A 45,435-nucleotide genomic window follows, 5' to 3' on the forward strand; every position below is an offset into this window, starting at 1 on the left:
TGCGCGGATATTCTTTGGGCGATCGCGTGCTGCGTCATGCCATGGTGAAGGTGGCTGCTCCAAAGGAAGATACTCCTTCTTCTGATGGCGGGTCAAGTTCTGCAAATAGTTGAAAAGCTATTTGTCCAGTGTCCAGTGTCATTTGTCCTTTGTTCGGCGTTCTTTGTTTTAAGTTACAGTAATTTTCAAGTAAATGAACTACACTATGCTCTTGTGGTACGGGCGTCCCCGCCCGTGCATTATAGAAGACGGGCGGGGACGCCCCTTCTACATAATGTGGTCTATTAACCTGAAAATTGCTGTAATGACAAATGACAAATGACCAATGACCACCAACAATGTATCCGCGTAGATATCAAGCCTGAAGTTTTTTAGTGTCTGACCGGTGGAAGCATACCTATAGCTGACACCGGAAATTGTCACTCAAACTAAGGGAAATAAATACTACGTAAAAATACTGTTATTTATGAGCAAAGTTATTGGGATTGACTTAGGCACTACCAACAGTTGTGTCGCGGTTCTAGAAGGTGGTCAGCCGATTGTGATTTCTAACTCAGAAGGTGGACGAACCACTCCCAGTATTGTGGGATTTGGTAAGGGTGGCGATCGCTTGATCGGTCAATTGGCAAAGCGACAAGCTGTGACAAATGCTGAAAACACGATTTTTAGTATTAAGCGTTTTATTGGGCGTCGTTGGGAAGATACAGCAACAGAACGCGATCGCGTCCCCTACAACTGTGTTAAAGGTAGAGACGAAACAGTAGACGTTCAAATTCGCGGACGCAATTACACGCCCCAAGAAATTTCTGCCATGATCTTGCAAAAACTCAAGCAAGATGCAGAAAACTTTTTAGGCGAATCTGTAACCCAGGCAGTGATTACAGTACCTGCGTATTTTACGGATGCTCAAAGACAAGCTACAAAAGACGCAGGTACCATTGCCGGACTTGAAGTCTTGCGAATTATCAACGAACCGACTGCTGCTGCTTTAGCCTTTGGATTGGACAAGCAAGACCAAGAACAACTCATTCTAGTGTTTGATTTGGGAGGCGGTACTTTTGACGTGTCCATTCTACAACTAGGGGATGGAGTGTTTGAAGTAAAAGCAACTTGTGGTAACAACCATTTGGGAGGAGACGATTTTGACAACTGCATAGTGCTCTGGATGATAGAACGCTTCAAGCAGCAGGAAAAAATCGATTTGACTCAAGACAAAATGGCATTGCAACGCTTGCGAGAATCGGCTGAAAAGGCAAAAATTGAGCTTTCAAGCATGGGTTCTACTTCCATTAATTTGCCCTTTATCACTGCCAATGAAACGGGTCCGAAGCATCTAGAAATGGAACTCAGCCGCGCCAAATTTGAAGAGATGGCAACAAATCTGATTGAAGCTACCATCGAACCAATGCTTCAGGCGCTGAAAGATGCCGAACTCAAACCTCAAGATATTGACCGAATTATTTTAGTGGGTGGTTCTACGCGCATTCCGGCAGTTCAAAACGCCCTGATGAAATTTTTTAATGGGAAAACTCCCGATCGCTCTATTAACCCCGACGAAGCAGTGGCACTAGGAGCAGCAATCCAAGCTGGAGTTTTAGGTGGCGAAGTTGACAATCTTCTCCTACTAGACGTGACACCCCTCTCACTTGGGATTGAAACTTTGGGAGAAGTATTTACAAAAATTATTGAACGCAACACCACAATCCCCACTAGCAAATCTCAAATCTTTTCCACAGCCGTGGATGGACAAACCTCTGTAGAAATCCACGTCCTCCAAGGCGAACGAGCAATGGCACGGGATAACAAGAGTTTGGGGAAATTTCTCCTAACAGGAATTCCACCCGCACCCCGTGGCGTACCCCAAATCGAAGTTGCCTTTGAAATTGATGTCAATGGTATCCTCAAAGTTTTGGCACAAGATAAAGGCACTGGTAGAGAACAAAGTATTCGGATTACCAACACGGGTGGTTTGAGTGCTAACGAAGTCGAAAGAATGAGGCAACAAGCAGAAATGTTTGCCGAAGAAGACAAACGACGCATACAGTTGGTCGAACTTAAAAACCAAGCAGACAATTTGGTATACAGTTACGAATCGACGATTAAGAGCAATGGTCTGGTTGTGAGCGACCAAATAAAAGTCTTGGCTGATGAAAAGTTACTCCGCTTAAAAGCATTGGCATCTGATGACAATATTTCAGTAGCAGAATTCAAAGAGTGTTTGGAAGACTTCCAACAAACTTTGTTTAACATTGGTGCTGAAGTATACAACCGTGCTGGGACTTCAGGCGATGATGCCCTTGAAGAATTAGAAGCGTCATTGAAGGTAGAAGAACCCGTAGCTGCAGTCAGTGGAACAGCAGCACCGCAATTTAATTTTGATTTTGAAGATGAAAATACTGTGCAAGCTGATTATGAAGCGATAGACTAAGTGGATTACCTTAATACGGTTTTCCACACTTTTTAGTGCGGCTAGCACCTCTGTAAAATAGGCGGAGTTTTTGTCAATCACGTAGCACAATGGTAAAAGAGGCAGCAACACGCTGTCACTTTTACTGTTAAATAACTCAGATGGCATCTACTGTTGTCTATTGGTACTGAATTCTACTAAATTTTAGATAGACAGTACTGCTCGCTCGGGTTGAAACAGGTAGCTTTCGTTGCTTTTCAATCCACAATAGATATATAGATATAACCTAGTAGCTTATCGGCACAAGGCAATTGAAAAATTGTTATGGTGATTTTTGTAAAAGGTAAAAGGTAAAATCAAATATTAAGAAGTTTTAACCCTTGCCTTCTGCCTACTAGAACTTCCGAGCGATACGGCTTCAGCATTTAAGCTTCGCTTATCGCAAAGCCCAAAGCGTTTAGCATTTCAGCTAAAGCTGCTCAGAGTTCTTTATTGCCTAGCTGCTTTCTACCTTTTAACTTTCACCTTTGCTATATGGCTCGCGACTATTATGAAATTTTAGGTGTCTCTCGTGACGCCGACAAAGAAGAAATCAAACGCGCTTACCGCCGTTTAGCCCGGAAGTATCACCCAGATGTGAACAAAGAACCGGGTGCAGAGGAGCAATTTAAAGAAATTAACCGTGCATATGAAGTACTATCCGAGCCGGAAACCCGCGCTCGTTACGACCGCTTTGGTGAAGCTGCTGTAAATGGTGGAGCTGGTGCAGGCTTCCAAGACATGGGTGATATGGGCGGTTTTGCCGATATCTTTGAAAGTATTTTCAGTGGCTTTGCTGGTGGTATGGGAGGTACAACGCAAAGGCGTCGCGGCGGTCCCGTGCGAGGCGATGACCTGCGGTTAGACCTAAAGTTGGACTTCAGAGAAGCAGTTTTTGGTGGTGAGAAAGAAATCCGTATTTCTCATCTAGAAACTTGTGAGGTTTGCACTGGTTCTGGTGCTAAGCCTGGAACCCGCCCGCGTACATGTTCGACTTGTAGCGGAACGGGTCAAGTTCGGCGTGTAACCAGAACACCCTTTGGTAGTTTTACCCAAGTTTCCACGTGTCCCACCTGTAATGGTACGGGAATGGTCATAGAAGACAAATGTGAATCTTGCGAGGGTAAAGGCGCAAAACAGGTTACGAAAAAGCTGAAAATTACCATCCCTGCAGGTGTAGACAATGGCACGAGGTTGCGGATCTCCTCAGAAGGAGACGCCGGACAGCGTAGCGGTCCTCCTGGAGATTTGTACGTTTATTTGTTTGTGAATGAGGATGAAGAATTCCATCGGGATGGAATTAACATTCTCTCAGAAATCAAAGTTAGCTACTTACAAGCAATTTTAGGTTGTCGTTTGGAAGTGAACACGGTAGATGGACCAGTGGAATTGCTCATTCCACCCGGAACTCAGCCAAACACGGTGATGAAATTGGAAAATCATGGCGTACCTCGCTTGGGCAATCCTGTTAGTCGTGGCGACCACATGATTACAATATCAATTGATATCCCAACAAAAATTACGGCTGAAGAACGAGAACTGTTGGAGAAGCTAGCTAAAATAAAAGGAGATCGCACTGGTAAAGGCGGTCTAGAAGGATTTTTGGGAAACTTTTTCCACCAACGATGAATCTACCTTCCCTCTCAACTCCTGACGCTCAATTGGACTTACGTGGCACTCCTTGTCCGATAAATTTTGTTAGGACAAAACTTCGTCTAGAGCAAATGCAGCCCGGTCATTTGCTCGAAGTATGGTTAGACCCTGGAGAACCCATTGAGCAAGTTCCTGATAGTTTGACAATGGCTGGCTATCATGTGGAACAAATTGTCAATTGTAATGGTTACTATTCTTTGTCAGTCCGCCGTCCCGTAACTGTTTCATGAGCAGGGAAGACTTAGAAACTACTGGGCAGTTATTAGGTACGGTTTTAGCCGTACAGGCTAATTTTTATCGCGTACAGCTAGATTCGGAGGACAAGGGGGACAAGCTAGAAAATTCTTCCTTCTCTACTCCCTCTCCCTTGTCTACCGTGTCTTCCCACTCTCCCAATCCCCATCCCCCCCTCCTCCTCTGTACCCGCAGAACCCGTTTGAAGAAAATTGGACAGCAGGTGATGGTGGGCGATCGCGTAGTTGTTGAAGAACCAGACTGGGCGGGTGGGAGAGGTGCAATATCAGAAGTTTTACCTCGTGGAAGTGAATTAGATCGTCCGGCAATTGCAAATGTAGATCGAATTTTGTTAGTTTTTGCCGTTGCAGATCCGCCTTTAGAACCTTACCAACTGAGCCGTTTTCTGTTAAAGGCTGAATCCACAGGTTTAGATGTGGTTCTAGGTTTGAATAAAAGCGATTTGATTTCCACTGAAGAGCAAAGTGAAATTTGCGATCGCTTAATGAGTTGGGGTTACAAACCAATATTTATTAGTGTCAACAAAAGTATAAATCTTAACCAAATAGCAACTAGTCTTAAAGAAAAAATTACCGTTATAGCCGGACCATCAGGTGTTGGAAAGTCTAGCTTAATCAACGCCTTAATTCCCAATGCCAATCTACGAGTAGGAGAAATTTCTGGCAAACTAGCAAGAGGTCGCCACACTACCCGTCACGTGGAATTATTTGAATTACCCGGTGGTGGTTTGCTTGCGGATACACCTGGTTTTAATCAACCCGATCTCGATGTTTCTCCCGAAGAATTAGCAAGTTTATTCCCAGAAGCAAGACAGAGACTAGCGGTAGAAAGTTGCCGTTTTAGTGATTGCTTGCATAGAGAGGAACCGGAGTGCGTTGTTCGTGGAGATTGGGAAAGATACCAGCACTACTTAGATTTTTTAGAAGAAGCCATCTTGCGTCAAACTCAACTGAATCAACAAGCAGATCCTGAATCAACTGTCAAGGCGAAAACTAAAGGAAAGGGGCAGACTAAATACGAGCCAAAGCTAGAATCTAAAAAATACCGTCGTGCTTCTCGAAGAACTCAATTACAGGAGTTGCAGCAGTTGTATCAAGAAACTGACGAGTGAGGAATGTTCTGTTGTTTGGTAATCTACTTTTGCAGCTACACCATCACTTCTACAGCAAGCAGCTTTAAAAGGATAACATATTATAAATAAAAACAAGTTTTTGTATGTCTCAGCCGCTTGCCACCACCTCTACTGTAGAAAACGCAACACAAGGTATAATTTTTCCACCTGGTGACCTTTATAGTGATGAACCTCCCTTGGAAAGCGATCTACACCGCGAACAAATTGAACTGCTTGTGCGCCTGATAAAGTGGTACTGGCGAGAACGTCAGGATTTTTACGCCACAGGCAACCTAACCGTATATTTCAGCCCCAATCAAAAAAAGTCGGAAGCTAAATTAAAGTTGTACTCATTAAAAGGAGTTCAGGAATATTGGATTGCAGATTGGCGGTTGCAGCAGATAGAAATATATCGTAAAGATGCTGCTCAACTGAGACTAGTAGCAACTCTACTCCCAAATGACGACATTACCTCGCCTTTATTACTTGGTTTTAGCGCTCGCGTTCAGCGCTTATTTGCGTAAACTCAAGCCGTTCTGCTCTTTGTTTGTTGGTCAAAAAGCGATCGCTACTCGGTATGTTTTTTGCAATTTGCTACATTAAAAAGATTGCGTACTACCATGCCCAGAACTGCTACTAACACTAGTATTATTAGCTACTAACTCCACATTTCTTGTAGGATCGATTACCCATCCTTGAGCTTCAACTAAGGGAGATTTGGAGGTAGGAGTTGGAGGTAATGGAGAGTCATTCGCATTTCTGTTATGAGTCTAGCTCGCCACTTATACAGAACGGGCGAGGACACCCCGCACGGCGCTGCTCTGGGTTCCACAATTCAGGGTAATTAATTTCTTGGAGATCCCTAAAATTGGCTCGCGATAGGAATACATTTTTACTGAGGGCTGTCACCCATTTTGAAGAGTTGGCGAAAAACTGATACGATCCCCAGAAAGTCTTAAAATATTCTTAAATCTTCCAAATCCCCAACCTTCAATATACACGTACCACCTCGGAACTATTTATTATGGCTATCGGCTACGTTGCGCTCGTACTCCATGCACATCTGCCCTTCGTTCGTCACCCAGAAAGTGACTATGTGTTGGAAGAAGAATGGCTCTATGAAGCCATTACGGAAACTTATGTACCCTTGCTGAGAGTATTTGAGGGCTTAAAGCGAGATGGCGTTGACTTTAAAATCACGATGAGCATGACACCACCTCTTGTGTCAATGCTACGCGATCCTCTACTACAGGAACGGTACGATGACCACTTAGCCAAACTAGAAGAACTTATACAACTAGAAATCGAACATAATGCACACAACGGTCATATTCGTTATTTAGCCGAGCATTATGCTAGTGAGTTTAACGCGACGCGAGAAATTTGGGAACGCTATAAGGGGGACTTGGTAACAGCTTTTAAGCAGTTCCAGGATTCAAATAACTTAGAAATCATTACCTGTGGTGCAACTCACGGCTACCTACCACTGATGAAAATGTACCCACAAGCTGTATGGGCGCAAATTAAGGTAGCTTGCGAACACTACGAGGAAAATTTTGGACGCCCTCCTAAAGGTATTTGGTTACCAGAGTGCGCCTATTATGAAGGTTTGGAGCGGATGTTAGCCGATTCAGGGTTGCGCTACTTCCTCACTGATGGACACGGCATTCTTTATGCTCGTCCTCGCCCTCGATTTGGTACTTATGCCCCAATTTTTACGGAAACTGGTGTTGCTGCTTTTGGTCGAGACCATGAATCTTCTCAACAAGTTTGGTCTTCTGAGGTGGGATATCCCGGTGCATCAGAATATCGCGAATTTTACAAAGACTTGGGTTGGGAAGCAGAGTACGATTATATCAAGCCCTACATTATGCCCAACGGTCAGCGGAAAAATACGGGCATTAAATATCACAAAATTACTGGTCGCGGTTTAGGGCTAGGAGATAAAGCTCTCTACGATCCTTACTGGGCAAGGGAAAAAGCTGCAGAACACGCTGCTAACTTCATGTACAACCGGGAACAACAAGCAGCGCATCTTTATGGTATAATGCAGCGCCCTCCAGTTATTGTGTCTCCCTACGATGCGGAATTATTTGGACATTGGTGGTATGAGGGACCTTGGTTTATTGATTACCTCTTCCGTAAGTCCTGGTATGACCAACAGACTTACGCCATGACTCACTTGGCGGATTACTTAAAGGCACAACCAAGCCAGCAAGTTTGCCGTCCATCTCAATCGAGTTGGGGTTACAAAGGATTCCACGAGTATTGGTTGAATGAGACGAATACTTGGATTTATCCCCATTTGCATAAAGCTGCAGAACGGATGATTGAAATATCATATCGGGAACCTGAAGATGAGTTGGAATGGAGAGCGTTAAACCAAGCTGCACGAGAACTGTTATTGGCGCAATCTTCTGATTGGGCGTTTATTATGCGGACGGGAACAATGGTACCCTATGCAGTCAGACGCACGCGATCGCACCTCATGCGTTTTAACAAGCTTTACGAAGACGTTAAAATTGGCAAGATCGATAGCGGTTGGTTGGAAAAAGTTGAGTTGATGGATAATATTTTCCCCAGTGTTAACTACCGCGTTTACCGTCCCTTGTCATAACTTGAGAGTAGGGTGGGCAATGCCCACCATTATGTATGAGGAAGTGGTAGCAACGCCATCATTTTATATTGTCCTCAGAATAGAATTCTAGGGCTATACAAACGAAGCCCACCTGCGTGGGCTGTTTTATAAAGAATTTTCCAAGATCGAAAGTTTTGTTTATGGCTGTTACTGATTAATTCGCTTTCGCAATTCAGCCTCAAATTCATCATCTGTACTCACAGTAACTCGCCCCGGTCGAGAGCGAATTATGCTAAGGTAATGCTGAAATGCGTCCTCATCTTGAGGGTTCAGTCGCACGTACTCGCGCAACTGCTTTTCTGTCATTGCTTCATAATTTGATTGAGTCATCCGATTATAACTTCCCCATTTTCCAGAACTTCTAACTGTATTGTTTCTCCAACCAAAACAACTATGCGTCTAGTACGGCTATCGTATCGCACTATTTCGATAGACTGGAGAAGATTGCTAATTCTCACGCATCTGCTGTAAAAAGCTCTAAGTTGTTCCACGGTTGGTTGCATATACTGACAACTTTTATAGTTTGAAGAACACTTGTATCACAAAAGGAGTAACAAGTATAAAAACTGTTAACCAGTGAAGAACCAGAGCAGTTATAATGGTTTATATTAAGTAAAAAATCCCATAGACTTATTATAAATATCACCAATAACTACACCTCGATCCAAAAAGCGATTGAACTCTTCACAAGCTGTTTCAGGCACTAAAGCGCAACTGTGGCAAGCCGCTAAATTGCACGAATCTGGTCCTTGTCCCCCTCTGGCTCCGACTTCCATGCACACAGGGTCGGCAGAACACCAGCTAGCCGCCTCTAGCGAAGAGCGTACCACAGGTTCAAAATTACTTGGTTTACCCATTCTCACAAGTCCTCCCATTGTCCCTTCAGAATCTCCATTTGCAGTGTAAATCAGCACTCCTGCCATTGGAGCAACAGGGTTTTCCGAGATATAGAGTCTTTCTCGCAACGCTGCTGAGCTGTAACCGCACTCGAAAGTTAACCGATTCATCAGTAAGTGAGCAAACGTATGCAATAGTATAAATCTTGGCGTTATCTGGCGTTGTCGTAAATGTCGTTCCTCCTGTATCCTTTCATAACGTGCCACTAAAGGCTGCACCCTACGGGTAATTTCAGCGCCGTGTATTTTTAACCACTGACGCAGGCGATTTTCGTTGAATTCAATAAATATACCTTCACCATAGACAATGTAAGCGGGTAACCATGTTTCCTGTTGTAGTGACTGACGCCATAAAAGCGATTGTAGAACTGGCAAAGGTTGGTCAGTTTCCGGAAATATACGGGTAAATCCTGTTAAAGCTCTGGTTTCTTTCAGTTTATCAACTAGCATAATTCTGGAAAAATATTGTGCAATATTTGATTCATATTGACTAATATTTATTGCTCTTATTTTAAGGTTTTCTTCATTGCGCTCAGTACGAAGCACATTAAATTCTTCGCGACGAAAACTTGTTTCTGGGTCATCACCTTCGACAATATTTGTGTTAGCTTTTATGTCGTTTGGTGATAAGATAGTACACAAAGCATCTTTAATTTCTTCATTTGAAAAATTTTTAAGCAGTAGAGTATGTTGCCCTCGAAGAAATTCAGGTGTAATCGAAAGCCCAGCTTGTGACAGTGGTTGGATAAGTGTTGAAAGAGGTGGTTCTTCTAACAGGGAAACAAGTTCGCTGTTATTACCTCTTTGCAGATAAATTGCACTGCGCGTTTGTGCGTAGTACACGTTGGTAGCACTTCGCAAAGTACCCCGTAGTTGACAGGAGCAGGGTTCACTATCTTCAGTTCCTAACCAAGGGCGTTTCCCTTGGCAGCAAAATCCTTTTTTCTCATCATCCACTTCCGTATTGTCGTCAGCCATCAAAGTTTTACTTAGTCTTGTTCTATTAACATCACCTTCAGTAATTCCTTCAAGGGATCTTTTCGCACCGCAATCACATCGAACGCTCAAACCACCAAGAGTTGCACTTCCAGTTCCAACTAAGCGCACTGGTTTATCACAAATTGGATTCGCCGATCTATGCACCCATTCACGCCATGGAAAGTCTTGAATGTGACCGCGATCGCACATGGCGATAATCGGTACTTGTGCCATGTGAGGAGTGTATTTCGTTTTCTTCTTGCTTTCACATTCGGGGCATTTTACTTTACCACGCTTAGTTAAAGGAAACTTTTGCAAGAGATTACAAGAAGCACAGAAATGCCATTGAGGAAATCGTAAAAATGGTACAGTTAGATAAGCATTAGGAACACCATCCCCTTTATTAGCTTTTCTAAAATCAGGGGGTTGACGAAAATGATCCACTTCTAAAGAACGTGCTAAACGCCATTCATCGATTCTAAATTCGGACTTGTCATCAGCCTCGCTAATATCTTCACGCTTGTACCAGTGGTCAATTCCGGCTGTTATTAAAGATGTACCATTCCTCACTACTACCATTGCACCCACACCAAAAGGTGCAATTAACTGAGCGCGTCTTAATAAACCTTCAGGCATCTTCTTCCACCCCTTCATTTAAGTAAAGATTCGTAATCTCAGCTTGACATTCCGCATCTACATTTCGCATAGACATTGGTGTAGCCCAAGATAAAAGTTGCCATTCTCTACTGGCGTATTCACCTGCTACCCTAATTAGAGGTATATCAGTAGCGTCTCTGCTGTTTCTCTCCCAATCTACACGTTGGAAATTTTCCCAGTCTAAGGCGCGTTTGTTAAAAACTTTCTCAAAATTTTCTACCTCGGCTTCATCAATCTTTTGAATGCGTGGGATCAGAATTTCTCGTAGCTGTTCGATGAGATTTTTAGGGTAGGGATAAGGCGTTTTGACTATTTGTTCATCACCAGTTTGTCGCACGTAAGTTGTCATGATAGCGTGCAGCGCTCTATCTAAAACTGGCGGCGAAAATGGGGTTACGCTGGTTGGTTCAACTTGTGCATAAAGTTGTTGGTGATAACTGCGAAACTTCTCAAAGTGAGAGCGATCGCGTGGTCTTGTAGGACTATATATTGTGATAACTAAACCGGGACGTTCCCACCACCGCCGTCCAACTCGCCCAGTTACTTGGATATATTGAGAAGTAGTCTTTGGTTGAGCAACAACTGCCATCAGTGATAGTCTATCAATATCAACCCCCACTTCAATAATGTTAGAAGCCAAACAAACATCAACGGGCGGTTGATTATTGCTATTATCGCATTTGACTTCTAACTTGCTAATAGCTTCCGGAACTTGGTCGCTGCGTATCCGCCCTGTCAGTTCGCGAATTTGCCATAGACGGCGTATCTGTTGCGAGTCTAATCTATTTCTGATTACCTTTAAATAACCGGGAATATCAGACTGCAACAGTGATAAAGATGTTCCTAATTCTCGCAAACTATTAAAAAATACAAGGAATGTCCACCAAGGATCTCGTTCCTCTGGTGTCAAAGTAACAGGTGCTTGCAAAATAGCAGCAGCAGTACGAACTTCAGCAGTTAGTAAAGATCTCAAACTAGGTGCATGAACACCCACATAAACTCGACCTCGTAGCAATGTTCTATCTACTGAATTACGAGCATAACGCGAGAAAAATGAATCTTCAGCATCAAGTCCTGGTGGGGGAAACAAAACTACATCCTCACGCCCATAAAGCGCTTTTACTTGGTCAGCATAGCGGCGAATTGTCGCTGTAGAACAGACAATTTTGGGTTTAATTTCTTGTCCGTTACGTCTATCAGTACACAGTTCTTCTATAACAGTTTCATACAGTCCTACCACGGAGCCAAGAGGACCAGAAATTAAGTGCAATTCATCTTGAATTATTAGCCCTGGTGGCGAATTGACTCTTTGCCCATTTGAACCAATTCCAAATAACGCCCTTGCTTTTTGTGCGTAACTCCACGCTAGCAGTGCAAATTTATCTACAGTCCCGATGATTAAAGACGGACGTTTCTCGTAAACATCCTCATCAATCACATAAACTGGTAGTCCATCATGTTTATGAAATTCGCAAGCAGGGTCAGGACATTTAAAAATTACAGTTCCACGGCTTTGTATATAACCTAAAACTTTTGGCATGGTAGATGGTAATTTCTGTTGACCTTCATAACGACCAAACTGAACACTACACCAAGGACATTGATTCATCAAAAAAGGGTTTTCTGCAGTTGATTTTTTTTGAAGCTGCCCCAAAGCGTGTATTGCGTCTTTACGTTTATTTGGAGTAGTTTCTCCACCTACCCAAATGCCAATAGAAAATGATTCTTTACCAAGTTCATCTTCTCTTTGGCGGCGGAGATACTCCATGGCACAAATAAGTGCAGAAGCTCGTTGAAACTGCTGTGCAGTTAGTAATCTTAGGGTATATCGCATTAAGATACTAACCCCTATATCTTCTGGGTTTTTCAAACGTCGCATAAATAAAGCAAACGCTGATAAACCCAAATATGCCTCAGTTTTACCACCACCAGTAGGAAACCAAATTAATTCAACAGTGTTGCGTTCAGGAATATTACCTTCAGCAGTAGATTCGATGGACATTAGTAGAAATGCCACCTGAAATGCTCGCCACTTACCACTATTTATGTCAGTTTGGAGAGGGTCAACTGCTTGATAGGTAGTCGAGAAAGTATATCTTTTTCCTACAGTGTCATAGTGAGCCTTACGAAGCTCGTCACGGCGACTACAAATCTGCTGTAGTAATATAGCGTAGTTCGCAAACTGAAATGCTCTCTTAGCTTGGGTATTATTCTGTAAGTAAATTAGTCCATTTCTCATTCTTTCAGATGCTCTTGTACATTCGTTTATGTGCCGATAAGCAGCATCTTGATATTCTTCATAAAGAGAGGCGATGTCATTTTTTCTGTCTTCAATCCACTGTTCATAAAGGCTAACAACTTCCTCCAAAGCAGCAAACCCATCATTACCTGGTATCAATCCAGCTAAAGGAGCCATTGGGACTTCTATACCAATATCAGGAGTAATGCTAGGAGTTTCAAAAGTAGGAAGACATTCTGCTATTACAGCTTTAACTTTGCCAGCACTAGATTCTTTATCCCAGTTAGCTGCACAGCCATGTCCCACCGCATAAGTTTCCATTTTGCGGTAAAGTAAGGCTAAGGATTGCTCTTCTTCATTCTCTAAGTTAAAGTCTGGTTTTGGATAAGGTAGTATATGTGCTTCATTCTTTGGTGAAAGAATAGTTACTGTAAAACCTGCCTGAAATAGGCAGTTTTCATGACGACCAGATGTAGTAGTACGGTTAATCAGACAAACAGTTAATAACCGCACACCTTTTCGGTTTTCTCTATCAGGTCTGGAGAAGACTTCAAAACTAAGCTCAAGTCCATCTATTTTTTCAGTTTTAATCCAATTTTTCTCTGGTACAGAACAGAGTTTTTCGGCAGAAAATTCTACAGTAAAATCAATTGATTTACGCAGCCACCATGTGCGTTCACTTCCGTCAACTTTAACTTTTTTCTGTCGATAGCATCCAGAATTTGTTGCTTTAACTACTAGAATCGAATCTTTTGGAAACTCTGCTAAAAAGCTGATCCCCATGCTACTCGGTTTAGAAGAATTAGCCGTTGATAGATCAAAATCATTTGATTCAACTTCAGGGCTTTCTAATATATTTTTTGCTATATCTTCTATATTTTGCTTTGCCTCATCTGTAATTATTTCTTCATCTGCTTTTATCTCTTCGATATGATTAATTTCAACAATATTTTGACCTAATTCGCTTGTCTTTAAATCTTCATTTTCGAGAGGTGTTCCTACTGGATGAAGTACACCAACACCATATCTTACTAAGGGAGGATCTCTTTGTAAAATTTCTTCGCCGTTATCTTGTCTCCAGGGTTGATAAAACTCTTCATTATCCTGAAAAGTAATTTCACCAGAGCAGTTTATCGGTTTCCCTTGCGGTGATGGTCCCACAAGTTCTTCCCGTAGTGCTTGAATAATTTTGTCTCTATTCGTTATATGGTCAGGCATTAATAATCTCACTATTTAATTGAAATGGATGTGCAATTTTTGAATAAGGAAACCTAGTAATTTCCGTGTGAATTCCCACCACTCGAAACGCTGTCATACTTCCAGAAGTTGCTTCCGAAATTTGAAAATGAATTTTTCCTTGTTGCTCTAATTTTATAAAATTAGATTTACGTATCTCGTCCAGCAGTAATTTTCTAATGTGATAGCCAGCTTTTCTATGAGCATTATCAATTAATGATGCAGCTTCATAAAATTCTGTTAATCTATCTGATAAACCTACTAAGTTTAGTATGGCATTAAAATCTTTATCATCATCTGGTCTAATGCTTCTATACGACATCCAATTACGAATATTGTGCTTCTTATTAGCTAGTTTTGAACCTAAATTGATTAATTTCCAGCTAACATCATTTAAACCGCTCAACCTGACTTTACGCTTCAGACTAATTTTCCAAAACTCTTGTAATTCTCTGAAGTATTGGGCTTTTGCTCCTAAAAATGAATTTGCCAATGGAATGATATAATCTCCACCGCCACTTGTACGGAGAATAATAAACATATCTAGTTCGATATCTGTGACATCTATCTTTTTTACCTGGTCTTCACCATGCTCTTGTAAATCGATTATATGTTGCTGAACGTTAGCATCAAGAAAAACTGCTGTTTCTCCCTCTAATAAAAATAAACGTGCTTCTACATATTCTTCCTCGCTAGCAACTAATGAGGAACGGGTAAAGCGTTTAGCGATTTGGCTCAAGTTAATAGGTAATGGCAAAACTTCATCTGAGTCTATAGATTCTGTAAATACTTCATTGATATTTGTGCTGTCTATCTTTTCTTCTAGCGTTGAAGCATGAAATTTGACAATGATTGGTATATTTTTATTGTTTATAGAATTAAGAAATATTGATTTATACTGCCATCTATCATTTAAAAACTTGTATTGAATTATGTCTATCTCCTGTGAATGTGGTGCAGTAAAAATGTAATCTGGAAACCAACGCATTGCACCAATAACAACTAATTTTTTAACGCAATTTTTTCCTCGTAGCTGAGATGGTATTAAAATTTCAATTTTGCCTAATTCAGGAATGGTAGCTAATATATCCTCCATGGGAGGAATCAAACGTAGGTTTTGTAGTAGAAGCACTATATTAGAGTAATGACCCACTAAAAAATCCAACAGAGGATTACTATTAGATTGTGACAAAAGAGCAAAGCTTTTAAAAAGATTATCTGCTGCTGAAGTAAAATCGGGATATATATATCGGCATTTCTTTAAATGCTTTTCTAGTGACTGAATAGTTTCAGGTTGACAAGCAGTGGGATGGTTAAACGGTAATGGTGCTGCACATAATTTAAATCGATACTGTTTCAAGGGAGGCAGGAACTTTTGCCAGTAATCATCTGCGGCATTTTCACCGAGTGACTTTTCAAAGTTTGTCAGTAACAAGCAAAAATTCCAGAATTCACGATGCTCAAACTGATGTTGGATAATTTTGACACCACTACTACACGAGTAAATTTCGTTTACATCTAATAGAGAAATATAAGTCATTGACGCGCTTCTTGATAAACTACTAGTTCAACTCCTGGGGGAATACAGGGAATATTTTGTATCTCTTCCCCATCAAACCGATTTCCATATTCGTTGTTAATTTCTATGACTGCTTCTTGAAAGTGCGGTTCTGTGCGTTCAAGTAAAACAATCCAATGCGAGTTACGCCAATTATCTCGCCATTTAAGAAAACCAGTTGCACCATCGAATATGGTTACATGAGGTATTAATCCATTTGTTGTCTGTGGAGGGTTATTACCTAGTGCTGGTAATACCTCTGAGCGATAAGCTTGACCTTCACTGATGCAAAAATTACGTACCCGTAACACATCATTCAAACACCCTGTTTTAAATTCAGATTTAGATGAAGAACAAGCAAATGGTACTTCCTTTATTTCCTGTCGAAGAGTATTAACTCGTCCAATAACAGCACACTCTAATCGAGTTTCTGTAGTAAATTGGAGAAGTTCGGCTTCACTAATTACAGCGTTCAAGAATTCGTTCTGAACAAAAATAGGACGACCAGTTTGTTTTTTAGGAAGATTTATATGTTGGGTAGATGCGATCGCCACATTATGGCATTCCTCTTGACGAATAAAGTCTGTTAAACCACCGCTACTTTTGTTTTCTCTTTGTATTCGGAGTCGCGGTTCGCCGTAATCTTTATTTACACCTAAATAAATACCTTTGTATCTCTTACCGTTTATTTGATAGTTAACTGGTGTTCCTTTTGGTAGGCGACACAATTTTTCAAAATGGCTGTTACTATCTATCTTGGAAGTGGAAATATTTGCTCTTGCTAGCACAACACCTAAAGCTGCTAAGGCGGCGGCATAATTCCTGATAGGAATAGCAAGAGCTATGACTAACCGATTTTCTCTACTGTCAGCTTGTGCAACCCAATGTCCTATATTGATAAAACAGGTTCCCCAAGGTGGCAAGGAAGCCCACTCGCCATAATTCTTAGCGAAAGAAAAATTGGTTCTGGTAGATACACTTTGTATCTGAGGAGAAATTACTGCTGTCATGAGCTAATAAATTACTTGACTGCTATGAAGTAGTGATATTGACTACAGCACAGCAATCAATGTGTTTGTCCTTTCTAGAGGGTTAAAGAAAACTTAAATACATTATATACTGTAATTATACAGAAAGGCAAGATTGGCACTAGAGGCAGCAATTTAAATAGATAAATGCTTCCAGTGCTGCTTTTTGCTTTTTAAGTATATATACTATTATATAAATTATAACTTATGATTCAGTACATGGAAATCCTGGACCTCTCAAAATTTGAATGTTATTCTCGGATAGTTAAAATGACGCTTGTTCCTCACACACGAGATAGTTTATGCCTGTGAGCAAGATAGAAGTTTCAGGTACTCCGCAAATTGTGAAAAATTACTGTGAGCTGGGAAATATGTCTATTGAGGCGAATAGTGTAGATAGTTACGTTTGTAAGCTACCGATTATCTCCCTTTTCTCTGGTGCTTTAGGTTTGGATCTTGGTTTAGAGAAAGCAGGATTTCAGACTAGAGTGGCAGTGGAATGTAATAAATTTGCTGCTGATACTATCCGCAAAAATCGCCCTGGCATTCCTGTCATTGAAAAGAAAATAGAAGATGTGACAACAGAAGAAATTCTGGAAATAGCAAAGCTAAGACCGGGAGAGCCTGTCATTGTCACTGGAGGACCCTCTTGCCAATCTTTCAGTACTGTTGGACAGAGAGGTTCTCTTACCGATCCCCGTGGAATGCTGTTCCAAGAATTTTTAAGAGTCATCAGGGAGACACAGCCTCAATTTTTTATCATGGAGAATGTCAAAGGAATATTCTCCGCAGCAATTAAACATCGTCCTCTTAAAGAACGTGGGCTTGGCTATCCGCCTCTAGAGCCAGAGGAGGAACTTGGATCGGGATTTGTAGAAATTCTGAAAGAGCTACGTGATATTAATTACTATACTGTTTTCGACCTACTGAATACCGCAAATTATGGTGTTCCCCAAGTTCGTGAGCGTGCTATTTTCATTGGTTCTAGAGATGGAGAACCAGTGGCTATACCTGAACCTACTCACGCTAAAGATCCTGTTAACGATCTGGTTAGATGGGTAACTCTTAAAGAAGGTCTCGAAGGGCTAGAAGATAAAAACCCTTTATACAGGAATTTCAATGCTAGCAAGCGCCAGTTTATTCAGATAATTCCAGAAGGTGGGAACTGGCGTAATTTGCCACCCGAATTACAGGAGCAAGCAATAGGGGGAGCTTACAAGTCCTGGGGAGGTAGGGGAGGATTCCTACGACGCCTGAGTTGGAGCCAACCATCTCCTACTCTCACAACTAATCCAGACGGTAAAGCTACTATGTTGTGTCACCCAACAGAATGTAGACCATTAAGTGTTAAGGAGTACGCGAGACTTCAGCAATTTCCTGATTCTTGGGAGTTTTCTGGAAGTTTATCTCAGCAATACACTCAAATTGGAAATGCCGTTCCTATTGGTTTAGGTAAGGCAATTGGTCAAGCTATTCAAAAAGTCATACAGTCAGACCAGAAGATGATTAAGAGAACTGGTATATATACTCGTGAAGATTTACTAAAACGCTTAGTCAATAGACCACGAACTATGCTAAGCCCGCCCAATATGTGGAAGATTAAAGATCGAGAAGCAGCACGGGAATGGATGAATGGTCATAACCGTAATCGGATTGAAATATTAGAATACGTATCTTGTTATCAGGATTAGATTGGTAGAACATTAGCCGCAAAAAATTTTTATTAGTGCATTTGGTTGTCTACCTCTTTACGATCGCTACTCACCTAATATAATTTAGTTTTCCCTAAAACAAACACTAAACAAAACCCCCAGAACAACGCTGGGGGATATAATACACAAAAAACAAACCGTATTTTCTCTGTAAAACCCAATTCAACAACTATTGGGGAAGATTGTTGCTTGCATAAGCATCCAGGCTGTAAGCTGGAATGCGATCGCTGTAATCAATATGCAATTAGTACAGTCATCATAGTTATCAGCACGTTTTCATTTAAGTTTTATGTTTATTTGTAAATCAATGTAACAAAATAGCGATAAAACTGACAACATAAACTGAGAACGTATTGACCGATAAGCAAGGTACGGGCTTCCGCACTGTGCAAAATAAAAATCCCTCGCCCGGTAAGGCAAGGGATAAGATGCTTGGGTGATTGTTAGATATCGTCGGGGTCAATGTTTAATTCTTTCAGCTTGGCAGCTAAACGCTGTGCTTTCTCTTCAGCAGCTTGTCGTGCTTGTTCGGCAGCTTGTCGTGCAGAGGCTTGTTCTTCAAAACTTAAAAGTGTTTGACTGGTTGCTGGATCGTAAAAGCGCATTTTGCCTTCTTTGAGTCGCAACTCTAAACCTAAGACTTCGCTTGGTAACGATACTGTACCATCTGCTAAGGTAGTGGTGACAACTGGGAAATAATTGCCATCGACTAGTCGTAAACCTTGTAGTGGAGGATTGAGATAATCTCCTGTCGGGTCATATTGATAATATTCCCCTACTCCTAAAAAGGCGTAAATTCCTTTTTTTGCACCTTGGTCTTTGCTGCGAGTGCTTTTCGAGGTAATTTCTAGCACAAAATCAGGTGTTTTCCCATTTTCCTCCCAAGTTTTGTAACTGCGGCGTTGACGATTTTCGACACCAAAAATGACAAAGACATCGGGTGCGACAACTGATTCCGGAATTCCTTGTTCGTAGTAAATAAATAAATTCCCAGAAACATAAACATCTGGACGGTTTTGGAAATAAGTTCCCAGTACTTTGACTGAGTATAGTAAATATTCACGTGTTTGGTCGCTTTCAGCCATAGGCTTGCCGTCCTCATCTGGATATTCAATTGGAGTCATCGGGATGTATTCAACAGAGACTACCATTTGTTGTTCCTCCAATGTTTGATGTTTTGAATAAATTTATCTCTAGATATTTCCATAATATTCATTATAGAAACACCTATTCCACAGCTTCGAGTGTAGCGATCGCCTGACGGAAAGATTGAATATTTTGCTCAAAGGTCAAGGTTGTTTCCTGACTTTCTGCTTCTTCAAGAGCTACTAATGCCGCTTGCAAATCTGGGATATTAATTGTGCATAAATGCTGTTGTAAACTTTGAGCTATGAAGTCTAGAGCATAAGCAACACTCGCTCGAACATTCTCATCTTGGTCTTTTAAAGCTAAAATAAGGGCTGGTATAGCAACTTTAGCATCGGGTCCTATTTTCTGTAGAGCATGAGCTGCAAAGCTACGAACCTCTTCATCTTCTTCCTTTAAAGCGTCAATTAGGGCTGGTATAGCAACTTTGGCTTGTGAACCAAGTTGTGCCAGAGTATTAGCAGCAGATGTGCGATAGAAACTTTCCCTATCCTGAAGAGTTGCAATCAGGATAGGAATCGTGTCTTGAACGGGCGAACCTATGTTTATTAACGCTGATGCTGCTTTGTATCGAACATCCCCATCTACATCTTTAAGAGCAGAAGTGAGAGCCGGAATTGCTGCTTGAGCATTACCAAAATTTGCCAAAGCATCAGCAGCAGAACTGCGAACTAGGTCAACCTCATCTTGAAGAGCAGCAATCAGCGGTTGAATAGCTTGATTTTCCTGGATGAGTCCTAAAGCATAAGCTGCACCATCGCGGACTTGCCACTCCCGAGCTTTAAGGGCTAGGATTAAGTCAGGCACAGCAGCTTTGGCATTTGTTTGCATATAACCCAATGCCCAAATAGCACCTCTACGGATTGCCAAGTCTTCGTTGTTGTTGAAAGCGTCAACTAGGGTAGGGACTCCATCCGAACCGATTTGTGCTAAAGACAAGGTAACAGCATTGCGAACACCCTCTTCTTCGTCTGCAAGAGCTGAAATTAGGGAGGGGACTGCAGCTAGTGCTTTTGGACCAATTCTTCCTAATGCCATAGCAGCTGGGCGGCGAACATTTTCTTCTTTGTCTGTCAAGGCTGCAATGAGAGCAGGTACAGCAGCAACGGCATCAATTATGTTACACGATTCCATGAAAGGTCGCCATGATGCATAAGGTTCCGGACGCATACAAGCTAAGATATGAGCAGCACGGCTCTTGAGATTACTATCTTGGTCTTCTAGCGCTTGGATGAGAGCGGGTACAGCACTTGAACCAATTCCCCCTAAAGCATCAGCCGCAGCACGGCGAAGATTTATGTTACTATTGCTAAAAGCTAACATCAACGCAGGTACAGCAGACGATGCTTCTGCACCGATTAAACCTAAGGAATAAGCACTACTACAGCAAACGCCCTCATCTTCATCGTTAAGAACTGCAATTAAGGCAGGAACGACAGATGCGGCTTTTGTGCCCATATTACCTAAAGCTTGAACAGCTTTGATCCGAATTTTATTGTCGCTGTCGTTCAAAGCAGTCATTAATACCGGGACGACTGCATCAGCTTCGGAATTAAAATTACCTAGCGCTTCAACAGCAATTGCTCGAACATCTCTATCTTCGTCCTGAAGCGCTGCAATTAGGGCAGGTACAACTTCTTGACTAGCAAAATCCATACTTCCCAAACCCCAAACAGCGTTGGTGCGAACCCACTTATCGTTATCTTTGAGGGTGACAATCAGTGCTGCAACAATTTCTGGCAATTGTAGATGGATTCTTGCTAAAGCATTAGCAGCACCACTACGAATATTCGCATTATCGTTCTTCAAGGCAGCAATTAGAGGGGAAACTGCTGATGCTCGACATCGAATAATCTCTTCTATAGCAGCTTCTTGTTCTTCAGGATTCTTAAGCTTTTGAATATATGCTTCCATTGCTGGCTGTATGTATTGTGTTGCTAATATTTTGCCAGGAAAAAGCTTGATTAAGAGGCAATACTGCGTAGGTTTTGCGTAAAAATTTAACAATACGTAGGTTGGGTTGAGGAACGAAACCCAACATTTACAGGCATTTGTTGAGTTTCTCCAAGGAGAAAGCGCAACCCACAAAAATTCGATAGCCCTTGTAGTATTGGATTAAGAGGATGTTTTAACAGTCTCGACAGCGCGAATAAAAATAGGTATTGGTTGTCCCTCCTCTGATAATGAACTAGTTTCTATGGTACCGCTTAATCAGTCGTATCTTCTGATTCATCTCTAACTTTAAAATAGTAATAAAGATTAGCGATCGCTACATCTGATGCTTGCTTTAAATTAGATGTAACTAATGTTTTATAACCAGTCATTGCAGATTGCCTATCAACATAAAACTCATAGTCTCGGCGTAACTCAGGTTCAAACATAAATAGGAGTTGGTCGCGCAGAGAATAAAAATGAGACTTTTCTGCTAAACTTTTATATAAAATTTGTTCGAGGGGTATTTCTAATATAGTTTTGGTTGGGTTGGTATCTGAAAGAGGACTCATATCTGAATTATCTAATTCCGCACTACTCAAAAGTTTTAATTCTAATGAAGACCTGCTTGAATTGCAGGAGGAAATTGAAACAACATATTTTTATATGACCGAAAGCTAATTTGTTCAAGCCTAGCTAGTCTTGAAAGGCAAAACTAACCGTATTTGTTCGGGACATTTGATTAAACTTTGAATAAAGTTGGGCATACTAGATCCGGAAATTGCGATCGACTTACAGAGTCTATGGATACTTCACTCATTAGTTCCGAAGCAAGAGATTTATTGTCAAGCATTACCGGACAAAAGCTAAGCCAACGGGATCTCACACCGCCTGTAATATTTTTAGCCAATTTGGTAACAGTGCTGATTGGAGTCATGTTTGTAGATGGTACAGTCGCGGAGGAGGAGAAACATCGTCTACTGACAACACTTTACCGATTTAGTCCTCCAGACAGCGATGTGCGTCGGTTAACACATTTAATGATTAAAGGCATCAGAGAGAATCAGGTTTATAAAAAAATTAATGATTTGCTAAAGCTCGCATCTCCACTATCAATATCAGAAAAGCTTTTATTAATTAGCTTTGGCTATGAAATGTCAGCTGCAGATGGTGAAATTGACTTACGGGAGAAAAAATATTTGGAGATAGTAGCCAAAAACTTAGATATTAATCCACTATATTTAACAGTTTTAGAAAGAGTCTTCACTCATCAAGAAAATGTCAATTTTAACATTTTAGACGAAATACATCTTTTACTCCATCCTGCTTGTTTCCACTCATTGGATGCTGTATTTGTAAAAGCTGCAAGCGATCTGCTAGCATCTTTACCTACTCAATCTAAAGACAAAGCAATTCAACAGCAAACAATTATCTCCTATGGAGAGTTGAAAAAATTTCAGGAAGAATGCCAAAAACTAGATGCTTTTTGTTGTGAAATTTTTCAGATATTGCAAGATTGTAGCGCACGCGGTTTTCTCCCTATTACTTTTTCAGAAGAACTAAGCGAAGTCTCTAAGAAATTACAATCGCAAAAATTCCGACTAGCAGTTATAGGAGAGTTTAGTCAAGGAAAATCAACTTTACTTAATGCCTTGCTAGGTCAAGAAATTCAACCAGTGAGGGAAATTCCTTGTAGCGGTACAGTAACAGTTTTGAAATACGGAACTCAAAAGCGAGTTATTTGTCGCTATAAAAATGGGCAAGAAGAAGAAATCCCTGTTGAGCAGTATCAGCACAAAGCAACTATTTCAGAAGATGCTGCGCTTGGCTGCCTTGGTGATGAACTAGCACATTTAGAAATTGAAGAAATTGTGTTTGAGCATCCAGATTTAGAATTGTGCAGCAACGGAGTAGAAATTATAGATTCTCCGGGTTTAAACGAACATCCCGATCGCACTGCAATTACGCAAAAACTTCTCAAAGATACAGATGCAGTTATTTTCCTGACTAACGCTACACGTTCTCTTACTCAAGGAGAACGCGATCTGCTTCTTGATTTGAAAACACAACTCAATGGGGGAAAGGAAAACGAACCAGCTCATAATCTTTTTGTAGTGTGCAATTTTATGGATTTAGTGCGTACAGAAAAGGGGCGCGAGCAAGTTCAACAGCGTATTGAAAGGTTTGTCAAGGGTCAAGCCCCTATTGTTACTGGTAATAGCCGTATTCATTTTATTTCTGCTCAAGCTGCAGTAGATGCAATTTTTACAGGAAATGAAGACGAATATCTAAAAACTTTTCAAGACTTTACTCAATCTCTTGAGAAATTTTTAACTCTTGAGCGTGGGACATTAAAAACCAAGCGGTTTACTACTGAGGTTCAGAGGTTGATTCAAAAGTCTCTAGATGGGCTGCATCAAGCTGAAGATACTTTAAATGGTAAGGTGAAAATTTCTGAAGCAGAAAAGCTAAAAATACTAGAACAAATTGGAGAAGCTAGCGGACGTGATGTCAGAATTCGTATGCTAGCAAATCAAATGAGAGAGCAGGCGTTTGAGCAAGCTGCTGAATCTTTAGGTGAATGGTGTGAAGAATTAGGCGATCGCATGGTTGACAACAGCCAACGCTGGTATTCCGAACACAGCCCTGTTTGGAGCCAAAATAAGCTTATTCAAGATTATATCAATCAGTTTGTTAGAGATTTATCGAGAGAATTAGATAAGTGGGGGAACGAACAACTTAAAGATATTATCTTAAAAGAAAACTTAGAAATTTTAAATACAAATGTTGATTACGAGTTGGATGCTATTCAAGCTAAGTTTAGTAATTTGGAGCAGCAAATCCAAACTAATTTCAGCGAGCAACTTAAAATTTCAATTGACGGTATAACCGATGATTTTATGGGCTTGGGAGGAATTGGCGGTGGGCTTGGAATAGGTGGTGCTTTAGCAGCCGGATTAATGGTCTTTACAGGAGTAGGATTAATTGCGGTGATTATCACTGCTGTAGCAACTGCGATTGCTAGTTCATTTGGATTGGGAATGTTAGACATTGATGGATTACACGAGCAAGTCAAACAAAAAGTTTTGGAAATAGGATTTCAAAAGTTTGATGAATCAATAAATAACGTTATTGATAGACTTGACGAAATCCTTCATGTATTGTTTGATAGTCGCGTAGAATCAGCAAGTCGGGTCATTGCACAAGCTATAACACTTTACGAACATTTGATAGAACAGCAGGAAAGAGTACATCAAGAAACTCTAGAACAACGCGATATAGAAAAAGCTTGGATTTATGAAAAACGCCAAGAAATTGAGAGAAGCGTTTCGACAATTGAATACCTTCTTGATTAAGAGGCAATACTGCGTATGTTTTGCGTAAAAATTTAACAATACGTAGGTTTGGTTGAGGAACGAAACCCAACATTTACAGGCATTTGTTGAGTTTCTCGAAGGGTTTGAGACGACAAGTTGCAAGCGAGAAATCACCTACATCCTAAAAGGTGAGCAATGGGGCATAATGCCAGAGTACGCAATATTAGCAATTAAATAACCAGTCAAGATGAGACTTGAAACTCGAAATGTCTTGCTTAAAGCCTACGCGCAATTACATCGAATCATTGCTGATTTGTACGATGCACATGATACTGCAAGTGCAAATGACTATGATGAAGATGCCAGCTTATTAGTTGGGGAGCGGATAGACTTTATGAAGAAGCGGAAAATCTTTATTTTATAATTTCCGAGATGGAGGAAAAATGAAAACAGTTGAAGATGTAAGAAGTCGAATTAAAGAACTCAGCAAACAAGCAAGCGAGCTAATGCATAAAGCCGCAGAACTATGCTTAAGCGATATCGAACAAGCTAGAAACTATAGCCAGCAAGCAAGAGAAGGTATGCATCGATGTGAAACATTGAGGCAAGAATTGAAACGATTGCAAGCAAGTTAAAAACTGGCAATCCAGATAGACCATCAGTTTCTAGTCCAAAAATAGATGCCCTTCTATACGAGGGGCATTTTTTCATTTTACCAGTACCACATGAGGTGTAGGCGTTCGTTAAACAATGGGTAGAAAAAAATACTCCATCCATTACAAATAAAAGAATTCATGAATCTAGAACCACATCGGCAAGTAGCTCATCCATCTCATCACTCATTTCTTTTGTATAAGGAACAAGTTTAGATGGATTTTTCATAGCATCCTTCATCAAAAAATCAAGAAAAAGACTCATCATGAGAGCATCAGATTCTTCCAAATCGTCATCATTATCTGTATCGAGTCGCACTAGAAACGTATTTTCTGACAAGACTTCAATATAACCTGAACTATTTACTAAATGGGGATAGTCTTTTGAAAAAGCTCTCGGTAAGCGAAAACCATCTTGAGAACCTATTTTGGCATAAGCTATGGAATAAATTTTCTTATGAGCCATCCAATTAATTTCTAATCAAATTTCTTTTTTATTATAAGAATAGTTATAACATTTTGCATATAAGTTCGCGAACTTTTAAAATCGGTATAAATGTCTATATTAATGTACGGACGAGGACGCTCGTACCACAAGAGTATAGTCTAAGAGGTTGTTTGAAAAGTGGTTGGCTGTGATTTTAATTGCATTATTACCCCCCTTAATCCCCCCTTATAAAGGGGGGAAACAAGAAAAATCCAGTTCCCTCCCCTTTATAAGGGGAGGGTTAGGGTAGGGTAAAAAATATTTAATACATCGATCGTGACTCCCTTTCCGCCATAAGATACCGATCTTCTTTTCCTCTTACTCCCTTGCTCTTTGCGTCTTTGCGATTCATTTTTTTGTTCAAAAAAAGACAGGCAAAAGCCTGTCTAACAATTCATTATTTAATTCGCAAAATTTAGAAGTTCATTTCAGCAGCTTGAACTTTTTCAACTTGCTTCTTCTTGAGAACAAGCATAGCTTGAGCCAACATGACAAGTGCGATGAAGGCGATCATCCACTGAACTCTTGTTGCATCTTGCAGGACAATTTCGGCGTCATCTTGACCAAATCCACCTACATTAGGATTATTTGTCAAAGTATCACCAGATTTAACAGCTTGTCCTTCAGAAACAATCAATTCGGGTCCGAGGGGAACTTTATCTACTACTGTTTCCCCAGATTCACTTTGGATGCTAACTTCAAATTTTGTGTTACCGTCTTCATCTTCTACTTTAGCAATCTTGCTAACTGTACCAGTTGCAGAGGCGGTGTAAACAGCGTTGTTGCTCTTTTCTCCTGTTGGGTAAACTTGTCCGCGTCCTCGGTTAGCACCTAAGTGAACGGCATATTTACCAAACTGTACGTTCTTGTCTGTTGCTGGGTTGGGAGAAAGAACGGGGAAAACAACTTCTTGATATTGTTCGCCTGGTAGGGGTCCAACAATAACAACGTTTTCCGAGTCTTCTTTATATGGTTGGAAATAAACTTCGCCGATTTCTTCTTTCCACTCTTCAGGAATGCGATCTTCTGGCGCAATCTTAAAGCCTTCGGGAAGCATTAGCACAGCACCAACGTTTAAGCCAGTTTTGGAACCGTCAGCACCCACCTGTTGCGAGCTTGTGTCGTAGGGAATTTTGACTACGGCTTTAAATACCGTGTCAGGTAGCACAGATTGGGGAACTTCTACTTCTGCTGGCTTTGCTGCTAGGTGACAGTTAGCGCATACAATCCGCCCTGTTGGTTCGCGAGGCGTTTCGGGGTAGGTTTGCTGCGCCCAAAAAGGATATGCTGAAGCGGCTTGAGGAAGGGCTAAATCGCTTGTGAAGAATAATGTCACTGTTGCGATCGCTACAAGTAATGTTTTGATAATTACTTTAGTAGCATTGCGAGTCAAACTCGCTGTTGTAGAAGCATTTCTCATCTCTATAAGGACAACAAAGAGGACGATTGTTAAGGGTCATTGGTCATTGGTCATTGGTCATTGGTCATTAGTCATTAGTCATTAGTCATTGGTCATTAGTTACCAATCTTTTCTTTATACAAATGACAACGGACAAATGACAACGGACAAATGACAAAAATTTTTATGCCCACCAGGGGTTTTCACCAGTGCGGAAGTCTGTTTCAGTCCAAGGAGTGAGAACAATGTTGTCCTCTTCCACTTTTGTATGACTGAGAGCTAATGATAGTGGGGCGGGACCGCGCACTACCTTACCAGTGGAGTCATACTGGGAACCGTGACAGGGACACTTAAACTTATTCTCTGCTGTATTCCAAGGTACAACACATCCTAGGTGAGTACATACGGCGTTGATACCGTAATCGCCTATCGCCTCTTTGCTTTCTACCACAATATAGGTAGGATCTCCTTTTAGTCCCTGAACCAGAACGCGATCGCCTACATTATGGCTGTCCAAAAACTTGTTTACGCTGACGTTGTCCCCCAGCTCGTCTTTTGCGGTTGTACCACCACCCGCACCACCAGTTGCTGGAGGAATAAAGTATTTGACAACGGGATACAAGACTCCCAAAGCGACTCCGGTTACAGTTCCAAAAGTCAAAAGATTCATGAATTGACGACGCCCCATATCGGGAACGTCCACTGATTCAGAAAATTGAGCCATAACCTACGCGTTCTTTGTGTATTTTGTTAACAAATGTGACGTTTTTACTCAAAAGGTAACCCAATTGAGTAAAGATTTAATGCCCATAATGATGCTGAAACTTGCTTAACTAAAGATGTTCTCAGCATCTTTCTTAGTAGCATTACATTTCTTTATAGTCCTATCATACTTGAGTAATGGAACTTAACATCATAACTAAATGTAAAAATATTTGAGAAAAACTATGACAGGACAAGAATTGCGTCAACTACTGCTTGAAAAGTGGGGACATTCTTATGATGTTCAGTTACGTCGGACACAAGGTAAAATATTTCTCCAAATTATGTGGAAATACTTAGAACAAGCTTCTTTTCCTTTGAGTGAAACCGAGTACGAGGAGCATTTAGAGAGCGTGGCTAGCTATTTAGATAACTTAGGTGGAGCTATACAGGTACAAATGTTTATTCGAGAAACACGAGAACGCCCTCGACTTGGCAAAGCTGTCAGCATTCCTTTGGACTTGGGACAGCGTGCTACAGAATGGCTCCTGTAGTTCTATAAGCACATATGTATCTATAGTTCCATTCAAAGTTATAAATTATACATTTTATTTTATGAAATTTTTTGCCCTAGAGGCACATTTCGGTCAGGCTGTATCAGTACCACTTCACCATTTTCTATAACTACACCTAAAACCAGAACCTCAGATATAAAATCAGCAACTTGTCGGGGAGGAAAGTTGGTTACTGATAACACAAATTTATCTATTAAATCTTCTTTTTGATAAATTTTGGTAATTTGAGCACTAGATTTTTTTATGCCCAAATCCCCAAAATCTATCCAAAGTTTATATGCTGGTTTTCGTGCTTTAGGAAAATCTTCTACTCTGACGATTTTGCCAACACGAATGTCTACTTTTTCAAAATCTTCGTATGTAATTTCTGTCATTTTCCGGTGAGCTTAACGAGACCTATACCACCAAAGTAAAGCCCCAAAACTGCTCCTGCTAAAAGACTTTGAGTTAAAGGGTCTGTGGAAGGTGTCAGAACAGCTCCTAAAACCACCGCTCCTAAAATAACGTAACGCCAACCGGAAAGCATTCGTTGAGAAGAAACAATTCCCAAATTACCAAGTAGTACTTGAATGACGGGAATTTGAAATGCCAATCCAGTGCTAAATAACAGCAACAAGACAAATTCAAAATATTTATCAATAGACCAGAGTTGTTCTACAACATCTGCACCATAACTGATAAAGAATTTTAAGGCAGCTGGTATGAGTAAGAAATAAGCAAATACTAACCCCCCTGCAAAAAGAACACTTGAACCTAGAACCACAGGTGCTAGCAACCGTCGTTCCCGACGTGTTAGCCCTGGAAGAACAAATTGGATAATTTGGTAGAGCACGAAGGGGCTAGCAAGTAGTATCCCTGTATAACCTGCGACTTTTACAGATACGAAGAAATATTCTCCTGGCGCAAGTTGGAGAAATTTTACTCCCTGTGCTGGGACTTCTAATAACCGGACAATCGGTTTAACTGCAATAAAGCAACCAACAGCACTAACTGCTGCGACTGCTAGAGAGTAAAAAATGCGCTGTCGCAACTCTTCCAAGTGGTCGAACAAAGACATCTCAACCTCACCTGGCAATTCATCAAGAGGATCGAGATCGGAATTGCCATCGTCTTCTTGGAAGTTAACACGGGGGGAAGTTGAAGCAGTTTCCTGGTCTGAGTCCCTTGGTTCGTCGAACTGCTGTTGGGTTTCTACGTCTTGAGAAGGCGTCATGAATCAGAAAAATGGCATTACCTGCTAACTATTGTATCTGGGGAAGGCGCTAACGAGGATTTTTTGTTACCTTTGCTGTCTTTTTCCGGTTGCTTGGGAATTTTGTTTGAATCGTTAATAGGGGTAATTGTCTACAGGGCTGTAGCACCTTTAAAAAGTGGAACTTACTTTTTAAAATGAAGTCAACACCACTAAGAAGTAATAACTTAATTCATTAGAGAGTGAGAAAAACAGCTTTAACTCAACTTTTATGAACAATTGCATCTGCTTTAACGTAATTAAACATTTCTAGCTGAGGCTTGTATGAGTAAAACAATCTGTGTAGGGTTAATTTCATTTTCTGTTTTTCTAGGCAATATCGGTCAAAGTTCTGCCAGTAATAATACTGAAAACCCACCATTCAAATATCAAGGTTTTACCTGGACGGATTCCATTATTGGTAGCATAAACTCTTACCAGAGTCATATAAATTTCTTATTCTCTGCCAGAGATGAGCGTAGCGGGGATTGTCTTCGCACTGGTAACTGTAAGCGTTGATATGTCATTTGTCATTTGTCATTTGTTATTTGTCAGGGTTTTGAATATTTTTTTAATTTTTACATAACTACTTTTTTTTCGCATATCTCCTAACATAGGAGTCCTATAAGCCTATAGATTGGAGAAGTTAATAATTTTTAGGAAATGGCATGGAACCCATATGTGGATAGCTTAAAGCTAAAAGCCCATTCCCTTCTTTTAAGACAGTACAAAAACAGGAAATAATTAAAGATTGCAGGCTTTCTGCATATCCATCATTACAGGTTCCTCCTGCTCCAATTGCGTAAACTCCTTGAAGAAATTCATAACTTGGCACCTCTTGAAAAACTTCTTCAATGGTAGCTAAAACAACAGCAATATCTGCGGGTGGGACAAACATATTACCTAGGTATCCTGGAAGTCTACTTGCTCGTTTCCAACCTAAACCACCCCATAACATTTCAGGCGCACCCACACGATTAGTTATGACTAGCTCTAATAAGGCTTGACTCATTGGTACAGAGATAATTGGAGTTTCACCTATAAAAAGATTATCAAAAATTTCTGCAAAAGCGCTTGGGAAGAAAAGATGGTAAGCATTATGTAAATCATCCCAATCAAAGACATCTGGAGTTTGCTGTTTGTTAATAAACGCTTTGGGAATATAACGATTGAATATCTCTTTATCTTGGGCATGAAATTCGCTCTTATATTCAGCCCTCTTATGGATAAAATTTTGTAACTTATCTGAGATTTGCGCTCGCTCAACAGCTCGCTCAAATACTTTTTTGACATTAAGAACGTCTGTTGGCTGTACTCTCAACAAGCACCAAACTGGATTTGCACTCATAATTCGGTTACTTTTGCTACAAAATTAATTTTTGTGTTGAAGTTTTAACCCACATCCCGCTATTGACCGCTAAATATCAGGACTTACGCTACCTCAACGGTATTTTGGGGATTTCACGTGTTGCAGATCTCCCCTTAAAAAGCAATACGGTTCAGTTAAGGATAATTGTAGGTTGGGTAGAGCGATCGCGTTACCCAACGAGCCGCCTTCATGTTGGGTTTCGTTCCTCAACCCAACCTACGCAAAATCTACCTCAACGGTGTTTTGGGGATTTCACGTGTTGCAGATCCCCCCTAACCCCCTTAAAAAGGGGGCTATGCGTAAAGCCCTAAATATATGTACGGGAATATCCGGAAGAGATGAGAAGGATTTTGTATCTTAAAGTTAAATTGCAGCAACACTTAAGTACAAATTATCACAAGCTAGTGGTGTAAGCTCCCTGACTTCTTAAAGAAGTCGGGGATTTGAAAGCTATGAAATTGCCAAAATTATATAAATGAACTGGATCAATTATGCTTTTGGATTTAGAAAGATTTTACCAAGCCTGCAATCCGAGCCGACCTCTGATGATGGGAAATGGTAGCGATCGCCAGTATTATATTGATTTTACTTCTGTGCGAGGTGGTAAGATTATAGAAGCGCTGCAACGTACTATTACTAGAATATCTCCGGATACACCAACCTGTCAGCTATTTACAGGGCATATTGGCTGTGGGAAATCAACGGAGTTGCTGCGGCTAAAAACTGAGTTAGAGCAAGAGAAATTTCATGTTGTATATTTTGAGTCTACCCATGTCTTGGAAATGGTGGATGTGGATGTGACGGATATTTTCTTAGCAATTGTCGGTCAGGTCAGTGAAAGCCTCGAAGCGATGAATCTCCGTGTAAAACCGGGCTACTTTGCTAAGTTGTTTGCGGATATTGTAGATTTTCTACAAACCCCAATTGATTTGGAGGTAGAAGGAGAGTTATCTGTAGGTATTGCCAAAATTACAGCTAAGACAAAAGAAAGCCCCAAGTTACGACGTCGCTTGAGGGACTACTTAGAACCAAGAACTGAAAATATTTTACAATCCATTAATGAGGAATTGCTCGCTCGTGCCAAGAAAGAACTCAAAGCTCTGGGTAAAAAAGGGCTAGTCGTCATTGTTGATAACTTGGATCGAGTAGCTATCAGACCTTTACCATCCGGACGCTCTCTACCGGAGTACTTATTTATTGACCGAGGCGAACAGTTACGCAAACTTAATTGTCATTTAGTATACACTATTCCTCTCGCCTTAACTTTCTCTAATGATAGCGCCGAACTACAGCATCGCTTAGGGGGCGGGGTAGCTCCTAAAGTCCTACCTATGATACCTGTACGGCGGCGTTCTGGAGAAATTTCTACTCCAGGACTAGCGCTGATGAGACAGATGGTGCTAGCCAGAGCTTTTCCAGACGTTCATACTTCAGATCGGTTAAATTCGATTGCAGAAGTGTTTGATTCTGTGGAAACTTTAGATAGGCTATGTTTAATTAGTGGTGGTCACGTGCGGGATTTACTAGGATTGCTGTATGACTGTTTGAGAGAACAAGACCCACCTTTTGAACGGGAATGCTTGGAACTGGTGATTCAAAGACACCGCGATTTCCGCGCAAACCCAATTGACTCCGAAGAGTGGGAGTTACTCTTTCAAGTGGTTCAACAGCAAAGAGTCAGAGGTGATATAGAATATTACACCTTGTTACGAAGTCTTTTTGTCTTTGAATACCGCGACCATCAAGGAGTCTGGTTTGCTCTGAACCCAGTTTTAGCAGAAACGCCAAAATTTCAATCATGGCTGAAGGATACCCAATAATGGATTTCATTGCGGCTAACGAGCGTTCTTTGAGGAACTTAAGGCGAGCTATTGTTCTCTCTCAAGGACAATTCTCGCTGGTTTTGGCTTGCTGTAACTATGAAGCTTTGCAAGAGCGAATGCTGCAGAGACTTGGAGAAATTTCTTCGGAAGCATACCAGATTGAAAAGCTAGTGGTTCCGCCCAACACAATCAGCCTTTATACAAAACTCCACTTACAAGTTGCTCGCGAGCAATCGTTGGTATTGATGGTTTTGGGTTTAGAGTCAGTGTCTGCACTTGATGACCTGCTGACTACTATCAATCACGTGCGGGATGAGTTCCGCAAACGGCACCATTTTCCTATGGTTTTTTGGGTGAATGATAAAGTGCTGCAAAAGATTGTGCGCTTGGCTCCAGATTTTGCTAGTTGGGCTGCTACACCTATTAGATTTGAACTGACAACTGAAGAGTTGCTCGAATTTTTACAACAAAAAACCGATTCCCTCTTTGCGGAAATTCTTAACACCAATGCTACACAACAAGCAGAACCCCAAGTTGCCCATGGTAATAGGACTTTGGGTTTGGTCTCTAAGTATAGCAGTTATGAATTCCTCTGTGCTATTAAAGATTTGCAAAATCGCGGTATTAAACTAGATTCTGAATTGAGGGCTAGTCTGGAATTTGTTTTTGGTTTGGATGATTATGTTAGCGATCGCGTAGACTTGGCGATGGAACATTTTCAGCAAAGCTTACAGTTTTGGCAGAAGCCAGTACGGGGAGAGGGAGATGAGGAAGCAGAGGAGCAGGGGAGCAGGGGAGCAGGGGAAGAAAAGTTGCACAATTCTTCCTTTTCTTCGTTGTCCCTCTTGTCCCCATCACCTCATCTTCTTCGTCAGGGAGTCGTCCTGTTCTATATTGGGTTGTGTTATTTCCGTTTGGCTGAACGGTATCATTCAGAAAACCCTCTCTCATGGCAAGAGGCTAAATCTTATTTCCAGCAATGCCTTGATGTTTTTGAAGCGGTTGGACGCGAAGATATCGTGGCTCAATGTATTGTTCAACTGAGTGAAGTGTTGCAAATTTTACACGATTGGGAAGAGTTACAGAAAGTCGCGACAAAATCTCTAGATTTACATCGAATTTATAGTACTCAAATTCAACTCGCTTGTGACTATAGTTTTTTGGCTGAGGTCGCTGTAGAGCAGTCATGCTGGGAAAAGGCAATTCAGCTTGCACAAGCATCCTTATCTTACTTAGGGAAGGCAAGAAAAGATTGCGATCGCTACCCAAGTTTGTTTCCACTACTTTTAAAGCAAATATCTCAATTAGTGTTAGCTCAAGCACTAGAGCGTTTGGGGGAGAAAAAAAAGGCTCTAAAACGTTTAAAAACGGCGAATCGTCAATTGGACACTGCTTTAGAAAGCAGCGACCATCGGTATGATGCTCATCGTTATATTCGCCTTTTGCGGAAGATGCGATCGCTTTATTTTGAGTCGGGTCGGTATTTAGAAGCTTTTTGTATCAGGCAAAAACGGCGTTCTGTCGAACAGCAGTACGGTTTGCGTGCGTTTATTGGCGCAGGTCGCCTACAACCCCAGAGACCTACAACAAAGCCCATGTTGGTTTCACGCGCAGCTAGCACTAGCGTTGCTTTGGAAATTGATGCTTCTGGTCGTAAGCGAGATATTGATAGCTTAATTGGCAGAATTAGTCGTCCCGATCAAAAATTGACAGTTATTCACGGTCAATCTGGTGTCGGTAAAAGTTCTACCGTGACGGCGGGGCTAGTACCTGCACTGCAAAACAGAGCGATCGGCGACCAGATTGCTGTGCCTGTTGTAGTGCGAATTTATACTAATTGGGTTCGAGAATTAGGAAAATCTTTAACAGAGGCGCAACTTAAAATTCAACATGGGGCAAGCGCTACTTTATCCGATCCTGTCATACTTAACTCGGAAAATGCCATTCTTGAACAATTACAAAAAAATGCTAAGAATCATTTCATAACCGTTTTAATTTTTGACCAGTTCGAGGAGTTTTTCTTTAGCTGTCCCGAACATAACAAGCTGCAACAATTCGATAAATTTCTTTGCGATTGTCTTAATATATCTTTTGTAAAAATTATATTTTCTCTTCGAGAAGATTATTTACATCGTTTAATAGAATTAAAGTATTTGGCTCAACAGGAGCAGATTAACGATAATATTTTAGACAAAAATATTCGCTATCAGTTAAAAAACTTTGCCCAAGAGGACGCTAAAAATTTTATCTTAAAGTTAACAGAGCGATCGCATTTTCACTTAGAGCCTGCTTTGATTGATACCGTCGTACAAGATTTATCGACAGAATTAGGAGAAGTGCGTCCAATTGAGTTACAAGTCGTGGGAGCGCAACTGCAAGATGAGAGAATAACAACCCTGACCGAGTACCAACAATTTAAATCGGGAAAACTCATCGAGCGATATATAAAAGAACTCATCAAAGAATGCGGGTCTGAAAATGAAAGAGCGGCATTACTAGTGTTGTATTTGTTAACAGATGAAAATAGAAAGCGTCCTTACAAAACTTATAGTGAATTAGCTTCTCAGCTAGCAGAATTAGAACATAAAGAACAATTAGAGTTAGTCTTAGAAATTTTAGTGCGTTCTGGATTAGTCGTGCTTTTTCCCGACCAACCAGAACGCCGCTATCAATTAATTCATGATTATTTAGTCGATTTGATTCGTTATCTGCAACAAGCAGAATTGAACTTACAAACGCAACTGCAAGAGTTACGCAACCAAGTACAGCAAAGGGAAACAGAGATTTACCAGCTAAAAAGCCAACTGAAGAAAAAACAACAGCAATCTCCACAAGTCATTAGCCAACCTCAACAAGGTCGGGATTTACTGACAGAATTAAAGGAGTTACGCAAACGAGAAATACAAAGTCAGATTGAAATTGAGCAACTCACTGCAGAAATCAAACAGCAAAAATTGCAAGCAGAACTGGCAAAAAGCAATCGCTCTCTGTCAATAGCACTTGCTAGTTCAGTTATAGTTATAGTGGCGTTCGCCACCTCTTTTATTTCAGTCTTTCAATTGAGACAAGCGCTGATAAATGAAATTAGAGCTATTAGTGCAACGAGTGAAGCATTCTTAACTTCAGGAAAAGATATTGACGCCTTGAAAGAAGGTTTAAAAGCAGGCAAAAAACAGCAAAGTGTTATATTTCCAGATGCAGATGTGCGCTCGCAGGTGATAGAGACGCTTTATCAACTGGTTTTTTTCAGGGGTGAACAAGCAAGCAAACGCTTACAGGGGCATAGTTTGGGCGTGAATAGTGTCAATTTTAGCCCTGACGGTAAAATGGTAGCCTCAGCAAGTGCAGATAGTAATATTACACTCTGGCATTTTAACGGGAGTAAGTATAGAGTTTTACGATCGCATAGTGATGTCGTCAACAACGTTAGTTTTAGCCATGATGGTAGAACTGTTGCTTCAGCTAGTCAGGATAAAACTGTAAAACTTTGGAATCCAAGCACCGCGCAGGTAAAAACAACCCTAATAGGGCATAAAGGAGTTGTCAATAGTGTCAGTTTCACGAACGATGATGAGATAATTGCCTCAGCTAGTAGCGATAAAACCATCATATTTTGGCATCGGGATGGTCAACCTTTTAAGACTCTGTTAGGTCATAAGGATGCTGTTTTGAGTGTAGCTTGGTCGCCTAACGATCGAACCCTGGCTTCAGCCAGTGCGGACAAAACTGTCAAACTCTGGAGTCGAAACGGCAATTTGTTGAAAACTATATCTGGGCATAATGATGCGGTGAGAAGTGTAGCTTGGTCACCAGATGGAAAGTTGATTGCTTCAGGGAGTTTGGACAAAACTGTCAAACTCTGGAGTCGAGAAGGTAAATTGATAAGAACTTTAATTGGGCATAACGATAAAGTCACTTGCGTGAGCTTCACCCCTGATGGTCAGATTGTAGCTTCAGCAAGTACCGACAAGACAGTCAATTTTTGGAATCGCGAGCGCGGAATTCTCTTGGAAACTTTAAAGCGTCATGGCGACTGGGTTAATAGTGTCAGTTTCAGCCCTGATGGAAAGAGCCTAGCTTCTGGAAGTCGGGACACAACAGTGAAACTTTGGAAATTGCAGGATGTGCTGAAGTTCAAGTTTAGACATCATCTTGGGGACGTGACTAGTATCAATTTCTCTCCTCAGGGTGACGCGATCGCTTCTGCTAGTCTTGACAAAACAGTTAAAATCTGGAATTCCGAAGCAAAACTACTTCATACCTTGAAAGGTCATAAAAATGGAGTTTGGGGCGTTAGTTTTAGCCCAAAAGGGGATATGCTTGCCTCAGCTAGCACGGATGCAACGGTCAAGCTGTGGAGACGCGACGGTACGCTAATCAACACCTTATCACAGCATAGAGATACGGTTTTAAGCGTGTCTTGGAGTCCTCAAAATATTATCGCTTCAGGCAGTAAGGATAGAACTGTAAAGTTGTGGAGTCAGAACGGTAAGCTGTTAACAACTTTGTGGGGACACAAAGCTGTTGTTAATTGGGTGAGTTTCAGTCCCAATGGGGAGTTACTAGCATCAGCTAGCGATGATAAAACCGTGAAGCTTTGGAGCAGTGATGGTAAGTTGCTCAAAACTTTGTCGGGACATAGAGATGTAGTTTATAGTGTAGCTTGGTCTCCTGATGGCAGTAAAATTGCTTCGGCTAGTGATGATAACACGGTGAAGCTTTGGAGTCAAGATGGTGAGTTGCTCAAAACTTTATGGGGACATAGAGATGCTGTAACTGGAGTCAGTTTTAGCCGTGATGGGGAATTACTTGCCTCGGTTAGCGATGACAATACGGTGAAGCTTTGGAACCGGGATGGAATATTACAAGCAAGCTTAAAGGAAAAGGATAAGCTCACTAGCGTGAGTTTAAGCTCTCACAATAACCCGATCGCTTTTGGTAGTACCAGTGGTACAGTGTTTTTACGCAATTTAGAAGACATAACACTAGAAAAGTTACTAGTGCGGGGGTGCGAGCTGCTGAAGGATTCTTCCCAACTGACAAACGGCGATCGCAAGTTATGCCTTGATTAAACACTCTCCGCCTCGACTTCTCATCCTCGTTCCCAAGCAGAGCCAGGGAACGAGAGGGGGTTGCTTACCGTGCTGATAGCTGAGCATGCTCTGATGAGTATTTTGCAACTAACTGAGATGTTTCGGGGTTGTAAAGCCGGAGATAATTCCAGTAGTTACCAAATACTTGACGGACATAATTTTTTGTTTCATCAAAGGGAATTGCTTCTACAAAATCATCTGGATCTTGTTTTGGTAAAGTTTGCAGCCACTTGGAAACGTTACCCGGACCAGCATTGTAACTGGCGATCGCGAGCATAGAATTATCTTTATACTGCTCGTGAGTATGATCTAAATACCAAGTCCCCAACATAATATTGTCACTGGGGTTTTCCAATTTAATTTTTTTGCTATCTGCTTTGATTTGTGGAGCAATCCACTTAGCGGTATCTGGCATCACCTGCATCAAACCAGTAGCACCAGCAACAGAACGAGCTTTTGTCTCAAATCGAGATTCTTGGCGCATTAAGGAAGTAACTAGTACGGGATTTATCTCATTCTTTCCCGACCACTTTTCAATTTCACTCAGATATGGTAAAGGATAACGAGCTTGCCAGTAAGTGAGTTGCTTGCTCAGATCCTGATATTCAGCTTTTTCTTGTGGTTTTTCCCGGTCTTCTAGTTTAGAAATTTTATCAATCGCGATTAAATATTCGCCTTTTGCCAATCGCATTAAACCTTCAGTATATTGTTCTGCTACAGTAGGCTGCATTTTATTGACAAATTCAGTTTGCCACTGCAACCAAGCATCGCGGTCTTGACCGAGCAAATACAATTCCTTAAAAGTTTCCGAACCTGCAGTTGGTACAGTACGTTGATAGAAGACAAGTTTCGGGTTGAGACTGCGTATATTATTGAAACTGCCAACATTAAGACCTAGAGCTGCAGCCGCACGCCATGCATAGTAAGAGTAAGGGAAGCGGTTAATAACATACTCATAAGCTTTTTTCGCTTCTTGGCTTTTTCCGATTTTTGTTGCCCATTTTCCAACCCAAAAGCCAGCTCTTGGAGCCAGAATACTGTTGGGGTTGTTAGTAGGTATGGGACCTGCCCACTGCCAAGCACCATTAAAATCTTTGGCTTTTGCTTTTTCTTCGGCAATTTTCCAACGATACTCTGCCGCTTGTTCAGTATTGCCAAACTTAGTAATCAGCAACTGCAATGCTTGAGTGGCTGCCTTTGGATCTTGAGCCTGTAGAATCTTAGCTTTTTCCAACAGTGCTTCCCCGGCTTTATCGGGGAATTTACTGACAACTTTATCAAGTAATGGTATTGCATCTTTCCGGTTTTGTGCCATTTCTGCTAAACGCAACAACCCATTTCCTGTTTCTTCCGCATCAGGAAATGCTTTCACAAGTTGTTGATAGGCAGCAATTGCTTCTGGGCGTTTTCCACCTACTTGGTATCCCCGTGCCACACGGTAAAGATTGCGGGGTGTCCGAGATGCTTTGGTGTAAGCTTCTGCTGCTTTTAAAAATTCGCTATTTTCCCAGTATGCTCCAGCTACGATTTCCCATTCTTCAGATTTAAGAGTTGGACTATTTGCCAACTGGTTTAGTACGGGCAGGATACCTGATTGATCGTAAGCGTGTTTTGCCAAAATCAGCTGCAATGACTGCTGAAGTGGGTTTTCTTGCAACTGTTGGCGAACAATCTCCCAAGTTAAAGGATTTGAGGGAAATTGTTCAATGGCTTGCGCTTGATATTCAGGAGTTGCAATCAAGTATAGGGCTTTGACAGCAGCAGGTTCTTTAGAATATTTTTTCACAACCTTTTGCCGCAAATCAGAGGCTTTGCCTTCTTCCCCTAAAATGTCCTGTGCTTGTGCTTGTTTCAGCAAAACATAGGGGGCTATGCGTGGATAATCATCCTCTAGCCCTTCTAGTAACTCCAGTGCTGGTTTGGCTTGTTTCTTTTCAATAAAATCGCTAGCTAAAAGATAACGGGCGCGATTTCGGTCTTGCAAGTCCTGACCCTTTGCAAGAGTTTCTAGTTTTGCACGGCGTTCATGTGGTGACTGTGACACCAGTGGAAGCACGGCGGACTTAGCTGTGCTGACTTTTGAAAGCTGCTCAGTTGAATTTTTAGTAAACCGCAGCCACTGCCCAAAGGATTTACTAAACTGAGGCGCAGACATCATTGCACCAGCTAGGAAGGCACATAATCCAGCACCCGCAATGAGAGGGATATATTTTTTCTTTTGTCGTTGCTTCAGCATTGATACCCGCTGAAAATTTCACATGAATTTCTAGCAACTCTAGCATCACTTGAGGATAATGTCGCTACTTTTAACTTTTGTATTCCTAATTTGGGGATCGTTATTGCTATTCTCTTTTCTGGATGGGAATTCCAGCCATTTAAGTTAAAAATTTTGCATTTTTATTTTTCTCTTTGCTTGTATAGTATGGGTTTAGCGATAATCTATGAAAGTAGAGGTTGTACGAGCGTTTGCTACAAGCTCTCATAGGCAGAATCTTTTCTTACTTATGTAATGATGAAAATCCTTCTTTAGGAGGAAGAAAAGATTTAAATCTTTCTAAGCTATATAGCGGCGTTGATGTATCTACATATACTAGCTTGGAAACTTAAATATTTAGCTTCATTCTAATTAAATGTTACAATTATTGCATTCTAAGAAAGAAATTAACCGCAGATGAACGCAGACGGATGCAGATAAATTTGTACCTTGGTAGGTTGGGTTGAGGAACGAAACCCAACAATTCGATTCCATAGTAGTATTATGTTTGACAATTTAAAATTGATTTGATAAATGACTTCGTAATGATAATTTTGCTAAGATTATTGGTGCAAATTATGATATGGAAGATAGGCTTACAGATTTCTGAGGACAAATGAGAGCACAAGAAGTAATGGGAAGCGTTGATGATAAAGGTTTTTTGTGTTTGGATGAACCTCTAGCGGTTCAAAAGCATAGCCGTGTTAAAGTAATTGTGCTGTTTGTGGAAGAAGAAGTGGATGCTGATGAATCAAAAGAGTCTATATTAGAAGGTCTTCGCATTTCATTACAGGAAGCAAAAGCTGGAAAAACTAGACCTGTTTCAGAACTGTGGGACGATATTGATGCAGAATGAAACACCATTAGTTCAAGTTCTGTTTACAGATTAATTTCAGAGTCGATTACGCACTCTGTCCAAAAAATATCTTCATATTCGGTCTGATATTCAGCCAATAATTGCACAAATACAAGTAGGAGACTTTATTGGCGTTCGCGAAGCGTACCGGAGGTAATCGCAAATCTGGAATAGGAAACACAGTTTTTAAAGTAAGAGTCCGAAACAGCGATCTCCAGAAAGGTAAAAGTGGTGGTTATCGGCTCATTTATCAGCTATTTTAGTGAAAATAAGGTTCCATTTTCTATCTTTCTATTTCTGTCAGGTCTTTAAAAGCAGTTTGTTACGTTACGCCCTGTTCTCATCTTGTCACCATTCAGATTTAAACTTCTCTAATACCATTTCACTTTTTTGATGATACAAATATCTTGGTAAGGGCGCTCTTGCATTGCGCCCCTACGACAAATTTATATGTATCATGCATTTCGTAATTTGGTATAAGCTATATACAATAGTCAATGTATCTATATATACTAATTTATAAACTCGAGTTCAAGATGCTAATACTTCACTGAGAATGACGACAGGTAAATCGGTAATACTACGAAAACCTTTATCATTAGTCAGAAATTGATTGCAGCTAATAGATAAGGCTGTAGCAGCATGAATAGCATCAGGTGTTTTTAAGCTAGTTGTAGCCCGAAGATTAGCAGCTTGTCGTAGTATTGATTGACTGATAGGAATTAATCGCATTTCTGATGAACCCAAAAGTTGCTCATAAGCGTTAATTAACATGGAATCAGAATTTCGTAGAGGTAGGACTAAAGTTTCCATCAAAATTAGTTCACTGCTAATAATTTCAATTTCTCCTGCTTGTAGCTTTAACCATAAGGGTGCAAGTAGTGGTAAGTACTCAGGAAACTTCTCTACGCTATAGATAACAATTGATGTATCTACATATACCAGGCTGGAAACTGGAATATTTAGCGTTCCCATGATTCTCGTTCCTCTTTTAGATACTTGTCCACTTCTTCAGCTGTTTTAAAAAGCCGTCTTCCAGGTAACTCATTAAGAATATCTACTGCTGAACGTCGTTTAGGTTCAGCTTTTGAAGGCAAAATCACAATTACATATACATCGTCGCCTATTTCAGCTTGTGGGAGTTCGATTTCTATTTTGTTTCCTGGTAAAACTTTGGTTGTAATACGTAAAGCTGATTGCATAATTTTTTTAGCCTTATTTATAGTTAGGACTGGTTCTGAATTTAAACCACACTCAACAACCCCTGTTTAAACTCCGCCGCACTCTTAAAATAAATTTCTGGCTTCTCTACCAAAGCTAAATCGATAGGCTTCAAATTGCTCGTTGGTTATCCCCAGCATTTATTTTGCGTGGTGCAGATATTGTAGAATATAATAAAGCAAACTTTTCATTTTGAAAAACAAGCAAGATATTATTCTACCATTTTTTGCCACTCCAATAATATTCCAAACCTATATGATGTTGGTGATGTTGGGTTTCGTTCCTCAACCCAACCTACGTAACATATTATGTTTGGCGATTGAAAATTGACTTGATAAATGACTTCGTAATGATAATTTTGCTAAGATTATTAGTGCAAATTATGATAGGAAGATAAACTTACAGACTTCTGGAGGAAAAATGAGGGCGCAAGAAGTAATGGGAAGCGTTGATGAAAAAGGTTTACTGTGTTTAGATGAACCTCTGACGGTTCAAAAGTATAGCCGTGTTAAAGTAATTGTGCTGTTTGTGGAAGATGAGGTGGATGATGATGAATCAAAAGAGTCTATATTAGAAGGTCTTCGCATTTCATTACAAGAAGCAAAAGCCGGAAAAACTAGACCTGTTTCAGAACTGTGGGACGATATTGATGCAGAATGAAACACCATTCGTTCAAGTTCTATCTACAGATCAATTTCAGAGCCGATTACGCACGCTGTCTAAAAAATATCCTCATATTCGGTCTGATATTCAGCCAATAATTGTACAATTACAAGTAGGCGACTTTATTGGCGTTCGCGAAGCGTACCGGAGGTAATCGCATATCTGGAATAGGAAACACAGTTTTTAAAGTAAGAGTCCGAAACAGCGATCTCCAGAAAGGTAAAAGTGGTTGCTAGTTACCTTTCCTTCGTAAGTAAACCTAAAAGATTAACTATAAGATAACATCAGTGAAATAGTTTGGCATAATCTCGCAATTACTAACCTAACAGCGTTTTATAAGAATCGTTCAATAATGATTTCGTCCACATAGCTCCCATTGAGCTTGGCTTGTTTTTTTGACGTTCCCACAACATGAAAACCTCGATCGCGGTAGGTAGCTAACGCCGCTACATTATCTGCACGGATGAATGTAAATAGTTTTTCATATCCTTTGCAACGTGCTGCTTCTTACGTAGCTTGAAAGAGACTTGTACTAATTCCTTGTCGTCGATATGAGAGTTCTACATAGGTTCCAAGCACTCCTACATGGTCAAAGGCATGGGTGTATGTGGCAAATGGTTCCATACTTTGAAAGCCCACAATTTTTTGGTTCTGGCGACATACTGCTACATGGAACACTCCACGCTTGGGAAACTGCAGAATATACTCTCGTTCAGCCTCTACGGTAAACTGTGTATCAAACGCTGTGTATACTCCTGCTTCAATAATTGGGTTCAGAATACTGACAATAGCTTCCGCATCATCAAGCTGGACTTCTCGAATTAGCAAATCCACGTTCGTTTGCCTCCTTACGTTGAGGACATATGTAGTCCATAGTTCAGTATTTCAGAGACTACAAAATTTATCGCAAAGCGAGTTTGGGTGTTTTGCCCTTCAATCCTATCATTAACTTAAGAGCAAACACTTTTAGGAAAGGAACTTGTCTCATTACCCGCAAACCAATACGACGAAGGATAACAACTGGCCAAATATTATTAGAGAATACTCTGTCTAACAAATCGGTGAAACCTAAGATTGTTAAGTTTTCTTGTTTGCGCCAGTGTTCGTATCTTTTGAGAGTTTTTATATTGCCAATATCTTCACCTTTTTCGTGAGCTTCTTGTAGAACTTGCGCTAACGCTGCTACGTCTCGAATACCTAAATTTAATCCCTGTCCGCCTACAGGATGGCAATTGTGGGCTGCATCTCCAACTAAGGCTAATCGATGGAGGACATAGCGATCGCTTTGCATGAGTTGGACTTGGAAAATAAAGCGATCGCCAAGTAATTCCAACTTACCCATTTGATTGCCATATCGTGCTTGTAATTCTGTCAAAAATTGTTCGTCATCCAGAGCGCACAAAGCTTTTGCTTCTTCGTGAGGAGCAGTCCAGACAATCCGGCAACGGTTTCCTGGCAATGGTAATATGGCAAATGGACCGCTATTCCAGAATTTTTCGTATGCAGTATTATTGTGAGATTTTTCTGGTTTCACAAAAGCCACGATACAGGACTGCCAATACTTCCATCCTTTAGTGGTAATTCCAGCAGCTTGACGAATGGGAGAACGGGAACCATCCGCAGCGACTACTAATTTGCTACGAACCGTCCGCATTTCACCTGCGACTTTGATATTTATCGTTACCATGTCTGGTTGGTAATGAATATTTATAACTTCAGCAGGGCATAAGTACGTAACATTGTGGCACTCCTTAACAAACTCTTGCAAGGGATGCAAGAGTGCTTGATGTTCTGCTACATAACCCAAATCTTGTGTACCGATATCTGATGTTTGCCATTCTACAACGGTAGAACGATCCGCATCAGAAAGGCGAACTTTGCGATAAATTTCGATATTGGGCAATATTTTGTCCCAAACACCAATTCCTTGATATATCAGTGCCGAAAGCATATGTACCGCATAAGCTTGACCTTTGGCTACGGCTGCTGATTCCACTTTTGCCTCAATCAGCAACACGCTCAACCCAGAATCTTTCAACGCGGAGGCTAGGGTTAAGCCAACAATTCCGCCACCAACAATAACCAAATCGTAATCGTATCCCCGCTTATGTGTCGAGGTTTGGGGTAAAGAAAGTTTTGGAGAAAGCTGTGCTTGCGCCATTGTTAAGAGAAATTACAGCATTTTAATTTATATTTTGACGCAAACAGGCAGAGAAGGGCAACAGTAATACAGTGACCAGTGACCAGTGACCAGTGACCAATGACCAGTGACCAGTGACCAGTGACCAGTGACCAATGACGAATAAC

The 45,435-nt window shown here is 40.8% G+C and carries 37 protein-coding genes and 1 pseudogene; 17 read left to right on the plus strand and 21 right to left on the minus strand.

From position 1 onward, the window contains the following. The 7 genes and pseudogenes from ACKTT2_RS14145 to ACKTT2_RS14175 all read left to right on the plus strand — a co-directional run. A pseudogene (locus tag ACKTT2_RS14145) lies at positions 1-113 on the plus strand (nucleotide exchange factor GrpE); the annotation flags it as partial. Between the two features lie 353 nt (positions 114-466). Beyond that, a complete protein-coding gene (gene dnaK, locus ACKTT2_RS14150) occupies positions 467-2,428 on the plus strand; it encodes a molecular chaperone DnaK (protein WP_407887842.1) in 1,962 nt (653 codons plus the stop codon). A gap of 513 nt (positions 2,429-2,941) precedes the next feature. After that, positions 2,942-4,075 carry a molecular chaperone DnaJ gene (dnaJ, locus tag ACKTT2_RS14155; RefSeq protein WP_407887844.1) on the plus strand — a complete coding sequence of 378 codons (1,134 nt, stop codon included), beginning with the start codon at positions 2,942-2,944 and terminating at the stop codon, positions 4,073-4,075. Next, positions 4,072-4,329: a sulfurtransferase TusA family protein gene (locus ACKTT2_RS14160; protein ID WP_407887846.1), complete on the plus strand. Its 258-nt coding sequence runs from the start codon at positions 4,072-4,074 to the stop codon at positions 4,327-4,329. Before dnaJ ends, ACKTT2_RS14160 begins: the two co-directional genes overlap by 4 nt. Further along, positions 4,326-5,465 carry a small ribosomal subunit biogenesis GTPase RsgA gene (rsgA, locus tag ACKTT2_RS14165; protein ID WP_407887848.1) on the plus strand — a complete coding sequence of 380 codons (1,140 nt, stop codon included), beginning with the start codon at positions 4,326-4,328 and terminating at the stop codon, positions 5,463-5,465. Before ACKTT2_RS14160 ends, rsgA begins: the two co-directional genes overlap by 4 nt. A gap of 104 nt (positions 5,466-5,569) precedes the next feature. Beyond that, positions 5,570-5,989, plus strand: a complete 420-nt coding sequence (locus ACKTT2_RS14170) for a Uma2 family endonuclease (protein WP_407887850.1) — start codon at positions 5,570-5,572, stop codon at positions 5,987-5,989. Positions 5,990-6,489: 500 nt separating this feature from the next. After that, positions 6,490-8,082: a glycoside hydrolase family 57 protein gene (locus ACKTT2_RS14175; RefSeq protein ID WP_407887852.1), complete on the plus strand. Its 1,593-nt coding sequence runs from the start codon at positions 6,490-6,492 to the stop codon at positions 8,080-8,082. A gap of 168 nt (positions 8,083-8,250) precedes the next feature. Here ACKTT2_RS14175 and ACKTT2_RS14180 read toward each other — a convergent pair whose 3' ends face one another. From ACKTT2_RS14180 to ACKTT2_RS14205, 6 genes are all read right to left on the minus strand, one after another. Further along, positions 8,251-8,433 carry a DUF6887 family protein gene (locus tag ACKTT2_RS14180; protein ID WP_407887854.1) on the minus strand — a complete coding sequence of 61 codons (183 nt, stop codon included), beginning with the start codon at positions 8,431-8,433 and terminating at the stop codon, positions 8,251-8,253. After that, positions 8,430-8,606 (minus strand): DUF6888 family protein, encoded by a 177-nt coding sequence (locus ACKTT2_RS14185; RefSeq protein WP_407887856.1) that lies wholly within the window; start codon positions 8,604-8,606, stop codon positions 8,430-8,432. The genes ACKTT2_RS14180 and ACKTT2_RS14185 overlap by 4 nt, the downstream gene beginning before the upstream one ends. Positions 8,607-8,711: 105 nt before the next feature. Next, entirely contained in the window at positions 8,712-10,613 is a 1,902-nt protein-coding gene (gene drmB / locus ACKTT2_RS14190) for a DrmB family protein (protein WP_407887859.1), read from the minus strand. Beyond that, positions 10,606-14,091: a helicase-related protein gene (locus tag ACKTT2_RS14195; RefSeq protein WP_407887861.1), complete on the minus strand. Its 3,486-nt coding sequence runs from the start codon at positions 14,089-14,091 to the stop codon at positions 10,606-10,608. Before ACKTT2_RS14195 ends, drmB begins: the two co-directional genes overlap by 8 nt. Further along, positions 14,084-15,649, minus strand: coding sequence for a DISARM anti-phage system protein DrmE domain-containing protein (locus ACKTT2_RS14200; RefSeq protein ID WP_407887863.1), 1,566 nt, complete (start codon positions 15,647-15,649; stop codon positions 14,084-14,086). The genes ACKTT2_RS14195 and ACKTT2_RS14200 overlap by 8 nt, the downstream gene beginning before the upstream one ends. Beyond that, positions 15,646-16,677 carry a hypothetical protein gene (locus ACKTT2_RS14205; RefSeq protein ID WP_407887865.1) on the minus strand — a complete coding sequence of 344 codons (1,032 nt, stop codon included), beginning with the start codon at positions 16,675-16,677 and terminating at the stop codon, positions 15,646-15,648. The genes ACKTT2_RS14200 and ACKTT2_RS14205 overlap by 4 nt, the downstream gene beginning before the upstream one ends. 320 nt (positions 16,678-16,997) lie before the next feature. On the opposite strand from ACKTT2_RS14205, the gene ACKTT2_RS14210 reads away from it, so the two are divergent. Then, positions 16,998-18,386, plus strand: coding sequence for a DNA cytosine methyltransferase (locus ACKTT2_RS14210; protein ID WP_407887867.1), 1,389 nt, complete (start codon positions 16,998-17,000; stop codon positions 18,384-18,386). Between the two features lie 190 nt (positions 18,387-18,576). Here ACKTT2_RS14210 and ACKTT2_RS52330 read toward each other — a convergent pair whose 3' ends face one another. The 4 genes from ACKTT2_RS52330 to ACKTT2_RS14225 form a co-directional block, all read right to left on the minus strand. After that, positions 18,577-18,651 (minus strand): photosystem II protein, Psb35-related, encoded by a 75-nt coding sequence (locus ACKTT2_RS52330; RefSeq protein ID WP_500691385.1) that lies wholly within the window; start codon positions 18,649-18,651, stop codon positions 18,577-18,579. 199 nt (positions 18,652-18,850) lie between these two features. After that, positions 18,851-19,558, minus strand: coding sequence for a Uma2 family endonuclease (locus ACKTT2_RS14215; RefSeq protein ID WP_407887869.1), 708 nt, complete (start codon positions 19,556-19,558; stop codon positions 18,851-18,853). 76 nt (positions 19,559-19,634) lie between these two features. Continuing rightward, complete coding sequence (locus tag ACKTT2_RS14220; RefSeq protein ID WP_407887871.1) at positions 19,635-21,467, minus strand: HEAT repeat domain-containing protein; 1,833 nt, start codon at positions 21,465-21,467, stop codon at positions 19,635-19,637. Positions 21,468-21,760: 293 nt separating this feature from the next. Next, the gene (locus tag ACKTT2_RS14225; protein WP_407887873.1) at positions 21,761-22,087 is read right to left on the minus strand and encodes a hypothetical protein; all 327 of its coding nucleotides are present in this window, start codon (positions 22,085-22,087) and stop codon (positions 21,761-21,763) included. Positions 22,088-22,288: 201 nt separating this feature from the next. Between ACKTT2_RS14225 and ACKTT2_RS14230 the strand changes: the two genes are divergently transcribed. From ACKTT2_RS14230 to ACKTT2_RS14245, 3 genes are all read left to right on the plus strand, one after another. Beyond that, positions 22,289-24,841 (plus strand): dynamin family protein, encoded by a 2,553-nt coding sequence (locus ACKTT2_RS14230; protein WP_407887875.1) that lies wholly within the window; start codon positions 22,289-22,291, stop codon positions 24,839-24,841. 208 nt (positions 24,842-25,049) lie between these two features. Beyond that, positions 25,050-25,226, plus strand: a complete 177-nt coding sequence (locus ACKTT2_RS14240) for a hypothetical protein (RefSeq protein WP_407887879.1) — start codon at positions 25,050-25,052, stop codon at positions 25,224-25,226. 19 nt (positions 25,227-25,245) lie between these two features. Further along, the gene (locus ACKTT2_RS14245) at positions 25,246-25,437 is read left to right on the plus strand and encodes a hypothetical protein (protein ID WP_407887881.1); all 192 of its coding nucleotides are present in this window, start codon (positions 25,246-25,248) and stop codon (positions 25,435-25,437) included. Between the two features lie 157 nt (positions 25,438-25,594). On the opposite strand, the gene ACKTT2_RS14250 is transcribed toward ACKTT2_RS14245, so the two are convergent. From ACKTT2_RS14250 to petC, 3 genes are all read right to left on the minus strand, one after another. Continuing rightward, a complete protein-coding gene (locus ACKTT2_RS14250; RefSeq protein ID WP_407887883.1) occupies positions 25,595-25,921 on the minus strand; it encodes an AbrB/MazE/SpoVT family DNA-binding domain-containing protein in 327 nt (108 codons plus the stop codon). A 436-nt stretch (positions 25,922-26,357) separates the two neighbouring features. Further along, a complete protein-coding gene (petA, locus tag ACKTT2_RS14255; protein ID WP_407887885.1) occupies positions 26,358-27,362 on the minus strand; it encodes a cytochrome f in 1,005 nt (334 codons plus the stop codon). Between the two features lie 163 nt (positions 27,363-27,525). Further along, the gene (petC, locus tag ACKTT2_RS14260) at positions 27,526-28,065 is read right to left on the minus strand and encodes a cytochrome b6-f complex iron-sulfur subunit (protein WP_407887887.1); all 540 of its coding nucleotides are present in this window, start codon (positions 28,063-28,065) and stop codon (positions 27,526-27,528) included. A 223-nt stretch (positions 28,066-28,288) separates the two neighbouring features. Here petC and ACKTT2_RS14265 point away from each other — a divergent pair, with 223 nt between their 5' ends. Beyond that, positions 28,289-28,597 (plus strand): DUF3067 family protein, encoded by a 309-nt coding sequence (locus tag ACKTT2_RS14265; RefSeq protein ID WP_407887889.1) that lies wholly within the window; start codon positions 28,289-28,291, stop codon positions 28,595-28,597. A gap of 59 nt (positions 28,598-28,656) precedes the next feature. Here ACKTT2_RS14265 and ACKTT2_RS14270 read toward each other — a convergent pair whose 3' ends face one another. The 3 genes from ACKTT2_RS14270 to ACKTT2_RS14280 all read right to left on the minus strand — a co-directional run bounded on the left by ACKTT2_RS14270 (position 28,657) and on the right by ACKTT2_RS14280 (position 31,197). Then, complete coding sequence (locus ACKTT2_RS14270; RefSeq protein ID WP_407887891.1) at positions 28,657-28,992, minus strand: tRNA-binding protein; 336 nt, start codon at positions 28,990-28,992, stop codon at positions 28,657-28,659. Continuing rightward, a complete protein-coding gene (tatC, locus tag ACKTT2_RS14275; RefSeq protein ID WP_407887893.1) occupies positions 28,989-29,831 on the minus strand; it encodes a twin-arginine translocase subunit TatC in 843 nt (280 codons plus the stop codon). The genes ACKTT2_RS14270 and tatC overlap by 4 nt, the downstream gene beginning before the upstream one ends. 664 nt (positions 29,832-30,495) lie before the next feature. Beyond that, positions 30,496-31,197 carry a hypothetical protein gene (locus ACKTT2_RS14280; protein WP_407887895.1) on the minus strand — a complete coding sequence of 234 codons (702 nt, stop codon included), beginning with the start codon at positions 31,195-31,197 and terminating at the stop codon, positions 30,496-30,498. A gap of 512 nt (positions 31,198-31,709) precedes the next feature. Between ACKTT2_RS14280 and ACKTT2_RS14285 the strand changes: the two genes are divergently transcribed. Beyond that, entirely contained in the window at positions 31,710-33,038 is a 1,329-nt protein-coding gene (locus tag ACKTT2_RS14285) for a P-loop NTPase fold protein (protein WP_407887897.1), read from the plus strand. Next, positions 33,017-38,113 (plus strand): WD40 domain-containing protein, encoded by a 5,097-nt coding sequence (locus ACKTT2_RS14290; RefSeq protein ID WP_407887899.1) that lies wholly within the window; start codon positions 33,017-33,019, stop codon positions 38,111-38,113. Before ACKTT2_RS14285 ends, ACKTT2_RS14290 begins: the two co-directional genes overlap by 22 nt. A 64-nt stretch (positions 38,114-38,177) precedes the next feature. Here ACKTT2_RS14290 and ACKTT2_RS14295 read toward each other — a convergent pair whose 3' ends face one another. Beyond that, positions 38,178-40,370 carry a lytic transglycosylase domain-containing protein gene (locus tag ACKTT2_RS14295; protein WP_407887901.1) on the minus strand — a complete coding sequence of 731 codons (2,193 nt, stop codon included), beginning with the start codon at positions 40,368-40,370 and terminating at the stop codon, positions 38,178-38,180. 634 nt (positions 40,371-41,004) lie between these two features. Between ACKTT2_RS14295 and ACKTT2_RS14300 the strand changes: the two genes are divergently transcribed. After that, positions 41,005-41,244 carry a type II toxin-antitoxin system RelN family antitoxin gene (locus ACKTT2_RS14300; RefSeq protein WP_407887903.1) on the plus strand — a complete coding sequence of 80 codons (240 nt, stop codon included), beginning with the start codon at positions 41,005-41,007 and terminating at the stop codon, positions 41,242-41,244. Positions 41,245-41,775: 531 nt separating this feature from the next. On the opposite strand, the gene ACKTT2_RS14305 is transcribed toward ACKTT2_RS14300, so the two are convergent. Together ACKTT2_RS14305 and ACKTT2_RS14310 are read right to left on the minus strand one after the other, a co-directional pair. Next, entirely contained in the window at positions 41,776-42,219 is a 444-nt protein-coding gene (locus ACKTT2_RS14305; RefSeq protein ID WP_407887905.1) for a type II toxin-antitoxin system VapC family toxin, read from the minus strand. Beyond that, positions 42,207-42,446, minus strand: coding sequence for a hypothetical protein (locus ACKTT2_RS14310; protein WP_407887907.1), 240 nt, complete (start codon positions 42,444-42,446; stop codon positions 42,207-42,209). The genes ACKTT2_RS14305 and ACKTT2_RS14310 overlap by 13 nt, the downstream gene beginning before the upstream one ends. Before the next feature lie 439 nt (positions 42,447-42,885). Between ACKTT2_RS14310 and ACKTT2_RS14315 the strand changes: the two genes are divergently transcribed. Both ACKTT2_RS14315 and ACKTT2_RS14320 read left to right on the plus strand, forming a co-directional pair. Next, complete coding sequence (locus ACKTT2_RS14315) at positions 42,886-43,125, plus strand: type II toxin-antitoxin system RelN family antitoxin (RefSeq protein ID WP_407887909.1); 240 nt, start codon at positions 42,886-42,888, stop codon at positions 43,123-43,125. Then, the gene (locus ACKTT2_RS14320; protein ID WP_407887911.1) at positions 43,115-43,282 is read left to right on the plus strand and encodes a hypothetical protein; all 168 of its coding nucleotides are present in this window, start codon (positions 43,115-43,117) and stop codon (positions 43,280-43,282) included. Before ACKTT2_RS14315 ends, ACKTT2_RS14320 begins: the two co-directional genes overlap by 11 nt. A 353-nt stretch (positions 43,283-43,635) precedes the next feature. Here ACKTT2_RS14320 and ACKTT2_RS14325 read toward each other — a convergent pair whose 3' ends face one another. Then, entirely contained in the window at positions 43,636-43,962 is a 327-nt protein-coding gene (locus tag ACKTT2_RS14325; RefSeq protein WP_407887913.1) for a GNAT family N-acetyltransferase, read from the minus strand. A gap of 67 nt (positions 43,963-44,029) precedes the next feature. Continuing rightward, complete coding sequence (locus tag ACKTT2_RS14330; RefSeq protein ID WP_407887915.1) at positions 44,030-45,289, minus strand: FAD-dependent hydroxylase; 1,260 nt, start codon at positions 45,287-45,289, stop codon at positions 44,030-44,032. Positions 45,290-45,435: the final 146 nt, after the last annotated feature.

Origin of the sequence: Scytonema hankhaensis NUACC26 (assembly GCF_045865695.1) — a bacterium.
Lineage (GTDB): Bacteria > Cyanobacteriota > Cyanobacteriia > Cyanobacteriales > Nostocaceae > Scytonema.

Bases quoted from the DNA above. Each gene is read 5' to 3' on its own strand.
- dnaK (WP_407887842.1), top strand. From the start codon at position 467: ATGAGCAAAGTTATTGGGATTGACTTAGGCACTACCAACAGTTGTGTC.
- dnaJ (WP_407887844.1), top strand. From the start codon at position 2,942: ATGGCTCGCGACTATTATGAAATTTTAGGTGTCTCTCGTGACGCCGAC.
- ACKTT2_RS14160 (WP_407887846.1), top strand. From the start codon at position 4,072: ATGAATCTACCTTCCCTCTCAACTCCTGACGCTCAATTGGACTTACGT.
- rsgA (WP_407887848.1), top strand. From the start codon at position 4,326: ATGAGCAGGGAAGACTTAGAAACTACTGGGCAGTTATTAGGTACGGTT.
- ACKTT2_RS14170 (WP_407887850.1), top strand. From the start codon at position 5,570: ATGTCTCAGCCGCTTGCCACCACCTCTACTGTAGAAAACGCAACACAA.
- ACKTT2_RS14175 (WP_407887852.1), top strand. From the start codon at position 6,490: ATGGCTATCGGCTACGTTGCGCTCGTACTCCATGCACATCTGCCCTTC.
- ACKTT2_RS14180 (WP_407887854.1), bottom strand. From the start codon at position 8,433: ATGACTCAATCAAATTATGAAGCAATGACAGAAAAGCAGTTGCGCGAG.
- ACKTT2_RS14185 (WP_407887856.1), bottom strand. From the start codon at position 8,606: ATGCAACCAACCGTGGAACAACTTAGAGCTTTTTACAGCAGATGCGTG.
- drmB (WP_407887859.1), bottom strand. From the start codon at position 10,613: ATGCCTGAAGGTTTATTAAGACGCGCTCAGTTAATTGCACCTTTTGGT.
- ACKTT2_RS14195 (WP_407887861.1), bottom strand. From the start codon at position 14,091: ATGCCTGACCATATAACGAATAGAGACAAAATTATTCAAGCACTACGG.
- ACKTT2_RS14200 (WP_407887863.1), bottom strand. From the start codon at position 15,649: ATGACTTATATTTCTCTATTAGATGTAAACGAAATTTACTCGTGTAGT.
- ACKTT2_RS14205 (WP_407887865.1), bottom strand. From the start codon at position 16,677: ATGACAGCAGTAATTTCTCCTCAGATACAAAGTGTATCTACCAGAACC.
- ACKTT2_RS14210 (WP_407887867.1), top strand. From the start codon at position 16,998: ATGCCTGTGAGCAAGATAGAAGTTTCAGGTACTCCGCAAATTGTGAAA.
- ACKTT2_RS14215 (WP_407887869.1), bottom strand. From the start codon at position 19,558: ATGGTAGTCTCTGTTGAATACATCCCGATGACTCCAATTGAATATCCA.
- ACKTT2_RS14220 (WP_407887871.1), bottom strand. From the start codon at position 21,467: ATGGAAGCATATATTCAAAAGCTTAAGAATCCTGAAGAACAAGAAGCT.
- ACKTT2_RS14230 (WP_407887875.1), top strand. From the start codon at position 22,289: ATGGATACTTCACTCATTAGTTCCGAAGCAAGAGATTTATTGTCAAGC.
- ACKTT2_RS14240 (WP_407887879.1), top strand. From the start codon at position 25,050: ATGAGACTTGAAACTCGAAATGTCTTGCTTAAAGCCTACGCGCAATTA.
- ACKTT2_RS14245 (WP_407887881.1), top strand. From the start codon at position 25,246: ATGAAAACAGTTGAAGATGTAAGAAGTCGAATTAAAGAACTCAGCAAA.
- ACKTT2_RS14250 (WP_407887883.1), bottom strand. From the start codon at position 25,921: ATGGCTCATAAGAAAATTTATTCCATAGCTTATGCCAAAATAGGTTCT.
- petA (WP_407887885.1), bottom strand. From the start codon at position 27,362: ATGAGAAATGCTTCTACAACAGCGAGTTTGACTCGCAATGCTACTAAA.
- petC (WP_407887887.1), bottom strand. From the start codon at position 28,065: ATGGCTCAATTTTCTGAATCAGTGGACGTTCCCGATATGGGGCGTCGT.
- ACKTT2_RS14265 (WP_407887889.1), top strand. From the start codon at position 28,289: ATGACAGGACAAGAATTGCGTCAACTACTGCTTGAAAAGTGGGGACAT.
- ACKTT2_RS14270 (WP_407887891.1), bottom strand. From the start codon at position 28,992: ATGACAGAAATTACATACGAAGATTTTGAAAAAGTAGACATTCGTGTT.
- tatC (WP_407887893.1), bottom strand. From the start codon at position 29,831: ATGACGCCTTCTCAAGACGTAGAAACCCAACAGCAGTTCGACGAACCA.
- ACKTT2_RS14280 (WP_407887895.1), bottom strand. From the start codon at position 31,197: ATGAGTGCAAATCCAGTTTGGTGCTTGTTGAGAGTACAGCCAACAGAC.
- ACKTT2_RS14285 (WP_407887897.1), top strand. From the start codon at position 31,710: ATGCTTTTGGATTTAGAAAGATTTTACCAAGCCTGCAATCCGAGCCGA.
- ACKTT2_RS14290 (WP_407887899.1), top strand. From the start codon at position 33,017: ATGGCTGAAGGATACCCAATAATGGATTTCATTGCGGCTAACGAGCGT.
- ACKTT2_RS14295 (WP_407887901.1), bottom strand. From the start codon at position 40,370: ATGCTGAAGCAACGACAAAAGAAAAAATATATCCCTCTCATTGCGGGT.
- ACKTT2_RS14300 (WP_407887903.1), top strand. From the start codon at position 41,005: ATGAGAGCACAAGAAGTAATGGGAAGCGTTGATGATAAAGGTTTTTTG.
- ACKTT2_RS14305 (WP_407887905.1), bottom strand. From the start codon at position 42,219: ATGGGAACGCTAAATATTCCAGTTTCCAGCCTGGTATATGTAGATACA.
- ACKTT2_RS14310 (WP_407887907.1), bottom strand. From the start codon at position 42,446: ATGCAATCAGCTTTACGTATTACAACCAAAGTTTTACCAGGAAACAAA.
- ACKTT2_RS14315 (WP_407887909.1), top strand. From the start codon at position 42,886: ATGAGGGCGCAAGAAGTAATGGGAAGCGTTGATGAAAAAGGTTTACTG.
- ACKTT2_RS14320 (WP_407887911.1), top strand. From the start codon at position 43,115: ATGCAGAATGAAACACCATTCGTTCAAGTTCTATCTACAGATCAATTT.
- ACKTT2_RS14330 (WP_407887915.1), bottom strand. From the start codon at position 45,289: ATGGCGCAAGCACAGCTTTCTCCAAAACTTTCTTTACCCCAAACCTCG.